The organism is Sphingomonas sp. PL20 (genome assembly GCF_017875905.1).
In the GTDB taxonomy this organism is placed as follows: Bacteria; Pseudomonadota; Alphaproteobacteria; order Sphingomonadales; family Sphingomonadaceae; genus Sphingomonas; species Sphingomonas echinoides.
In genome coordinates, this window is the sequence record NZ_JAGINH010000002.1 from 3,340,910 (window position 1) to 3,397,105 (window position 56,196).

Genomic DNA, 56,196 nt, shown 5'->3' on the forward strand with positions numbered 1-56,196 from the left:
GCACGAGGAACTTCGCGTCTTCGGGCCAGCCATAGGCTTGCTTGGTCAGGCGGATATTCTCGTCGCCGAGCGGCTCGCCATGCGCCTTTTCGCTCCCCGCCTTGGGGCTGCCATAGCCGATGATCGAATGCACGACGATGAAGGTCGGCTTGTCGGTGGTCGCCTTGAAGGTATCGAGCGCGGCGGTCAGCGCCGCGACATCATTGGCGTCGTTTACGTGAATGACGTTCCAGCCATAGGCTTCGAAGCGCTTGCCCACATCCTCGTCGAACGCCAGGCTGGTCGCGCCTTCGATCGAGATGTGGTTGCTGTCATACAGCCAGCACAGATTGGACAGCTTGAGATGCCCGGCGAGCGAGGCCGCTTCGGCCGAGACGCCCTCCATCATGTCGCCATCGCCGCACAGCGCATAGACGTCATGGTCGAACAGATCGAAACCGGGCTTGTTGTAGCGCGCCGCGAACCAGCGCTCGGCAATCGCCATGCCGACCGAATTGCCGCATCCCGCGCCGAGCGGACCCGTGGTCGTTTCGACACCGGTAGTGTGACGATATTCGGGGTGCCCCGGCGTCTTGGACGAAAGTTGGCGGAACTGCTTGAGGTCTTCGAGGCTGAGCGCCGGATGGCCGGTCTTGTTCCCCTCGGCATCGATCTCCTCGATCCCTGCCAGATGGATCAGCGCGTAAAGCAGCATCGAAGCATGGCCGACCGACAGCACGAAGCGGTCGCGATTGGGCCAATCCGGGGTGGCCGGATCATAGCGCAGGAACTTGCTCCACAGCGTATAGCCGACCGGGGCCAGCGCCATCGGCGTGCCGGGGTGCCCGGAGTTTGCGGCCTGCACCGCGTCCATCGAGAGGGTGCGGATCGTGTCGATGGCGAGGCGCTCGGGCGAGCCGTCCTCATGAACGCTCGTTGCAGTCGCAGTCGTCGGGGTGTCGGCCATGAAGGGTATCGCCTCGCTAATGTGGGTCTGAACGCACCTGCGCCCGCCCGGTTGCGGTGTGCGAGGGCCTTATCGTGTCCTTTCGTCGCGTTCCAGCCGCGTAACGACGCCATTGGTCGCGATATAGGCCGCCGACACCTCGCTCAGGAACAGGCCGTGCCCCAAAGCGCCCGGAATTGCGGCGATTTCGGCGGCAAGGCGGCGATGGTCGATATCGGGCGCAAAGCGGCAATCGAGGACGGAATTTCCCTGATCCGTTATGAAATTTGCACGCAAGGCAACCTCGGCCCCCAGGCTTTCGAGTCGCGCCGCCACGAAATTGCGGGCGAAGGGCAAGGTCTCGACCGGGATCTTCGCCGCCCCGATCGCGGCGACGCGTTTGGAGCCATCGGCGATCACCAGCATCCGCGCGCTGGCGGCGGCGACCACCTTTTCGCGCAGCATCGCACCCCCCGCCCCCTTGATCGCGCGCAAAGCGCCGTCGATTTCATCGGCCCCATCGATGGTCAAGTCGATCCGCGCGGGCAAATCGATCAGCATGATGCCAACCGCGCGGGCATGCGCCTCGGTGGCAAGCGAGGTCGCAACGGCCTGAACGGCCAGCCCTCCCCGCACCCGCTCGCCCAGCGCCTCGATCGCAAACGCTGCGGTCGACCCGGTGCCAAGGCCGACACTCATGCCAGCGCGAACCTCTTCCACCGCAGCCAGCGCGGCGAGGCGTTTGTCGGACTCGTTCATAGGGGTGCCCTCCCACCGTTCGCTGGCGGAGCACACGGTGCGCGTTTGGGAATTGCTGGAGAGCAAATATTCACACCTGCCAGAACGTTACCGCAAAATCTTCATCATCATCGATCAGCGCGACCCTGAATTGTCGACCTGGCATATCACGCCGTAATTTCGCATCGAGCATGTCAACCATTATTGCCCCGACATATCGCGCTCGCTCATCGGCAACAGCTTCGACTTCTCCGTCTCCTCGGAAAAAATGTTCGAGACTGTTGTAATTCAACATGGCTTCTATTTGCTGGCGGGTGCTGCGCGCTGCCTCGTTTATCTCTAAGTTCTTGAGCGAGAAATCGTGCCGAAGCACGTAGTCCTTGTGAATTACAAGCTTGGGCCAAAAAAATGCGGTGTAAGCCACCGCTTCATCGGATCGTGCGACGCCGCAGAGCCAATCCTCCGGACTGATTCCATTGCCATCGTTCCAAGTTTGAAGCTGGGGGATCAGCGCTGCGATGTTTGGCATCTCGCAATGTTACAGCCCGATGGGGCCTCTGCAAATGGGCGGAAGGAAACAATCCGCTCCGCCAAGCCCCCAGCCAACGGCCAGCACCCGCGAATAGCCGCCCCGCACATTTCCGCTGGCCCCGCGCCGCGTCCCACGGCAAAGCCCTGCTCCATGATCGAAAAAATCCTCGGCATCCTCGCGACCTTCACCATCGGCGTCATTTCCAGCGGCGGCTATCTCGGCATTGCGCTGTTGATGGCGATCGAATCGGCCTGCATCCCGCTGCCGTCCGAAATCATCATGCCCTTTGCCGGCTATCTCGTCTCGACCGGGCATTTCAACCTGTACCTCGCCGCAACGGCGGGGGCGATCGGGTGCAACCTCGGCTCGATCGTCGGCTATGAGATCGGCAAGCGCGGCGGGCGGCCGGTGGCCGAGCGCTGGGGCCGCTATGTGCTGGTCGGTCCGGGCGAACTGGACGCCGCCGACCGCTTCTTCGCGCGCTTCGGCAATGCGGCGGTGCTGATCGGCCGCCTGCTGCCGGTGATCCGCTCGTTCATCGCCTTTCCGGCGGGTGTTGCGCGGATGCCGCTCATCCCGTTCCACATCTACACCTTTATCGGTTCGTGGCCGTGGTGCTTTGGTCTCGCCTATCTCGGTATGGTGCTGGGTGACAAATGGAACAGCGACCCGCGCGTCAAGGCGGCGTTTCACAGCGCCGATGCAGTGATCGCGGTGGTGCTGGTGGCGGCAGTCGCTTTCTATATCTGGCACCGCGTGCGCGGCTTGAAGCGGCCTTGATCCGACACGACATCTCTTTGGCGGGCCGACCGTAACTAAGTGCGGCCAAGGCACGAACTACGTCGTGTCCCATCAAGAGGTGTCCCGATGTTAAAACCCCTTCTCTTCGCCGCAGGTCTTGCCGGTGTCGCGCTGTTCGCGCTCGGCGGTGCCGCGCAGGCCGAGCGCGCCGTGCCGCTGCCCGTCGCCAAGACCGATGTCACCGCCACTGGCAAGCAAACCGCCATATTCGCGGGCGGCTGTTTCTGGGGCATGGAAGCCGTATTCGAGCATGTGAAGGGCGTGACCAACGTCACTGCCGGCTATGCCGGCGGCACGCGCGACACCGCGACCTATGAGCAGGTTTCAAGCGAGACGACCAAACATGCCGAGGCGGTGCGCATCGTCTATGATCCGGCCAAGGTCAGCTATGCGACGCTGTTGCGCGTCTATTTCTCGATCGCGCACGATCCGACCCAGCTCAACCGCCAGGGCCCCGACAGCGGCTATAGCTATCGCTCGGCAATCTTCCCGCAAAGCGCGGCGCAGCGCGGCGTCGCCACGGCCTATATCGCGCAATTGAGCCAGGCGCACGCCTTCGCCAAGCCAATCGTGACCAGAATCGAGTCCGGCGCTTTCTTTCCGGCCGAGGATTATCACCAGAACTTCTACGACCGGAACCCCAACCACCCCTATATCGTAACCTTCGACAAACCGAAGGTCGCGGCGTTCCGCGCGGGCTTTCCGCAACTGGCGAGCTGAGACGGCACGCCCGGAGTCAGGCCGCCAGCGGGAAGCGCAACAGACGATCCTCGACCGGGATCAGCGCTTCCGCGCCCGGCCCGACCGCGCGGACGATTTCCGGATGCGCGGCATCCAGCCCGCCGGTCAACGCACCGAAGGCGGGCAGGATCAGCTTATGGGCGGTGGCGATGAAACAGCGGCGGGAGACCGAACGCCCGCGCACGCGCAAGCGCAATTTGGGATGGAAATGACCCGAAAGCTCGGGACGGACTTCGTCCGGCACGGCCTCATGGCGCAGGATCAACCCGTCAACCTCGGCCTCATCAACCACGACCCCGCCGCAACGATCGACCATCCCCGCATCATGGTTGCCGGTGATCCACGTCCATGCAACCGCACCGGTCAGCGCACGCAGCCGCGCCTGCGCCGCATCCGGCAAGCGATCGCACCCCTCATCGTCATGGAAACTGTCGCCCAGGCACCAGATCTCACGCGGGCGCAGCGTCTCGACCAGGGCGGTCAGATCCGCCAGCGTCGCCAGCGAGTCATAGGGCGGCAGCATCTGTCCCCCGCGCGCATACCAGCTCGCTTTTTCGAAATGCAGGTCGGCCACCAGCACGGCTCCGCGCGCGGGCCAGAACAGCGCGCCGCTGCCCAGCGCCAGCAAATCACGGCCTGCGAACGAAAAGGGAACCATCGTTTGCCTATGTCGCAATGGTGGCCGTGGCGCAACGCTAACCACGCCCCGTGGCCAGCACGGGTATCAAAGGCCTTGCGCAAAGCCCCCACGAGCGTAAAGCGCGCCGTCCTTCCTGACGAGCCATTTTACCCCTTATGACCGCAGCGACCGCGACCAAGCCTGACAGTCCTGCCCCGCACGCGCCGCATCCGGCGTTGCTGGCCCTGACGATCGGCGCGATCGGCGTGGTGTTCGGCGATATCGGCACCAGCCCGCTTTATGCCTTTCGCGAAGCGTTGAGCCAGACTGCGGGCGACGGGATCGACGCCAGCGAGATTCTGGGCGTGCTGAGCCTCGCAATCTGGTCGCTGATCCTGGTCGTCACGGTCAAATATGTCATCTTCCTGATGCGCGCCGACAATCAGGGCGAAGGCGGCGTGCTGGCGCTGACCGCGCTGGCGCGGCGTGCGCTGGGGCGCCGCTCGCTCATTGCGCTGGTGCTGGGCGCGGCGGGGGCCTCGCTCTTCTACGGCGATGCGATCATCACGCCCGCTTTGTCGGTGCTGTCGGCGGTGGAGGGGCTGAAGACCATTCCTGCGCTTGCCACTATTTTCGATGACTCGGCGATCCTCGGCGTGACGATCGTCATCCTCGTCGCGCTGTTCTTCATCCAGAGCCGCGGCACGGCGAGCGTTTCGGCGCTGTTCGGGCCGGTCTGCATCGTGTGGTTTCTGGCGATTGGCGGGCTCGGCCTGTGGCATATCACCGATGAACCTACGATCCTGCGCGTGCTCTCGCCGCATTACGGGGCGATGCTGCTCGCCACGCACGGCGTCACGGGCCTGTTCGTGCTCGGGGCGGTGTTCCTGACGGTAACCGGGGCGGAGGCGCTGACCGCCGACATGGGCCATTTCGGAATCAAGCCGATCCGCATCGGCTGGTTCTTCCTCGCCTTCCCGTGCCTCGTCCTCAATTATCTGGGCCAGGGGGCTTATGCCCTGAACGCGCTTGAAGCGGCGGCGGCGTCGGGCAAACCGTTCGTGAACCAGGACTGGTTCTTCGTCATGGCACCCGAGAGCGTGCGGCCCTGGCTGATCGTTCTCGCGATGCTGGCAACCGTCATTGCCAGCCAGGCGGTGATCACCGGTGCCTATTCGCTGACGCAACAGGCGATCCAGCTTGGCCTGTTGCCGCGTCTGCGCATCCGCCAGACCTCGGCCACGCAGGCGGGGCAAATCTATCTGCCGTCGATCAACTGGCTGTTGCTGACCGGCGTGCTGGTGTTGGTGATCCAGTTCCGCACCTCCTCGGCGATGGCCGCCGCGTACGGGATCGCGGTTACGGGCACGATGGTGGTGACAACGCTGCTGGCCTATATCGTGGTGCGGCATCGCTGGAACTGGGGGCGCCCGCTGGCGCTCGCGGTGATCCTGCCGTTCCTGACGCTCGACCTGATCTTCTTCGGCGCGAACATCCTGCGCGTGGTGGAAGGCGGCTGGGTGCCGCTGGTGGTGGCAGGGGTGATCGGCCTGATCATCTACACCTGGAATCGCGGTCGCGGCATCGTCCGCGCGTTCGAGGCGCGGCAAAGCGTGCCGCTCGCCGATCTCGCCGCCGCGCTCGCCAAGCGCCCGCCCGAGCGCGTGGAGGGGACCGCGGTGTTCCTCACCGCCAACCCCGACAGCGCGCCGGGGGCGCTGCTGCACAATCTCAAGCACAATAAGGTGCTACACGAGAAGAATCTGATCGTCAGCGTGCGCACCGCCGACCGTCCGTCGGTCGAGGCCAGCGAACGCTCTGAAATTCGCCCGGTCGATGACAATTTCACCATCATCGTGCTGACCTATGGCTTCATGGAATCGCCCGACGTGCCGCGCGACCTGGGGCTGGAGGCGGTGAGCCACAAGAAGGTGCTCAACCCCGCCAAGACCAGCTATTTCATTGGCCGCAACACGATCAAGCCCGCCGCCAATCAGGGCATGCCGCTCTGGCAGGACCGCATCTTCATGTTCCTGCAGCGCAACGCCAGCGACCCGACCGACTTCCTTAAAATCCCGCCCGGCAAGGTGCTGGAACTGGGCGAACAGGTCACCGTCTAGGCACCGCGCCCGTCACAGATCGGGCAGCACCTGATCGGCAATGCCCCACCCCGCCAATTCTCGCGACGCGGCGCGCGCGATCAACTCGTCGGCATCGCGAATGGTCCACTGCGCAGCGGTGTCGATGCTGCCGAGTTCGCTCCACGACACCGGTGCCGCCACCGGGGCACCGGCGCGGGCGCGCGCGACATAGGGCAGCACCGCGGTCGCGCCGCGCTGGTTGCGCAGCCAATCGATGAAGATTCGCCCCTTGCGCTTGGCTTTTGACATGGTCGCGACAAAGCGATCGGGCGCAGCCTCCCCCAGCGCGCGGGCGAAGCGGTCCGCAAAATCCTTGACCGCGGGCCATTCTGCTGCGGGGGTCAGCGGCACGACGACATGCACGCCTTTGCCGCCCGACAGCATCGCGAAACTCACCAGCCCCAATTCGGCAAGATGCTCCTTCAGTTCGACCGCAGCGTTCTTGACCAGATCGAAGCCCAGCCCCTCATCGGGATCGAGATCGAACACCATGCGATCGGGCTGTTCCAGTGTGCCAACCAATGATCCCCAGCCGTGGAATTCGATCGTGCCCATCTGCACGCATGCGACCAGTCCATCGGCATCGTCGATGTACAGATACTCCTCGGTCGCCCCGTCCTTCTCGGTGATCGGCATCGTGTGGACATGCGCGCCCTTGAAGCTGCCCGCGTCATGCTTCTGGAAGAAACATTGCTTGGCGCGCCCCTGTGGGCACCGCACCAGGCTGATCGGCCGGTTGGCGGCCCAGGGCAGCATGATGCCCGCGACCTTGGCGTAATAATCGGCGAGGTCGCCCTTGGTGATGTTCGATTCGGGGAAGATCACCCGGTCGCGGCTGCTGACCTTGATGTGGATTTCGGGCACCTCGGCCGCGCCTGCCTGCACCGGCGTTTCCGCGACCACCTCGCGCGCGGGCTTGTCCTCGCGCAGGCCGATGAAGCTCGAATGCCGCAACACACCGTCGGGCGTGGTCTCGGCAAAGGCGACCTCGGCCACCAGCTTTGGCGAAACCCAATGCGCACCGCGCACCGCCGCGCGCGGGGCGGGCACGGTTGGCGTCTTGCGCTCGATCTTTTCCAGCCGCGCGCGCAGATCCAGCATCGTCGCGGTGTCGAAGCCGGTGCCCACCTTGCCGGCATAGACCAGCCCATCCGCTCCGTTCAGCCCGAGCAGCAACGACGCGAACCCGCGCGACTTGGCGCTCGGCGTCCAGCCGACGATGACGAACTCCTGCCGCCGCGTGCATTTGGTCTTGAGCCACGCCTGCGTGCGCTTGCCGCGATAGGGCGCGTCGGCGCGTTTGGAGACGACGCCCTCATAGCCTTCCTTGCACATCGTTTCGAACAAGGGCTCGCCCTGCCCGACGATATGGTCGGAATATTGGACGCGCGGGTCCTTGCCGTCGATCAACGGCTGCAGCCGCTGCTTGCGCGCGAGATTGGGGAGACCCGTCAGATCCTCGCCGTCCAGGTTCAGCAAATCGAAAGCGAAGAAGGTCATGTCGCCGCCGGACGCGATCGCGTCCTTCAGCGTCGAGAAATCGGGGCGGCCCTCCTTGAACGCGACGATCTCGCCATCGAACAGTGCGGTCTTGACCGGAAGCCTGGCGACGGCATCGGCAATCGCCTGGAACTTGTCGGTCCAATCGAGCCCCGAGCGCGTGAACACCGTGGCCTTGCCCTTGGCGACCGCGATCAGCGCGCGATAGCCGTCGTACTTCACCTCATGCAGCCATTGGCTACCGGTGGGGACGGAATCGACGAGGGTGCAAAGCTGCGGCTCCTGGAAGGTGGGTGCGTCACCCCGGCGTAGGCCGGGGTCACCCGGTTTTTTGGCGGAGCCTGGATGGGCGGGCTTGCCGAACGGCCCCGGCTTTGGCCGGGGAGCCGACGGCTTTTTCCCTTCCGCAATCTCGGCCATCGTGCGCCCGGTCGTCACGCTGGTCAGCGCGGTTTCGACCAGCGTATCGGCCCCGCCCGCCGCGGCATCGTCGATCTTGCGCAGCAGCCAGTTCTCCGCCTTCTCCTTGCCGCGCGGTTTCAGCCGGATCAGCAGCCACTCCCCCTTCATACGCTGGCCATCGAGCACGAAGTGGAGGTGGCCCTGGTCGAGGTCCTTGGCGCTCTTGCCCTTGATCGGGGACCAGGTGCCGCTGTCCCACAGCATCACCGTCCCGCCGCCATATTCGCCCGCCGGAATGGTCCCCTCGAAATCGGCATAGGACAAGGGATGGTCCTCGGTCCGCACCGCCAGCCGTTTCTGCGCGGGGTCGAGGCTCGGCCCGCGCGTCACCGCCCAGCTTTTGAGCACGCCATCGACTTCCAGCCGGAAATCCCAATGCAGCCGCGATGCGTCGTGCTTCTGCACGATGAAGCGATTGCCATGCCCGGGTTGGAGCGTGCCCGCAGGCTCCGCCGTTTTCGCGAAGTCGCGCTTGGCGTTGTATTTTTCGAGGGGGTCTAGCGTCATATGGCCTCCCCTCCCTGGAAGGGAGGGGTTGGGGGTGGGTTGCCCTGAAACGGGCAATCGGCTCCGCCATAGGCCGACCCACCCCCTGCCCCCTCCCTTCCAGGGAGGGGAGAAGAAACGGCGCTATGCACGCTTCTTCGCCGGCGCGCGCTTGGCGGGGGCTTTCTTGGCGGCGGGTTTCGCCTCTGGCTTGGCCGGAGCCGCCGCGCCCATCGATTTCTTCAGCGCCGCCATCAAATCGACCACGTTCGATCCGCCCTTTTTGGGCGCGTCGTCGCCTGCATCCTCGATGATCTTGCCGCCCTTCGCCTTGCGCTTGCGCTCCACCAAATCGCGCAGCGCATCGACATAGCGATCGTGGAAATCCTGCGGGTGGAACGCCCCGCTCTTCTTCTCGATCAGCGCCTCGGCCAGCTCCATCAGGTCGGCATCGGGCGTGTCATCGGGAATATCGCGGAAATAGCCCTGCGCCTTGTTGACCTCATCGGCATAGCGCAGCGTTTCCAGCACCATGCCGCGACCACACGGTTTCAGACTGACGACATATTCGCGCCCGCGCATCGCCAATTGGCCGAGCCCGACCTTCTTGGTCCGCCGCAGCGCCTCGCGCAGCACGATGAACGCCTCCTCGGCCAGATCATCGGCAGGCACCACGAAATAGGGCTTCTCATAATAGAGCACGTCGATCTCGCTCGCATCGACGAACTGCGTCAGCTCCAGCGTCTTCTTCGATTCGAGCTTCACCGCATCGATCTCATCCTGCCCGAGCAGCACGTAAGAGCCCTTATCATATTCGAAGCCCTTCATGATCTCATCGGTGTCGACGGGACCAACGCCGGTGACGACCTTGTCGTAATGGATCGGCTTGCCGCTCGGCTCGTGGATTTGCTTGAAGCTGATCTGCGCGCCCGACTTGGTCGCACTGTAGATTTCGACAGGGATAGAGACGAGCGCGAGCCGGATCTGTCCCTGCCAATAGGCCCGTGCCGCCATCGTCCTGCCCCTCATCGTTGCGAAGACGATTCAATCCCTGGCGCGCAGAGTCGTTCCCTTTACCCTGCTTCGGGGTGACGCAACGGCGCGAGCACGCTACAGCAGCGCCATGACCGACGACCCCTTTGCCCTGTTCGACCTCTGGTATGCCGCCGCACGCGCCAGCGAACCCAATGACACCAACGCGATGGCGCTGGCCACCGCCGATGCGGATGGGCGTCCGTCGGTGCGGATGGTGCTGCTGAAGGGCCGCAGCCCCGAGGGTTTCGTATTCTACACCAACCGCGAGAGCCGCAAGGCGGGCGATCTCGCCGCCAATCCGCACGCCGCCTTGCTGTTCCATTGGAAGTCGCAGCGCCAGCAAATCCGTATCGAAGGCGCGATCAGCCGCGTCACCGATGCCGAATCCGATGCCTATTTCGCCTCGCGCGGGCGCGATTCGCAACTCGGTGCCTGGGCCTCCGACCAGTCGCGCCCGCTTGCCGACCGCGCGATCTTCGAAGCGCGCTTCGCCGAGTTTCAGGCCGAGTTCGACGGCCAGGACGTGCCCCGCCCGCCGCATTGGGGCGGCTATCGCGTGACGCCTGACCGCATCGAATTCTGGCAGGACCGCGCGCACCGCCTGCACGAACGTCGCCTGTTCACGCGCACCGCCGATGGCTGGAGCGAAGGATTGCTCTACCCGTGACCGAGGAACAGCGCCGCGCGATCCCCTTTGCCGTCCGCGCCGCCATCGCCAGCGTGGCGATGGCGATCTTCCTGATTGCGCTGAAATCCTATGCCGCCTGGTCCACCGGCTCGATCGCGATGCTCGGCAGCCTCGCCGATTCCGGGCTCGACCTGCTGGCCAGCGCGGTGACGCTGTACGGCGTACGGCTGGCTGCGCAACCGGCTGACCACGACCACCGCTTCGGGCATGGCAAAGCGGAATCGCTCGCCGCCTTGTTCCAGGTGATGCTCATCACCGCGTCGGCCGCCGGAATTGCATGGCGCGCGATCGTCGCGCTCGGCAGCCGCGAACCGACGCAGGGCGCCGAATTCGGCATCGGCGTGTCGCTGATCGCGATCGTCGCGACCGTCATACTGCTGGCGTACCAACGCGCCGTCATCCGCCGCACCGGTTCGGTCGCGATCGTTGCCGATAACGTCCATTATCAATCGGACGTCCTGCTCAACGGCTCGGTGATCGTGGCCTTGGTGCTGGACCAATATCTCGGCTGGCGCAGCGCCGATCCGATCTTCGGCATCGTGATCGCGGTGTGGCTTGCTTATGGCGCATTCCGCGCCTCGTCCAACGCGATCGACCATCTGATGGACAAGGAATGGCCCGAGGCGATGCGCGCCGAGTTTATCGAGGTGGCGGCGCGCCAGCCCGGCATCAAGGGCATTCACGATTTCCGCACGCGCCACGCCGGCACGCATGATTTCGCGCAGTTCCACATGGAGGTGCCGGGCGACATCACCGTCGCGGAGGCGCACAAGGTGGTCGAGGGCGTGGAACGCGCGCTGCACAAGGCGTTCCCGAAGGTCGAGGTGCTGATTCACCTCGACCCCGAAGGGCATGTCGATACCGACAATCCGCTGGTCGAGGCGGACGTCACCCCCCATTGGTTCGGGAAACGCGCATGAGACTGCCCATCGTCCAGATCGATGCCTTTGCCAGCGCAGCCTTCAAAGGCAATCCGGCCGCAGTAATGCCGCTTGCGGCATGGCTTGACGACGCGGTGCTCCAGGCGATCGCCGCCGAAAACAACCTCAGCGAAACCGCCTTCATCCTGCCCGACGAAAGCGGCGAGAGCGATTTCGAATTGCGCTGGTTCACCCCCACCAATGAGGTGGTGCTGTGCGGCCACGCTACGCTGGCGAGCGGGCATTTCGTGCTGTCGAGCGATCCCGAGCGCGACCGCGTCACCTTCCGCACGCGCAAGGCGGGGATCCTGTCGGTGGCGCGCGCGGGAAGCGGTTATGAGCTGGCTTTGCCCGCCTGGGGCCCCTCGCCCAAGCCGCTGCCGCATATCGTCGCGGCGCTCGGGGTCGAGGCGGCGGTCGAAACGCTGTGGCACCCGCATCGCTATGCGTTGATTGTGCTTGAAAATGCCGCGCAGATCCGCGCGCTCGACCCTGATTTCCGCGCGCTCGGGCGGCCTTCGGCGGTGGACCCGGCTGCGGGCGGCGACGCCGAGGTCGATGTCCTCACCATCGTCACCGCGCCTGGCGACGAGACCGACGTGATCAGCCGCGTATTTGCGCCCGGTGCCGGGATCGATGAGGACCCCGTGACGGGCTCGGCGCATGCGGTGATGACGCCCTATTGGGCCGCACGCCTCGGCCGCGACCGCTTCACCGCCTATCAGGCAAGCGCGCGCGGCGGGCATTTGACGTGCCAGCTCGCTGGCGACCGCGTCGTGCTTGGCGGGCAGTGCGTGACAGTGATGGAAGGCACGTTCTTCCTGCCCTGACCCGCGTCAGGCCGCGACCAGCGCGCTTTCGGTTTCCTCGATCCAGCCGCCGCCGAGCACGCGATCACCGGCGTACAGCACGGTCGCTTGCCCCGGCGCCACGCCATATTCGGGCGCATCGAACGTAACCCGCCCACCATCAAAGCGCGCCGCCACCGGCTTGGCGAGCGAGCGGACCTTGGCGGTCATCGGCCCGGCATAATCCCCGCCCAGCCAATTGACCCCGCTCAGCCGCGCCGCGCCGACCGCCAGCGCCGCCTTGGGGCCGACGATCACGCGCTTGGTCGCCGCCTCCAGCCGGATGACATAAAGCGGCTCCGGCGTGCCGCCGATCTCCAGGCCGCGCCGCTGCCCCACGGTGAAGTGGATCAGGCCCCGGTGCCGCCCAAGCACGCGCCCCGTCTCATCGACGATCTCGCCGCTAGTGTCGGCCTCGGGCCGCAACTTCTTGACCAGCGAAGCATAATCGCCGTCGGGCACAAAGCAGATATCCTGGCTGTCGGGCTTTCCCGCTACGCCCAGCCCCAGTTCTGCGGCGATTTCCCGCACGCGCGGCTTGGGCAAGCCGCCCAGTGGAAAACGCAGATAATCGAGCTGCTGCTGCGTCGTCGCGAACAGGAAATAGCTCTGGTCGCGCGCGGGATCGAAGGCGCGATGCAGTTCGGCCCCGCTCTGCCCCTCCACCCGCCGCACATAATGGCCGGTCGCCAGGCAATCCGCGCCCAGATCACGCGCGGCGGCGAGCAAATCGGTGAATTTCGGCCCCATATTGCACTGGATGCACGGAATGGGGGTGCGCCCGGCGAGATAATCGTCGGCGAAGCGATCGATCACCTGATCGCGAAAGCGGGATTCATGGTCGAACACATAATGCGCGATGCCCAGCCGGTCGCACACGCTGCGCGCATCGCGAATGTCGCGCCCCGCGCAGCACGACCCCGCACGCCCGACCGCCTCGCCATGATCATAGAGCTGCAGCGTGATGCCGATCGTCTCCGCCCCCGTCCGCGCGGCCAGCGCCGCCACGACCGAGCTGTCGACGCCGCCCGACATGGCGACGACGATGCGCTTGCCCGCAAGGTCGGGCCCCAGTTGGAAATCGGCTTCGTTCATGGCGGCGCAGATAGGCGCTCCGCAGCGCACATGCAAAAAACGCAAAAAAAGATCGGCGGCTTTACCCGCCCGAAAGAACCTCGCCGCTACAGATAGAGTTCGATCCTTAGTGGAAGTGCATGCGTGGACCTGAGTTTTTCCAGATTCGAAGCCGATGCGACGGTGGTGGCGCTGCCGCCCGACCTCGCCGTGCTGATGGTCGGTATCGCCGCGCGGCAAGCCGCCAGCCCGACCGCGCTGGTGCAGGGAAGCCTGCCGTCCATCACGATTCGCCGCGCCTGGTTCGCACCCGCCCATGGTGCGTTCAACCTCGCCGTCGCGGAAATGCTCGCCGCCCCGCCGACGCGGGAGCCTGAAAAATGAAGGTGCTGTTTACCGAGCCGCTTTAGCCGGCGTTCAAGTCCTTAGACTAATGACCGTTATTAAGATGCAGGGGTCCCCCGCCCCGCCACGAGGTTTCAGAATGATCGAAAACCAGAAGATTCGCCCAGCCAAGGTGATCGGCCCCCTCGGAGAGCCACTGACGCTCGAATCGCTTCCGCCGCCGGAGACGACCCGCTGGGTCGTTCGCCGCAAGGCCGAGGTGGTCGCAGCGGTCAATGGCGGACTGCTGTCGGTGGACGAGGTGTGCGATCGCTATGGCCTGACGGTCGAGGAATTTGCGGGCTGGCAGCGGGCAATCGACCGCTCGGGGATGCCGGGCCTGCGCGTCACGCGGATCCAGCATTACAAATCGCTCTACGAGCGCCAGCAGAAATACTGAGCCGCACGCCGACTCTTCAAACCGTAGCCGGAACAAAAATCGCAATTCGTGAGTCTTGTCCCCGTATCCCGGATGCAGCCGGGAAAATGGAGGGTAAGATGATCGGTCTCATTGTTTGGCTCGTGGTCGGTGGTGTGTGCGGCTGGCTCGCCAGCATGGTGATGCGCACCGATGGGCAACAGGGCATTATTCTGAATGTCGTCGTCGGCATTATCGGATCGGTGATTGCATCGTTCCTGTTCGGCGCAGGCATCAACCAGGTCATTACTGTCATGACCTTCGTATATTCTTTGATTGGCGCGATCATTCTTCTGGCGATCGTCAATCTCATCCGCCGCGGTTCGGTCCGCTAAGCGCGACCAAGCTGGAAAAAAGGCCGCCGGGAGCGATCCCGGCGGCCTTTTTCGTTTACGGCATCGCGGAGGTGCCGCAGGTCATTTGAGCAGGAAGCGTACCGACAGCGTAATCGACACCTCGGTTTCGCCCGCCGCAACCGGGGTTGCGTCGCTCACCTTCATCTGGCGGGCGAAAACCATCGGCGGCTGCGGCGTCGCGCCGTCATTGGTTCCGCTTTCCGCGATCGACACGATCCGCGCCACCGACAGGCCGGCGGCCTTGGCATAAAGCTCGGCCCGCGCCTGCGCGATCTTCACCGCCGAAATGCGGGCTTCGTCAAGCGCGGCGTCGGGCTGGTCGATGGTGAGGCTTGGCCCATCGATCTGGTTTGCGCCCTCAGCGACCAGCGCATCCAGAATCGCCCCCGATTTGGCGACATCGCGGAAGCGCACGGCGACGCTGTTGCTGGCTTGATAGCCCGTTACCACCGGTGCCTGGCCGTCCGCATAGCGATATTGCGGGCTGAGCGAGACATTCGCCGTGCGCACGTCGCGCGCCGCCACGCCCGCCTTTTTCAGCGCAGCGAGAACCCGCGTCATGCGCGTGCCATTCTCCGATAGCGCGGCGGCCGCAGTCTGGCCTTGCGTCACCACGCCGGCCCGGATCGTCGCAATATCGGGTGCCCGCGCGACATGCCCCTCCGCCGTGATGTCGAGCACTGTCCCATCCGGCAGCAATTGCGGCGCAGTCTGCGCGACGGCTGGGCTGGCGGCGGCCAGCATCAAGGCGGGGGCAAGCAGAAAAAGAGTCGAACGCATAAAACACTCCCGGTAGAATGAACCGCTGTTCGGTTCATATCCTGCCTGCGATGATGGCAGTCTGCTCACCAACCGGAGATGAACAGCTTATCGATTCCGGCGCGTGACAATGAGGCGGTACAAGGCCAGCACGATGACCGCGCCGCCCGTTGCTGCCGCATAATTTTCCCAACCGCCCACCAAAGCGACGTGCATCGATTTGGCGATAAAGCCCGCAAGAAATGCGCCCGCAACGCCAATCAGAATGGTGACGACAAAGCCGCCCGGATCCTTGCCCGGCATGATCAGCTTTCCAAGCACGCCCGCAACCAGCCCGATCAACAGCCAACCGAGAATAGAACGGTCCATCGCCTTTCTCCTATCGCCTTTGTGTTCCGGATCGGTTCGATCCTCGCGCCCGCCTACCGCAGATGCAACGAGATTATTTCGATACCGTGACGAAATCCGCCGACATGGATTGGCGTGGCCGGGCAATTGCCACCGAACCACGCCGATCGACTTGCGAGCGAACCGGAAACACGCCATGCCATATTCTGTAGGATCAGCCTCTTGAGGTTAGTGATCTATTTGTATAACACAGCAAGAATGAACGTCGGCAGCCGCACACTGTCGCGATAGGATGAGAGCCCAGGGGGCGGGGATTGACGCACATGAACTATGAGACGCGGGCGATCGGCAATGAGGAGGTGCTCAGCCTACCGGGCGGCCCCGGGCGGCCGCGCTGGCGGCTGTTTGCCATTGTCGGCGCGGTGATTGTGCTGCTTTTGGTGGGCGGTTATCTGATCTTCGGTCGGAGCAGCCCGCCTGCGGCCAAGCCGACGGAGCAATTGCCGCTGGTGTCGGTGGTGATCCCCGGCCGCTCGAGCGTTGCGCGCACGATTTCGGCGACGGGGTCGCTGGCCGCGCGGCGTGACATGCCTGTCGGCGTCTCTGGCGAAGGCGGCATCGTGACGCGCGTGCTGGTCGAGCCCGGCCAATGGGTCGAGAAGGGCCAAGTGCTGGCGCGAGTCGACCGCTCGGTCCAGACGCAGACGGCGGCCTCGCTGGCCGCGCAAATCAAGGTGGCGCAAGCCGACGCGACGCTCGCCCAGTCCCAACTCGACCGCGCCAAGCAGCTGGTGTCGCGGGGCTTCATCTCGCGGTCCGACATCGACACCAAGACCGCGACTCGCGACGCCGCCGCCGCGCGCGTTAAGGTGGCCGAAGCGCAGCTGTCGCAACAACAGGCGAGCAATGGTCGCCTGGACATTCGCGCGCCTGCGGCCGGCCTGGTGCTGACGCGCAACGTCGAGGCCGGTCAGGTTGTCTCGGCGGGCTCGGGCGTGCTGTTCCGCATGGCGGAAAACGGCCAGTTGGAATTGCGCGCGCAAGTCAGCGAGGCTGATCTGCGCGGGCTGCACGTTGGATCACAGGCGAAGGTGACGCCGGTCGGCGGCAGCGACGTGTTCACTGGCCAAGTCTGGCAGGTGTCGCCCGTGATCGATCCGCAGTCGCGCCAGGGCATTGCGCGCATCGCGCTGCCCTACAACCCCCTGCTGCGCCCCGGTGGCTTTGCGGCAGCGACGATCGTCGCTGGCACGACCGACGTCCCGCAATTGCCCAACGCCTCTATCCAGAGCGATGAAAAGGGCAATTACGTCTATGTCGTCGGGCCTGACGACAAGGCCACACGCCGCGCGATCAAGGTTGGCGAAGTGTCCGACAGGGGCGTGGCAATCGCCTCCGGGCTGAACGGCACCGAGCGGGTGGTGCTGACGGCGGGGGCATTCCTCACGCCGGGCCAAAAGGTCAATCCGACGCTGGTAACGGCCGACGCGGCGAACAAGAGGTAGGTCGATGAACTTCCGGAACATCTCGGCTTGGTCGATCCGCAACCCGGTCCCGTCGATCGTGCTGTTCGTCATGCTGACGATCGCTGGCATCGTCAGCTTTCGCAGCCTCGACGTGAACAACCAGCCGGACATCGATTTTCCGGTCGTCATCATCGATATCGCGCAACCCGGTGCCGCGCCGAGCGAGTTGGAAACGCAGGTTACCCAGCGCGTCGAAGCCGCTGTGCGATCGCTGCAGGGCATCGACGAGATCAATTCGACCGTGACCGAGGGCGATTCGCAAACGATCGTCCAGCTCGCGATCGGCACGCCGATCGACCGCGCGGTCGAGGACGTGCGCTCGTCCATCGCGCAGATCCGCAGCAATCTGCCCGAGGGCATTCTCGAACCGCAGATCATGCGCGCCGACACCACCGGTAACGATCTCGCCAGCTATGCCGCGATCAGCACCGATCTCACCGTCGAGCAATTGAGCTGGTACATCGACAATACCGTGTCGAAGGAATTGCTGTCGGTCTCCGGGCTCGCCGGGGTGCAGCGCAATGGCGGCGTCAACCGCGAAATCCGCGTCATCCTCGATCCGGTGAAGCTGTCGGCACAGGGGCTGACGGCGGCGCAGGTCAACCAGCAACTGCGCCAGGTCAACCTCAACGCGGCGGGCGGCCGCGCGCAGATTGCGGGCTCCGAACAATCGGTGCGCGTGCTTGGCAATGCGCAGACCGCCTATGAGCTCGGCCAGGTGCAGATCGCCACGGGCAATGGCCGCACGATCAAGGTCACCGATCTCGGCCGCGTCGAAGATCTGTACGCCGAACAGCGTTCAGCGTCGCAGCTCGACGGCAAACAGGTGCTGAGCTTCGACTTCCAGCGCGCCAAGAACGCCTCGGACGTCGCCGTCTTCGCCGAAGCCGAAAAGAAACTGGCCGCGCTCGAGAAGCGCTACCCCAAGGTCCATTTCAAGCGCATCGCCGACAGCGTGAAATACACCAAGGCGCAATATGACGCCGCGATGGAAGCGATGGTCGAGGGGGCCGCGCTGGCGGTGGTGATCGTGCTGATCTTCCTGCGCGATTGGCGCTCGACCGTCATCTCCGCGCTCGCCATTCCCTTGTCCGCGATCCCAACCTTTTGGGTCATGAAGTTGATGGGCTTCACGCTCAACAACATGACGCTGATGGCGCTGAGCCTGGTCGCGGGCGTGCTGGTCGACGATGCGATCGTGGAGATTGAGAACATCGTGCGCCACATGCGCATGGGCAAATCGGCCTATCAGGCCGCGATCGACGCTGCCGACGAAATCGGCCTGGCCGTGCTCGCTACCACTATGGCGATCGTCGCGGTATTCCTGCCGGTCGGCCTGATGCCGGGCATTTCGGGGCAGTTCTTCAAGAATTTCGGCCTGACGGTCGTCGCCTCGGTGCTGATGAGCCTCGCCGTCGCGCGCCTCATCACGCCGATGCTCGCCGCCTATTTCCTGAAGTCGCATGGCGAAGCCTCGCACGGCGAAGGCTTCATCATGGATGCGTATATCCGCATTCTGAAATGGACCTTGCTCCACCGCTGGTCGGCGGTGGTCGCCGGTGCGACCGCGTTCGGCGCAACCATCTTCTTGTTCTCGGTGCTCCCATCGACCTTCCAGCCGCTGCGCGACAGTGACAGCAGCACCGCGCTGATCGAGATGGTGCCTGGTACCACCCTCGCCGAAACGCAGGCGGTGGTGACTCGCGTCGCGACCTTCCTGCAGAAACAACCGGGGGTCGATTCGGTCTATGCCCGCGCGTTTGTCGGCAACGGTCGCGTCCGCGCGATCTTCAAGCCGAAAAAAGAACGCAAAATGAAGAGCTATGAGTTCGAACGCTCGCTCGCGCCCGAACTGCAGAAGATCCCCGACGCACGCGTTTCCTTCCGCTCGGACAGTGGCTGGGGCAGCAGCGGACGGGCGCTCACCATCACGCTGGGCGGTGACGATCCCAAATTGCTGGCCGAAACCGGGAGCAAACTGGTCGAACAGATGTCCAGCTTGCCGGGTCTGGTCGCGCCGCGCATCGGCGGCGATTTGAAGCGTCCCGAAATCGTCATCACGCCGCATATGGACCTGGCGGCGAGCCTGGGCGTGACCACCGCGGCCATGTCCAACGCGATCCGGCTGGCCACGCTGGGCGACATCGATCAGAACAGCGCCAAATTCTCGCTGTCCGATCGCCAGATCCCGATCCGCGTCGCGCTCGACCAGGATTCGCGCCAGCGCCTGTCGACGATCCAGAACATTCCGGTACAAACCGCCACCGGCGGCTCGGTCCCGCTCAACGTCGTCGCCGATATCGGCTTCGGCGCGGGGCCAACCAAGATCGAACGCGTCGCGCAGCAACGTCAGCTGACCGTCGGAGCCGATCTGTCCCCAGGCGTCGTCAGCGGAACCGCGCAGAAGGAAATCCACGCGCTGCCGATCATGAAGGCGCTCCCCATGGGCGTCAAAGAACTCGTCCTGGGCGAATCGAAGTGGCAGGACGAGTTGATCAACAACTTCATCGTCGCGCTGTTTGCAGGCGTGGTGTTGCTGTTCGCGGTGCTGGTGCTGCTGTACCGGCGCTTGCTGCCACCGTTCATCAACGTGATGTCGCTGGCGGTGGCACCGCTGGGCGGGCTGATCGGCCTGTGGCTGACCAACACGCCGATCTCGATGCCGGTCTATATCGGCTTGATCATGCTGCTGGGCATCGTCGCCAAGAACTCGATCCTGCTGATCGACTTCGCGCTGGAGGAGATGAACAAGGGCATCGACAAGGTCACCGCGATCATCGACGCCGGGCACAAGCGCGCGCAGCCGATCGTGATGACCACCGTGGCGATGGTCGCTGGCATGGTGCCGACCGCGCTGGCGCTCAACGGCGACGGATCGTTCCGCGTGCCGATGGGCATTACCGTGATCGGCGGCCTGTTGATGTCGACGGTGCTGACCTTGCTGATCGTTCCGGCCAGCTTCAGCCTGGCGGTCGGGCTGGAAGGGCGGATCGGGCCGTTCCTGCGTCGTAACCTGCTGACGTACCGCGCAGGCGACGACCATGGTCCGCTGATCGAGAACCGTCCGCCGCGTCGGCCCGAGCTTGGCGCAGCCGCAGCGCGGCTTGGCCATGGCCCGGACGATCTGCCACAACCGGCGGAGTAACACCGCACGCGACACGACGCGCAATTGCACAAACGCCGCTTTGCACTTGAACTATCGCGGCGTTCGGGGATTGGTCGGGGCATGAGCCGCACCCGCCCACCCCGCACCTTTGAGGCCCCGCCCGCCGGCCTGGTGCGGATGCGCTGGATCGCAGGCGGGCTGCTGGTGCTGATGGCGGCCACCTTCCTCGCCGCGCGCGCCTTTGATGACCGCTATCCCGCGCTGGGGTTCGTGCGCGCCTTTGCCGAGGCGGCAATGGTCGGTGGGCTGGCCGACTGGTTTGCGGTGACGGCGTTGTTCCGCCATCCGCTCGGCCTGCCCATTCCGCATACCGCGATCATCCCGCGTAACAAGGATCGCATCGGCACCACGCTCGCCGCGTTTCTGCGCGACAATTTCCTCATTCCCGGCGTCGTCGCGCGGCGCATGCGCGGCGTTGACATGGCGGGGGCGGCGGGGCGCTGGCTCGCCAATCCGCCCGGTGGCGATGGCCGCTTGCGGCGCGGTGCCGCAGGCCTTGCCGCACATTTGCTGGAAGCGTTCGATCAGCAACGTCTCGGTGGGATGGTCAAGGCCGGGATCGGGCAGCGGCTGCGCGCGCTCGACGTGTCGCCCTTGCTTGGCCAGGCGCTGAGCGCGGCGATTGCCGAAGACCGGCATTTGCCGCTGCTCGACGGCATCGTGCGCTGGGGCGCGCGGCTGCTCGCCTCCAACGAGGCCCTCATCCGCCAGATGGTGCATGACCGCGCCGGATCGGTGATGCGCTGGACCGGGCTGGACGAGACGCTGGCGACCAAGATCATCGACGGCCTCAATGGCATGCTGACCGGAATCGCCGAGGACCCCGACCATCCTTTGCGCGAAAAAGCTGAGGCGGGGCTCGCCGCGCTCGCTCATGATCTGATCAACGATCCCCGGATGCGCGAGCGCGTGGCGGCGGTTAAGGCCGAGATCATCGATAATCCGGCGATGCAGCGCTGGCTCGACGGGCTATGGGAGCAAGCGCGCGGCGGGATGCTGCGGATCGCGCGCAACCCCGACGCCATGCTGGCAGGGCCGGTCGGCGATGCGCTGCGCCAGATGGGCGAAACGCTGCAAACCGACGCCAAGCTGCGCGCGACGATCAACCGCTTCGTGCGCCGCGCCGTGGTTGGCATGGCGGCGGATTATGGCGATGGCATCGTGCGGCTGGTGTCGGAAACGATCCAGGGCTGGGATGCCGGCACGATCACGCGCCGCCTGGAAAATGCGGTCGGCCGCGATTTGCAGTATATCCGCGTCAACGGCACCGTAGTGGGCGGCTTGGTCGGGCTCGCCATCCATGCCGTGGACGTGGCCCTTTAGGCACCCCCCGTCCCACGCGCTAACGCGCCCAATCCTCCACCGCCCAGCCGCGTGCCTGCGCTATGACACGCAGTTGCTTATGCGGGTTGGTCGCCACCGCAACATCCGCCCATTCCAGTGAGGGCGCGTCGGAGACATGGTCCGAATAGAAGCGCACCACCGAATCGGCGCGCGCGATCCCCTGCTCCGCCAGCCATGCTTCGATCATGCGCAGCTTGGCCGCACCGTAGCAATTCTCCCCCGCGATGCGCGCACGCAGCACGCCGCCCTCGCGCACAACTCCAGTCGCGATCACCGCGTCGAAGCCGAGGCGTTCGGCGATCGCTCCGGCATAAAAGCCGTAGGACGCGGTCGCCAGCACCAGCCGATACCCCGCCGCCCGGTCTGTCGCGATCTGCGCCAGCGCACCGGTATAGACCCCGCTTGCCACGATATGATCGGCGAATCGCGCGGCCGCGCGCGCCGCCGCCGCCTCGGGCAGCGCATCGCCCAACAACAGCGCGTGCGTCACTTCCTTCAACCGGGCTCGCCCAATCAGCCCAGCGGCATAGCCCAGGGTTGCCAGACCGGCGAACGGGAGCAAGGCCAGCCGCCACGGAGCCTCCGCCCATGCCGTGCGCACAAGGAACGAAGTCCAGGTCGGCGCGTATGTGATGGTCTTGTCCATATCGTAGACGCTAAGATGGTGCATTGCAGCGTCATAGGATGTTGGAGCCTTGCCGATCTACCCCGATTGCAGCAGAGAAGGCAGCAGATGACCGATACGGCCGCCTTCTCGTTCGACCGCGACACCGTGCGCTTCACGGGCAGCCTGTCTTTGTCGGCAATCGGCACGTTGCCCGAGCAATTGCGCGCCTTTCAGGGCGAGGTCGCGCATGTCGATCTGAGTTCGATCACCCGAATCGATACGGTGGGGGCCTGGCTGATCCACCGATTCGCCGCCGAGCATGATGCCGACGTCATCGGGCTCGACGCCGATGGCGAACATCTGCTGGCACAAGTCGCGCATGCCGATCAGCCGGTGGCGATGCGCCCCGCTCCGGTCGGCAGCTTGACGCGCGTCGTTGGCGAAATCGGCGATGCTGTCGTCCATACCGGACGCACGCTTTATGGTCTGCTCGGTTTTCTCGGGGCGACGCTGATCGCCTTCTGGCACGTGACGACGCACCCCAAGCGCTTTCGCTTCAACGCGGTGATCCAGCGCTTCGAAGTGGTCGGGGTCAGCGCGCTTGGCATTATCGGCTTGATGAGTTTCCTGATCGGCATCGTCATCGCACAACAGGGCGCGGTGCAGTTGCAGCAATTCGGTGCCGAATTCCTGACGATCAATCTGGTCGGGCGAATCACACTGCGCGAGCTTGGCGTATTGATGACCGCGATCATGGTCGCCGGGCGATCGGGCTCGGCCTTTGCCGCGCAGATCGGCACGATGAAGCTGACCGAGGAAGTCGATGCGATGCGCACGATCGGCGTGTCGCCGATGGAGGCGTTGGTGCTGCCGCGCGTGCTGGCGACGGTGATCATGATGCCGCTGCTCGGCATGTACGCCTCGATCGTCGCGATCATCGGCGGCCTGCTGCTATGCTGGGTCTCACTCGGCATTCCACCGGTGACGTTTATCCAGCGCCTGCGCGAAGTCGTGCCGATCACCGATCTGTATGTCGGTTTGGTCAAGGCACCTGTGTTCGGCCTCATCATTGCAGTGGCCGGCTGCTTCCAGGGGATGCTGGTCGAGGGCGACGCCGAGCAAGTCGGCACCCGCACCACTTCAGCGGTGGTGCAGGCGATCTTCTTGGTGATCGTGCTGGATGCGTTCTTTGCGGTCTTCTTCACCGCGATCGGGTGGAAGTGATGCGCAAGACCAATGCCGACGATCCGGTCATCGTGGTGCGCGGCCTGCGCAGCGCGTTTGGCGAGCAAGTGGTGCATGACGGCATCGACCTGAGCGTGCGGCGCGGCGAGATTCTCGGCGTGGTCGGCGGCTCGGGCACGGGCAAATCGGTGCTGATGCGGTCGATCATCGGCTTGCAGGTGCCCGTCGCGGGCGAGGTCGAGGTCTTCGGCGAATCGACCGTCAATCGCGAAGAAATCGACCTGACCGGGCTGACCAAGCGCTGGGGGGTGCTGTTCCAGGGCGGGGCGTTGTTCTCGACACTGACCGTGGCCGAGAACGTCCAGGTTCCGATCCGCGAATTTTATCCCGATCTCGAAGGCGCGCTGCTCGACGAGATCGCGGCGTATAAAGTGGTGATGACCGGTCTGCCCGCCGACGCCGGACCGAAATTCCCGGCCGAACTGTCGGGCGGCATGAAGAAGCGCGCCGGGTTGGCGCGCGCGCTCGCGCTTGATCCGGAATTGCTGTTTCTCGATGAGCCGACGGCGGGGCTCGACCCGATCGGTGCCGCCGCCTTCGACGAACTCACCGCCTCGCTGCAAAAGACGCTGGGGCTGACGGTGTTCCTCATCACCCACGATCTCGACACGCTCTACGCGATTTGCGACCGGGTGGCGGTCCTTGCCGACAAAAAGGTGATTGCGGTGGGCACGATCGACGAGTTGCTCGCGCTCGATCACCCCTGGATCCAGGAATATTTCAAGGGACCGCGCGGGCGCGCCGCGATTGCCACGGTCCACACCAATGAAGAACGCGCGCAAGCGAAAGGCAGTAGCTGATGGAAACCCGCTCGAACCATGTTCTGGTCGGCACCGTCGTGCTGATCCTGATCGCGGTGATGTTGTTGTTCCTGGTGTGGATCGCGCGCTGGGGCACCGCCACCAACAAGGAATATGATATCTTCTTCAAACAGTCGGTCGATGGCCTCGTCGTTGGGTCGACCGTCGCCTTTTCGGGCGTGCAATCGGGCCAGGTGAAGGAGATGTCGCTGTGGAAGCCCGATCCCCAGCTTGTCCGCGTGCGTATCAGCGTGAACGCCGATACGCCGATCCTGGTCGGCACCACCGCAACGCTGCAAGGCAGCTTCACCGGCACCAGCACGGTGCAGCTCGATGGCGCGATCAAGGGTGCCCCGCCGATCACGTGCCCGGCGGTCAACCCGCTCAACGACTGCCCCAATGGCGTGCCGACGATCCCGACCAAGGCAGGCGGCTTGGGCGCATTGCTGAGCTCCGCCCCGCAATTGCTTGAGCGCATCTCGACGCTGACCGAGAAACTGTCGGACGTTCTGTCCGAGAAGAACCAGCAGTCGATCACCGGCATCCTCGCCAATACCAATCGCCTGACCAAGGCGCTGGCCGATCGCGGCCCCGACATCGCCGCGACGCTCGCCGAGACCAAGGTGACGTTGCAGAAAGCCGGTGTCGCCGCCGAGCAGATCGGCAAGCTCGCCGACACCACCAACGGCCTGCTGAAGGATGATGTGCATCCGGTGATGGGCAACCTCAACAAGGCGATTGCCAGCGCGCAGCACAGCATGGAAACGCTCGACGCCGCCGTCAGCGATGCGCGGCCCGGGCTGCAGGCCTTCTCCAAGCAGACCATCCCCGAGGTTGGCCAGCTTGTCCACGATCTGCGCCAGATGTCGCAAGCGCTCACCTCGGTCGCCGAAAAGCTCGATCGCGGCGGCGCGAGCTCGCTGATCGGCCAATCGAAATTGCCCGATTACAAGCCCGGAAAGGGACAATGACCATGGTTCGTTCGTCCACCAAAGTGCTGCTCGCGCTGGCCGCGATGGTGCCGCTGGCCGGTTGCATCTCCCTTGCGCCGAAGCCGCCGGCCTCGCTGCTGACGCTCACCTCCACCACCACCCTGCCCGCCGGCAACACCCAGACTTCAGGGACCGCGCCGACGATCACGATCCAGGTGCCGGTCGTCGGCCAGTCGCTGGCCGGGACCCGCATTCCGGTGCAAGCGAGCGAGACCTCGATTGCGTACGTCGCCAAGGCGCAATGGGTCGAGCCGCCAAACCGCATGTTCGCACGGCTTTTGTCCGACACGATACCCGCCAAAACCGGCCGCATCGTGTTGAGCAGTTCGCAAGCCTTTTCCGATCCCGGCGCGGTGCTCTCGGGCGAGTTGCGGGCGTTTGGCGTCGATGCGGGGACGCAGGACGCGGTGGTCGTCTTTGACGGGTCGCTGATCCGCACCACCGGCAAGGTCGTCGAAAAGCACCGCTTCGAGGCGCGCGTTCACGTCAGCACGATCGCCGCAGTGCCGGTCAGCGTGGCGCTGAATCAGGCCGCCAATACGGTTGCGGGCGAAGTCGCCGACTGGGTCGGCAAATAAGCCTCAGCGCGGTGCCGGGGCCTTGCGCACCGGCACCGGCAGGTTGCAAAGATCTGCCGCGCCCGCCGGCACCGTGAAGAACGGCCCGCCGCGATTGGCGCGTGCCTCCAGCGTGGCGGCGAACACCGGCGTGTCGGGCCGCAGATACTGATATGCGGGCCGCTCGCCCGGCGGCAGATCGGCGGCGAGGACGATGCGCTTGATCGGCACGCGCATTTTCGCATCCTCATACAGGCCAAGCCCGCCGCCATTGCCGCGCGGCAAGGCCGATAGCGCCGCCATGCCGTCAATCACCCGCCCGACCAACGCGATGTTACGATCGAGATGCCGCGGTGCGTGGCCAATTACGGTATAAAGATCGCCGCCCGTGCCGGTGTCGGGTGCAAGATCGCGCGCCACGCCGACCATGCCGTAACAGTGCGGCAGCCATTGCGCTTTGCCGTCGCCCGCTACTGCCCAGCCGCTCGGCGTGAAGCCGGTGCGCGGCGCATAGGCATCGCGATACGGATTGGCGACGGCGCGGCCGTGCGCGCCCCATGCCCATTCATATTCGGCGGGTGGATGGCGATCGATGCCGGCGGCGGGCGGCTTCTTCTCGCTCGCATCGCCCCATTGCGTGACGTAATTGTCCTGCACGCGGTACACCGTCGCATCGCCCCACCAGCCGCTGCGCGCGATCGTGCGGATATTCGCGATATGCGCGGGGGCGAACTCAGCCGCGAGCCAGATGGCGCTGCGCTGGCCATCAGCAAAATCGAGCAGCAGCAGATCCTTGGGATCGATCGCCGCCCACGCCGCCGCCGGAGCCGCAGCGGCGAGCTGCGCGGCGGTGGGCTTGGGCGTAGGCGCAGATGGTGGGCTGGCGGCGGTCTGAGCGGCGGCGAGCAGGGCGAAAATCGGCAGCAACATGGACATATCCCTACGGTGGCACGCCGTTATGGCCCTGCGCAATCCCCACATGCAGCAGAGCGCTTGCACAGTGCGTACGGACCCTCTAGGGCGACCGTTCTGTCCAGGACATGCGGAGCGGTGGCCGAGTGGTCGAAGGCGCTCGCCTGGAAAGTGAGTATACGTCAAAAGCGTATCGAGGGTTCGAATCCCTCCCGCTCCGCCAGCGGCCCCTCCGCAGGGGACCGCAGAAGTCCGCAAGGATTGAAATTCTCCCTTTGAAACCGATGCTTACGGCTTCGACTCGTCCGGTCACGTCCGCACGCCTCCACTGAACGTGAAGGCTTCAAACGTGGCTTCGGTGCGCGAAAACGTGGCTTCGGAGACCAAGAATGCTGAATGATGCAAAACTGCGCGGCGCAAAGCCGCGAGATAAGGCCTACAAGCTGACTGACAGCCACCGGCTGTACCTTGAGGTGAAGCCCAGCGGTGGGAAGCTGTGGCGCTGGAACTACTCCTACGACGGCAAGCAGAAGAGCATGAATTTCGGGATATACCCGATGGTCAGCCTGCTCGATGCACGTACAAAGCGCGACGAAGCCTACGCCGTGCTTTGTGATGGTCACGACCCGGCCGTGGTCAAGAAGCTCAAGATTGAAGCGAACCTGGAAGCTGCGCGCCAGACGTTCGAGCGTGTCGCTCGCGAGTGGCACGAAAATGGCAAGTCGCAATGGGCTGCGATCCATGCGGCTGACATCATCCGTAGTCTTGAGCGGGATGTTTTTCCCGCAATCGGCTGCCTGCCGATCACCCAGTTGACGCCGCCGCTTGTAATGGGCGTGCTGCGCGAGGTCGAGTCTCGCGGGTCGATCGAGACAGCGAAGCGTATCCGGCAACGGATCTCCGCCGTATTCGTATACGCCATCGCCAAGGGTATCACAAACGACGACCCCGCCGAGAAGCTCGGAGCGGCCCTGAAGCCCCTGCGCAAGGAACGGCAGCCGGCCATCACTGACCTTGTGCCGCTGCGGAAGATGATCATCGCCGCGGAGGAAGACTATGCCCGCCCGGTCACGCGGCTGGCGCTACGATTCCTGGCGCTTACCGCAGTTCGGCCGAGCGAACTCCGCGGTGCGAACTGGGACAAATTCGAGGACCTGGATGGCAAGCTGCCGCTCTGACGCATCCGGTCGGCCCGGATGAAGGGTGACCTCGACCGGAAGGAGGAGAAGGGGGGCGACCACCTCGTGCCCCTCACGCCGCAGGCTGTCGCTGTATTGCGGGCGATCTGGCCGCTGACCGGCGGCGGACGCTGGTCTTCCCCAGCAACCGCCATGCGCACCGGCCGATGAGCGAAAATGCGATCGGCTATCTGCTGAACCGCGCCGGCTATCACGGGCATCACGTGCCGCATGGATTTCGCGCAGCCTTCTCCACCATCATGAACGAATGGGCGGAGCGTCACGGCGATCCGCATGACCGCAAGGTGATCGACCTGATGCTCGCCCATGTTCCAAAGGACAGGGTTGAGGGTGCCTACAACCGGGCAGCCTATATGCCCCGCCGTAGGGAACTCGCGGCAATCTGGTCCGATATGCTCAGCGAAGGCCTGCCCGATCCCGTGGCTCTGGTCGATCGGCCAGTCAAGGAAATCGGCCTGGGCTCACGGCGGCGCTTGCCGGCGCCTGTCGAGCCAGATTTCTGTTTTCCTCTTCAACAGCGTGTCCACTCGTCATCGCTGGGGGGGTAGCGAGCATACTCCAGCAAATCGGCACGATAACGTATTTTCAGTTAGACATAATAACTTAAAATAAACAATAAAAAGTCCTAATAACTGCACAGCGATAAATTCCAATGATTGCTCATCGTCGATGCAAACTCCGTGAAGAAACTCAACGCTCCTAACATTTGCCCCTTCACTGAGTTCCTGGCGCAATTGTTTAACCACGAACCGAGGGGAGAAATAGTCTCCAGCTCCCCCAGGCGTGATCCTAATACTGCTCAGCCGTGAGAGCGGTCAGAGACGCTTCCGGACAGCCTGATAGTCGGGGACGCTCGAACCTCGCCTGCGCGGGCACGGAAAATATTTGCACCCTCGGCCCCGTAGTTCCCAATGCGCTGCGTCAACCCTCCCAACGCCGGAGCATCCGGCGATGGGAGGGAAAGAATGACGAGCTTAAAAAGAACATATTGCTCTGCGCTGCTTGCTGCGACCGCCGTCCAGGCGTGCCTGATCGTCTCGCCAGCAAGCGCGCAAACTGCGCAGGTGGCGTTCGATCTGCCGCCACAATCGCTTGCGACGACGCTGCGCGCGATCGCCCGCCGCGCCGGACGGGAGATCCTGTTCGCCGACGATGACGTGCGTAACAGGCGATCACCGGCGGTCCGGGGCAATTTCACCGTCGAGCAGGCAGTACGGCTCGCGCTCGGCGGGAGCGATCTGGTCGTAGACGAGCAAGCGGGGGCGCTTGTCGTCAAGGTGGGTCCCCAGGCAGCGGAGGATGGCACCACCGGCGCGACGATCACGGTGATCGGCACCCGCATCCGCGGCGCTACCGGGCCGTCTCCTGTTACGGTTCTCACGCCCCGGGAATTGGAGGAGCAGGGCGTCCCCGACATGGCCAGCGTTTCGCGGGTCATCCCCCAGAATTTCACCGGCGGGCAAAACCCCGGGGTCGTGGGGGGCGGTGACCAGGGTGGCTACAGCAATGTGAACAACTCGACGACGCTTAACCTTCGCGGGCTGGGCTCTGACGCAACGCTGACGCTGATCAACGGCCACCGCCTTCCTTATGACGCCGTCAACCAAGGTGTCGATATCTCGACGATCCCGCTCGCGGCTCTAGAGCAGATCGAAATTATCACCGACGGGGCCTCGGCACTGTACGGCTCCGACGCCGTCGGCGGCGTGGCAAACCTCCGCTTGCGCCGCGATTATGACGGGCTCCGGACCAGCGCGCGGATCGGAGCCGCAACCCAGGGCGGCGATGTCCAGCAGCAATATTCCGGCCTGGCTGGCAAGCGCTGGACGGGGGGCGGATTCGTAGCTGCGGTCGAGTACAGCAAGGCGACGCCGATCTATGCCGACCAGCGATCGTACACGAGCAGTCTTCGACCCGAACAGATGCTCGGGACAGGAAGTAGGCAGGTGAGCGCCGTTCTGGCTGGCCACCAGGCCATCGCCGACGGCATTTGGTTCGAACTGGACGCACAATTCGCCGATCGTCGATCTCGTAAGGACAGTGCCTTCTCGGTCACCGCGCCGCTTACCTTTCTCGGCCAAGTCAGTCAGCCGGTCACGCGGTCCTACGCGATCACGCCCTCGCTACATCTGCGGCCAGGCGGCGGCTGGGAAGCTACGCTTCAGGCCACGCAGGGCGAAAGCTCAAGCGCCGTAAACGCGCGACGCTACACCAGCGGCGCGCTCCTCGTTGGGGAATCGACCTACGACGATTACCTGACCAACTTCGAGGCAAGCGCCGAGGGGCCGCTCATCCGCCTCCCTGGTGGCGATGCACGCCTCGCACTGGGCGGAGGCTATCGCCGCTTCCGGCTCGACTTCGACGTGCGATCTACCACCGGCGGCATCACGACCGTCAGCCGCGATGCGAGCGAACGGCGGCAAAGCTTGTTCGGCTATGGGGAACTGTCAGTGCCGCTCATCGGACCGGCCAACCGGCGACCGCTGCTCGAGGCGCTGCGCCTGAGCGCTGCGGTCCGATACGAGAGCTACGCCGGCATTGACGAGGTCGCAACGCCAAAGCTCGGGTTGGTCTACGCCCCGCATCCCGACATCACCTTGAAATACAGTTGGGGGCGCTCCTTCAAGATCCCGACGCTAAACCAGGTGAACCAGGCCCGCCAAGCGGTACTGCTCAGCGCCGCGCTGTTCGCGCCGCAACCCGTGCCTGCCTTGCCGCCAGGCTCAACGGTGCTGTTGATCGGGGGCGGCAATCCCGACCTGCGTGCAGAGCGCGCGACCAGTTCGACACTGTCGATCGAGTTCAAACCACGCTTCCTCGACGGACTTCGCGTCGAGGCCAACTGGTTCGACATCAATTATCGCGGTCGGATCGCATCTCCGATCAGCAGCGTCCTTTCGGCTCTCACCAATCCGGCTGTGGCGAGCTTCGTGCAATTCTCGCCCACCACAAGCACATTGCAATCGCTGATCGCGACCTCGGACACCGGCCTCGCGAACCAGAGCGGCCAGCCTTATGATCCAGCAAAGGTCGTGGCTGTCATCGACTCAAGCCTGCGCAATACGGCCCAGGAGCATATCCGAGGCGTCGACCTGGCAATAGACTATCGTGCACAGCTTGGGCACGACGGCAGGCTCCAAGTGCTCGCCAGTGCCAGCTATCTCGACTCCAATCGCCAAGTGGCGGCCGGCCTTCCCTCACAGCCCACGTCGGGAATCATCTTCACCCCGTCGAAGTTTCGCGCGCGCGGCTCGGCCAGTTGGGAAACGTCGACGCTGCAGGTGTCGGCGTCGCTGAACTATGCCGGCAGCAACCTCGACAAGCGCTTCCCGGTCGCGACCCGGATCGGTGCGTTCACGACGCTGGACCTGAGCGGCGCATTCCATCCGGCAGCGGACAAGGGGCTGCTTCGCGATATCGAATTCCGGCTTTCAGTTCAGAACCTGCTCAACGAGGAACCCGATCCGATCCGGGTGTCCGATCCCTCCTATGTCGCCTTCGACTCGACCAATCAGTCCCCGGTCGGCCGCTTCGTCAGCCTTTCGGTGACGAAGAAATGGTGAGACTCCGAATGGGGGCAGCCGCTGCCGCGCTCATGGTGCCGGGCATAGCATGGGCCGCGACCGATTGCGCCGGTCTCATGCCGCCAGCGGTCCCGGTAGCGCAACCCATGCGCGCCCTTGTCCCGCTGGATCTTGTTCGCCTGCGCGACATCGGACCGGTCGATCCCACCCAGCAATATGGCGGCCTGTTCACAGTGTCGCCGGACGGTGGGCGGGCGGCTTTCCAGCTTCGCCGCGGCGACCCTACCACCAACAGCTTCTGCTTGGCGATGCTTGTGGTCGAGCTGCGCCCTAGGGGAAAAATCCAGGTCGTCGACCGCGGCGGCGACTTCCTGCTCCGCCGCTTCGACTCGCGCGGCAAGGCAGATTTTCCGGTCGGGGTTGCGGACGCGGTCACGCCTCGCTGGTCGCCTGACGGTCGCTGGATCGTCTATCGACGGCGAGACAAGGGTGCCGTCCAGTTGTGGCGGGCCCAGGCGGATGGCAGCGGAAGCGAGGCGATCACGGACAGCGTCGATGATATCGACGACTTTCGCTTCACGGCCGACGGGTCGGCAATCGTCTACGGTACCCGGCCCGGTCTCCGCGAAGCAAAGGTCGCGATCGACCGGGAGGGCCTCTCGGGATTCCATTACGACGATCGATTCTCGCCTGCCTCCAGCAACCGCCCGTTCACGCCTGCTCCGATCCCACAAGCGGCATGGCTCCTCGACCCGCAGAGCAGGAAGGTACGTGCGGCCACGCAGGGCGAAGCCGCGCAGCTTGACGCGTCATCAATGCAGGAAGGCCAATGGGCGGAAGCAGTAGGTCCTGCTGGCACCATGGCGATGGTGCAGATGCCCGCGCGGCCCTCTTATCCTTTGCTTGGGCGACTCGCCGTCCGGACGCGCGGACGCGTCGTCTCATGTGATGCGGCCGAATGTGCCGGGTCACGCTACCCGTGGTGGGCCAGCGGGAAGGTCCGCTTCCTGCGGTACGAGGGTTGGAAGAATAGCGAAACCACCGTGTATGAGTGGACACCGGGCGCTAGGAGCGTACGTCGGCTATACCGCACGGAGGACCTGCTGCTCGGCTGCGTCCCGTCCGGTGACGGGATCGATTGCCTGCGCGAGGGCGCTCTCCAGCCGCGCCGGCTCGAGCGGCTCGATCCGGCAAGCGGCCAGCGTGACATCGTCTTCGATCCCAACCCCGAATTTGCCAATCTGACTCTCGGGCGCGTCGAACGCCTGCGCTCGACCAACAGTTTTGGGCTTCCGTCGTTCGCCGATCTGGTCCTTCCGATCGGCTATGTGCCCGGCAAGCGCTATCCGCTCGTCGTGGTCCAATACAATTCGCGGGGGTTCCTGCGGGGCGGCACCGGCGACGACTATCCGATCCAGGCCTTCGCCAATCGCGGCTTTGCGGTACTGAGCGTGGACAAGCCGACCCCAGTCGGGATGAAGGCCGCGCCTGACTATGTCGAGGCCGACCGCATCAACCTCAAGGACTTTGCCGATCGCCGCAGCGTGCTTGAGGCTGTCGAGATGCCAGTCCGCCTAGTGATCTCCCGCGGCATCGCCGACCCGGCGCGGATCGGCCTCACCGGCCTCAGCGACGGCGCCTCCACGGTGCAGTTCGCGCTGCTTCATAGCAACCTGTTCTCGGTCTATGCGATAAGCAACTGCTGCTGGGATACCAGCATGCCGGTCCGCGTTGGACCGGGCGCTGCCGGACAGTTCGCCACCATGGGCTATCCCAGAACGACCGACCACAGCGCGGTGGCCGAGGATTTCTGGCGGCAGATCGCTATTTCTCCCAACGCTAGGACCATAACCGCGCCCATCCTGGCGCAGGTACCCGATGATGAGATGTGGGGCGCGCTCCAGAGCTTCACGGCACTTCGCGAGCAGCGGCGTCCGATCGACCTCTATGTCTTTCCGGACGAGCATCACATCAAATGGCAGCCAGCCCACCGGCTGGCGGTCTACACACGGTCGCTAGACTGGTTCGACTATTGGCTGAACGAGGTGAGGGCAGCCGACCGAGCTGACGAGGTCGCGCGTTGGGACGTGCTTCGCATGGAATGCACCGACTGCTCGATACTTCCGCGCCGAAGGCAGTGAAACCATGACGCGACCTAACGCTCGGAAAGCACCACGTCGCGCGGCAGCGATCTGCTACCCGCAGCCGTCGAATCTTCAGTCACTGCGGCTGCGGCGACGGGACGGAGAGACGGGGAGCCTCACAAACAATGTTAGCCTAAAGTCCCGCATCTGGAAAAGTCTCTGCTTACGCGATAGCCGGAGCGAGATCGGCGAGGCCATATTGCCGGGCGATGAGGCCGGGCACTTCGCCTTCCGGCTTTTCTCGGACTGCGGCAACCAACGCCTCTGCATCCTTCCCCACCACATAGCGAAGCCGCGCGACATCGTCGGTAGCGGCTTCGAAGATCACCTCCGCCACATCCTCGGGACTGACCAACTCGCCCGAGGCAATGATCCGGTCGCGGTTGGCGACGACCTTGCGATACAGGTTTTCGTAGGCCTCGATGCCGCCGCCTGCCGTCGTCTTGCGGTCCGCGACAGCATGAAAGTCGGTTGCGACGCCGCCGGGTTCGATCAGCTTGACGCCAACGCCAATCGCGCGGAGCTCGTACCAGATCGATTCAAAAAAACCTTCGAGCGCGAACTTGCTCGATATGTACAATTCGGACGTGGGTAGACCGACCTTCGCACCAGCGGAACTTGTCACTAGGACAAGCCCCTTTCCACGCGCTCGAAAACCTGGGAGCACGGCGCGAAGCACGTTCATCGCACCGAACACGTTTACCGCAAACTGATCCTGAATCTGCTCGGTGGAGATTGCCTCGAACGCGCCATATTGGCCGAAACCCGCGTTGGAGAGCAGTACATCGATGTCGCCGAAACGAGCGGTCGCAGCGGAGACGGCCCGCATGCACTGAGCCTCGTGCCGCACGTCGAGCTCTGTAATCAACATCCGAGACGACTCGACCAGTCCATGGGCCACGGAAAGATCGGGCATCGTCGCCACGACATTCCATCCCTCGCTCTCGAATTTTTGCGCGGTCGACCGACCAATGCCGGAAGAGGCACCGGTGATGAGAACTGCTTTAGTCATTTTATGCCCTTCGTTGCTCAGGATGCCGCATTTTCGGTGTTACCAGCCTGCCGCGCCACGCGTCGCTCAAGGGCGACCTAGGTCTTAGGCAACCAGCTGGTGCGATAGGGTCCACAGCCGCTCAGCGTTGTCGGGGTCGAGGGCGTAGCCTGCGTAGCCACCGGTGAAATCGGTCGGACGCTTCGCAACCTGCTCCGCTTCGTTGCAGTCTTCGAAATAGCGGCCGCCGACGCCGTCAAGGAGTGGCGAGGCGGCGAGCAAGACGCTGGTAGCGGCTCCTTGCTCCAGCGTCTTGCGCCGCTCGACAGGGGTCTTCAGCCCGCCGGTGTGCTTCTGTAGGCCCGTCGCGATAGCACCGGGATTGAGCGCGTTCGAGACGATCCCATCGTCGCGCCAATGTCGAGTGATTCCCACTGACAGCAACGCTGTCGCCGACTTCGATTGGCCATAGGCCCCAATCGGGGTGTACGGTACAAAGTCGAAACCGAGGTCGTCGAAGAGTACCGGCGAAAAGAAATGTCCGCTGGAACTTACCGAGACTACGCGTGCGCCTTTGGCTGCCGCCAACGAGCGTTGCAGACCCTGCACCAGCGCGAAATGGCCGAGATAATTGGTGCCGAATTGCAGCTCGAACCCCTGAGGCGTTTTCTCGAGATCCGGCACAGCCATGATGCCGGCGTTGTTGATCAAGACATGAAGCGGCCCGGCCCAGTCATCCACGAACGCCCGGACCGAGCGGAGGTCAGATAGATCGAGCGCCCATACCTCGACCGCAGGATTGCCGGTCGTTTGACGCAAGTGCTCGGCAACCGGCCGAGCCACCTCGGGGCGGCGCACCGCGAGGACGATTTCGGCACCTGCAAGCGCCAGAACACGCGCGGTTTCCAGTCCGATGCCAGCAGCACCGCCAGTGATGAGCACGCGCTTTCCGGCGAGATCAACGTTCCCGGCAACCTCAGCGGCGGTCGAGTGAAATCCGAAAGCTGTGGTAAGACGCTGCATGACTACTTCCTCAAAAACGGCGTCCGCAATCGAGCAATTCGGATAAAATGTCGCGTGAGACGCTGTTAGATCATGATCAGGCGAGCGAATTTCCAGATCGCTTCGCGACCAGTGACTGGTTGAACGATCTCGTTCGGACAACGGCCCAACGCGTTCTCACTTTCGCTCACGGCAACTTGCTGAGCGCTCCAGCGCCGCTGCGCTAACCAGAGCCCACGCAGAGCACAAAGCGGCCGTTCCTGGGCCGCCGCGATCCGTGAGACTACCGACGCCCAGCAAGGGAGCGCAGCATGAACTCGAAGCAGCCTGAAATGCGCAGCACAAATCCGAACACGTCGTTGCGACGGGTTCGTTTCCGCAACTGGCGGGCATCCCTGCTGGGCAGCGCGATCTGCGTGAGCGCCGTCGCCTCGATCGCGGCCTCTTCGCCGACGGTGCGCACGTCCGCGAATATTCCTGTGGAGCAACTTAAATTCTATCAAACCAAGGAGGGTTTGACCTTCGCCAAAGCCTGGGGCGACCCCGCCGCCGGGCCGCATAGTAATTTTATCAGGCTGCCGGGCAGTTACGCCAGCCCGCTGCACGTTCATAGCTCGGATTATTACGGCGTCGTCGTGACCGGGGTCGTTGCGAACGAGCGCCAAGCTAAGCCCGATCGTCCGCTGCGACCCGGGTCCTACTGGTTTCAGCGTGGCAATGAGCCGCACACGACAAAATGCCTGTCGCGGGAGCCGTGCCTGATTTTCGTCACGTCGCACGGCGCGTTTGACCTTCGCGTGGTCTCCGCCCCCTCGACCCTGGGTCGAGATCCGGCGCACCACCCATGAGGGCGGTCGGCACGCCGCCATCACGGTCGACGGCCGAGGCGCTCAAGGCCTGTTGGACGGGCGAAACCGCCGTCGTTCCGCCAAAAGTCAGGTATTTCGATTATCTTCCGGTCGGCTTCTTCGGCTCGGTCATGGGGCTGACCGGTCTCAGCGTCGCATGGAAGCTGGCGGCGCAGGCCTACCCCGTTTCGGAGCGCATTTCGGGGGTGATCGGGATCGTTGCGGTGGCTTGGTTCCTTTTGTTGGGATCGGCCTACTGCCTCAAGGCGCTGACCGCCTTCGAGGTGGTCCGCAGCGAATTCCATCACCCGGTCGCCGGCAATCTCTTCGGCACGATCCTGGTCAGCCTTTTGCTGCTGCCGATCGTGATCGCGCCGACGGCGCTGCTGGTCGCCCAGTCGCTCTGGTGCGTTGGCGCGGTCGCGATGGTGGGATTTGCGTGGCTGATTGTCGATCGCTGGATGAGCGTGCGCCAGCAAGCGGTTCTCGCCACGCCGGCATGGATCGTTCCGGTCGTCGGCTTGATCGACGTGCCGCTTGCGCTGCCGAGCCTGAACCTCCCCGCGGCTCATGGCGTGATGGTCGCCTGTCTGGCGATCGGGCTGTTCTTCGCGCTCCCCCTCTTCACGATCCTGTTTTCGCGGCTGCTGTTCGAGGAACCGCTCACCATGCCGCTCCAGCCTATGCTGCTGATCCTGGTCGCGCCGTTCGGCGTAGGACTCTCTTCCTATGTGGCGACTACCGGGCAAGTCGATCTCTTCGCAGAGGCGCTGTTCTGGATCATGCTGTTCCTGCTCGCGGTGTTGCTCGGCCGATTGCGCCAGCTTTTGCACTGCTGCCCGTTCCGGGTAGCTTGGTGGTCGGTCAGCTTCCCGCTGGCCGCGGCGGCGGCGAGTGCGGTTCGCTTCGCCATGGCGCGACCCGGCCTTGTCGCCGACTCGATTGCGTGGCTGCTTTTGGCGCTGGCCACCACAGTGATCGCCGCCCTCACGATCCGTACGCTCGTCGGCATCGCCTTTGGCGAATTAAGGGCTTTGAGCCAGTGAGGCCGACATGACCGATCATAACCGGCGGCGGTTTTTGGAACGCGTGCCGCGCTCGGTCGGCGCGGCACCGCTCGGTCTCGGCGAGGAATCAACCGCAATCCCGGCGAATAAGCCAGCCAGACCGGCGCGAGGCGAGCTTAGCGGCTTGGCGGAGCCGCGACGGATCATCGCCGGGGTCCTTGATGTCGCGTATCTCGAGGTTGGGCCCGGGGACGGACCCGCTGTCATTCTGCTACACGGGTGGCCGTATGACGTGCATGCCTTTGCGGAGGTGGCGCCGTTGCTCGCCTCCGCCGGTTTTCGTGTCATCATTCCGCATCTCCGCGGCTTCGGGCCCACGCGCTTTCGCAACGATGCGACCGGGCAACAAGCGGCGATCGCATCGGACGTCGTCGCACTCATGGACGCATTGCTGATCCCCTCGGCGATTCTGGCGGGTTTCGATTGGGGCGCGCGCGCTTGTTGCGTGGCCGCCCGTGAGCCCGGGCGCTGCGCAGCGCTGGTTTCAGTGAGCGGGTACCTGATCGGCAACAGGGCAGTTGGAGCGCTACCGCTGCTTCCTCGCGCCGAGCTGACTTGGTGGTATCAATTCTATTTCGCCACCGAGCGCGGCCGGGCCGGTTACGACGCTAACAGGCAAGCCTTCGCCAAGCTGATTTGGCAGACGGCGTCGCCCGAGTGGCGCTTCGATGATGCAACTTTTGCACGCTCGGCCGCCTCGCTGGTCAACCCGGATCACGTCGCGATCGTCATTCACAATTATCGCTGGCGGCTGGGGCTCGCGTCGGGTGAGGCGCGATATGACGGGACCGAACGGCTCCTTGAGACTGCTCCGACGATCCACGTTCCCACCATCACACTGGAAGGCGACGCCAACCGCGCCCCGCACCCGGAGCCGGCCCGTTATGCAAGCAAGTTCGTCGGCAAATATGGCCACCAACTCATTGGGGGAGGCTTCGGGCACAACTTGCCGCAGGAGGCACCCCACGCCTTTGCTCGGGCGATTGTCACTGCGGCATCGCTTTAACGGAAACCCGGCCACGGTTCCCGCATAGGCCGATTGGTAATCTAACAAATGCGGCTGGAAGGAGATGCCGAATGACTCACCGCTTCGCCGAACTGATGTTCACGCCCGAGGTCCAGGCCGTTCAGCAATCAATGGGTTCACGGGCGAGCTACGCGCGTCTGGTGGAATCGGGCGCTGCAGGCAACGACCGGCTGGGTGCCACCGAGCGAGACTTTATCTCGACGCGCGACAGCTTGTATATGGCGACCGTATCCGAGACTGGATGGCCCTATGTCCAGCACCGCGGCGGCCCTCCAGGCTTCCTGAAGATTCTTGACGAGAACAGGATCGGCTTTGCCGACTTCCGCGGGAACCGCCAATATATCACGGTCGGCAACCTTGCGGGCAACGACCGCGTCTGTCTGTTTCTGATGGACTATCCCCATCGTCGTCGGCTCAAGCTGATCGGGCGTGCGCGAGCGGTCGACATTGCCGGGGAGCATGAGCTTTTGGAGCCGCTGCAATCCGGCTGCTCGGCGGCCGTCGAACGCGGGCTGATCGTCCAAATCGAGGGATTCGACTGGAACTGTCCGCAACATATCGTCCCGCGGTTCAGCGAGCTGGAGCTCGAGGAAGCACTGGTGCCGTTTCGGGAGAAGATGCGCGCTCTCGAAGCTGAGGTGGAAACGCTTCGTGCTAGGCCGTGACGGGTGTCTAATGCTCCGCACGCCTCTTTAGGCCAGGGGCCGAGATTCAGCACACATGAAGGTTCCGACGACGTTCGTGACGCTACGTGCGCCCATCAGGGGTCGAACGCCACCAAATTGACTTAAGGTCTACGGTCTGAACCGAAGTCGGAAGATCAAGCTGTCCCGATCCGGGAACTCGTAACCTGGCGGTAGATCTGCTCGCACGCCGAGTTCAAAGCCTGCTCCGCGATAAAAGGCGTGCGAACGGGTAGCCACTGAGGGAGTGTCGAGAAAAATCTCGCGATGACCGCAGGCAGCAGCGGCTCGAAGTAGCTGTTTGAATAGCAGTCTAGCGGGGCCATTCGGACCGCGATGATCCTTCGCAACAAAGAATTTTTTCAGGATACCGCATTTGGCATGGTCCAGCAGGCCGAGGGTGCCAACCACCCGCCCGGCATAGAGCGCGATCCAAAAGCCGCCGTTCCGATAGGAGCTTGCGATGTCGCGAAGGTCCGGCTGATCTTCCAACGATAACGCAAGGCCAGCTTCTTGATTCTGTATTGAGAGGATAAGCTCCGCGATCTCCTCGTCCCGACCGCCGGAATATCGCAGGATATCATACCGCATAATTGCTTGAAGCCAGTAAGCTCAGGGACGCGTGGCAACGGAGACGTGGAAACTGTCCTCGAGCATCAGGAAATGCGAGATACGACCGTCCGAAATGGAGAGGATGATGGCGAACTGGGTTTCGATCGTCCGGCCAGTTGCGAGTACGAGGCTGGAGAGAGCTCCAAGGATCACGGCCCTGTTCCGATCGGCAACGATATCGTGCACGTCGAAACCTCGAGGCTCGAGCAGCCGACGATTTTCCAGAATGAAGGCGCGAACCGCCGCATGGCCAGTTTTTCGGCCAATCCAGGGGAGCGCCCCGTCGTCACCAGGAACCTCGAACACGACGTCATCGTGAAACATTCGCGCGATCGCGTCTGGCGACGCACCCGTTCCGATCGCTTGAAGCAGGTCCTGGGCAACGGTGCGGTTTTGATCGGTCGTCATGGTGTTTCCTCGCCTTTCACGGTGGCATCTTCGGGCTCAAACGCTTGCAAGACGAGAGACAGCGGGGTCTCGCGCTCCTGCCGAGGCCAGAATGGGTTTGTCCTGCTACGCCCTTTTGAAGGCGTTCGCGCTCCACCGCGAGTGAAGATGCGTAAGACGTTGTGAGAACGGTCACGTTGCGGAGATTGTCGCGGACGGCCTTCAGCCCGAAGTCCTCGGCAAGGCCGGACAACCAATACGCCGCATATGTCAGTTAACACGCCGATCCCTATGTTACAGTTCGATGATCCCACGCCGTAGCGCGGCCGTCACTGCCTGCGTCCGGTCACCGACGTCTAGCTTGGCGAAGATGCTGCGCATGTGCGCCTTCACAGTGTCTTCGGAAATAGCAAGTGCCCAAGCTATCTCCTTGTTGGCCTTGCCGGCAGCGACGTTGCTCAACACCGCGATTTCGCGCTCGCTGAGGGTTTCGTCGGCCGCGTGGAAGGCAATCTCCTGTGCGATCTCGGGCGGGATGTGGCGCCGCCCTGCGTGAACCGCGCGGATCGTATCGAGCAGGTCCTTTCGCACCGTGCTCTTGAGCAGATAGCCGACAGCGCCTGCCTTCAGCGCCCGCATTGCCTGGGCGTCGCCGGCATAGGTTGTCAGCACAATAATGCGCGCATTCTCGGACTCGGCCCGGATCGCAGTAATTGCGTCGACACCGCTCATCCGGGGCATCTGGAGATCCATCAGGGTGACGTCTGGACGCAGCGCACGAAATTGCTCCAGCGCTTCGGCGCCATTGGTTGCTTCTCCGACCAATTTCATGTCTTCCTGCCCCTCGATGATCGTGCTGATCCCGATGCGAAGCACAGGGTGGTCATCGACGATCATGACCCGAATTGGCTGTCCTTGGGCCGCGGCGACCATCTGTTAGGCTCCCCACCCAAAATAGCGCTTCATCGTGTCGACAAGCCTCCAGCGAGGCCGGTCGGCGTAGGCCAGTCGGCCAGGGACGCGGAGCTGGATTTCGGTCCCGCTGCCCGGGCGGCTCGAGACGTCGAATTCGGCGTGGACTTGTTGCGCACGCTCTCGCATACCCGCCAGACCAAAGTGCCCCTGACGCCCCCCTCGTTCGAAGATCTCCGGATCTATCCCAATGCCGTTGTCGCGTACCCCCAGCACAAGCACGGATGGACGATAGGAGATCACGACCTCGATCATTGTCGCCTTGGCATGCTGAAAGGCATTGATGAGTGCCTCATCGCCGATCCGACAAACTTCATCACGTACCACGGGGTGCAACGCGCGCGGCGTTCCCTCGACCGCCATGCTGAATTCGACCGGATAATCCTGTTGCAGACGCTGGGCCGTGACGGTCAGTTCCTGAGAAAGCTCGCTCGTACCTGCAGCGCGAAGCTGCCGCACGCTATCGCGCCCGTCGCTGAGCACCTCATCGGCGCTGTCGAGCGCCTGATCGATCATGGCACGGGTCTGCTGTCCTTCCGGAATCGCATTGGCGACCGACTGGAAGCGCATGACCAACCCCTGAAATCCCTGCAGCAGCGTATCATGGAGATCACGCGCGATCCGCTCGCGCTCAGCAAGCCGCTCCTCTAGCTTCGAGCGCATCACGGCCTTGATTTGACGCACGCGCAGCAAATACGCGCCCCAGAGCAACGCACCGGCAACGAGGCCGCACAGCGCGAGGAAGATGTTGGACTGCAGAAACGTCGGCGGAATATCGAATTCCATCGTCGTCCCGGTCCGGTTCCACAGGCCGTCGTCGTTAGCGGCAATCACACGGAAGCGGTAATGGCCGGGGCCGAGGTTGGTGTAGAAAGCCTGTCGGCGCTGGCCGGGGTCCACCCACCCGCGGTCAGCCCCCTCCAACTGGTAGCGGACCTGGACACGTTCAGGAATGGACAGACTGAGCGCAGCAAAGCCAATTTCGATGCTCGTCGTGCCTGCGCTCAATCTCACTTTTTTAGGGTCGAGGTAGGTGACCCCTTGCGCAATAAGCCTACCGATTGCGGTTGGCGGGACAACCCGATTGCGGCCAAGCCGAGCGGGATCGATCCAAACGATGCCGGCACCGGTGGAGAACCATAGCCGACCGTCGCCGCCCTTGACCACGGAGCGAGGCGTATCGCGGCTCGCGACCCCCATCAGACCATCCCTGAAGTCCAGTATGGTCGGTGTAAGGCCGCTATGCTGATCATCGAACGCCCGGTTTAGCGCCGCCGTTGACATGCCGACCAATCCTGCGCGGCTGTAAACCCAGGTCTGCCCCCCCGATTGCGAAATTCCTGATATGTAGCCGAGCGAGGGAAAGCGCTTGGGTGAGAGTATCTGTACGGTTTGCCCCTTGATTCGTCCAAGTCCTGATGGACCGCCGAACAGCAAGCCGTCCTTACTGTCGAATAAGGTTCGCACTTTCCCGAACGGGTTATCATACGGGATCAAGAATTTAGCTTCATTGTCGGAAACTAGCTTTGCCAGTCCGGTGGCCTCCGAACCGATCAGCATGTCGCCGTTGGCAATGCGCAGCAAGGCTTGGGGGGCAAGATTGGCGGGAGGAATTGGTACCAAGATCTGGTGCCATGCGTCGCCGATCCGCCCGAACATGCCGTTGTTGACCGTCGCAAGCCACAGGTGACCGTTGCGATCCTCTTCGCAGGCCAAGGCGCCATAATCGCTTTTCGGGGCCGGCAGCGTGTTAACGATCCGTCGATCGCGCATCCGCACCACGCGGTCTTTCAAGACAATCCAGATCGCATGGTCAATGCCCTCGCAAATCGCCTGCGGCTCATCTGCATGAAGGAGCATCTCGGGTTTTCCGCCCGGCTTGATGCCATAGACCCCATCGGCTTCACCAATATAGACGGTGCCATCAGATGCCCCGAGCAAAGCATCGCCCCAAAACGCCACCTTGGTCAGCGATGGCTCCGCGACGACCCTGGCTGAGCGAAATCGCTCAAGGCCAACTGGTGTTCCGATCCAGAGATTCCCTTCCCGATCTTCGAACAATGCCGTCACTGAATCAGCGAGCAGGCCGTCCTTTTGATTGAAGCGAGCGACCGCCAAAGCCGCGGCAACATTCGTGGGAGCGCCTTGCGGAACCGGCGACGCGAGCCGGAACAAGCCATCCCGCGTCAGGCCCCAGAGATTGCCATTGCGATCGAACACGGTCGCTGTCTTTCGCTTCGCGGGCAGAGTCGGGTAAGGAATGGCAGGTCGCGCGCTGGCGTCGCTGCCGTTGCGGATCACGACCCGGCTGCCACTGTCGTCGGAAAGCCAGATGTTACCTTGAGCGTCCTCGCTCGGGGCGGCACGGCCGAACACGGCCACCCTGGTCCTTTCCAAGTGCGTTGCCCCCGGCCGTAGAAAGAGGAGCGATTTGACCGTCGTGATCCAGATGGTGCCATCCCGCGCCACAATCATCTTTGACGCAGCCTCAAAAGGAAAGCCGACGCTTGCACCGACCTCAGCCCAGCGACCGTGCTTGAAGCGCATCAATGGGTGATCGCGCTCGCCAATCATCGCCCAGATGCTGCCGTCGGGCGTCTGGACCATGTCCATGACATAGGTTTGCTGCGGAGTTGGCACATCTCGCAGGACACCGTTGCGATAAACCGAAGTCCCTCCGCCGGTGCCATAGCCGACCCAGACATCGCCCTCGCGCGACACCAGTAGCGACGTGATCGGCTTGCTGTCCGCGCTCGCCGCCGGCCGGATCGGCTGGAAGCTAAGTCCGTCGAATCGATACAGGCCAGAGCCGCTACCGATCCACAGGTAGCCGTCTGGTCCCTGCGCAATGGCTTGGACGTTGCGCGGTGCACCGTCGTCGATTGTCCACTGAGTATGCTTATACTGAGCGATCGTTCGCGCGGGGTCCAGCGCGGACGCGGGCACACCGGTTAGCAGACACGCCAGCAACGCTGGAACGACTTTGAACAGCGATCGCATGCCCCCCCCCTTTTGGCACGTCACAATACTGGTTCGTGCCTCGCATGTTTGCCGCGCCCCGCATTTCGCTTCAGCCCCCAAAAGGATTACCGAACGGTCGCTCTTCCGGAGATTATCAAGACGTCCACCAGGGTCTATTGGCCGGCCATGAAACATGGCTTCTTTCTGTTCCCGGCGGGCCTGACCGGTGCCGCGCTGCTTTTTCTGCGCGCATCCATAGCACTCTTGCTGGTTGCTGTCCCGTTGGCGACAGAGGCCGGGCCAGCATGGATCGCTTTCGCTGCAATCATCCTGGCCATCGGGATCGGCGCAGGCTTTTGCACGCGGGCGGCCGCGTTGCTGGCTATCGCGATAGCGACTGCGCATGGCGAATGGGTCACGCCGCTTTCGTTTTTGGCGCACGGTCTTGAAGCAGCGGCGCTGATCATGACGGGACCCGGAGCGCTGTCGATCGATGCGTGGCGCTTCGGGCGTCGGACGATCCATTTGCCAACCCCCGGAAGTTGAGGATCGCGCTCGAGGAAGGATTTTTCAGAGCGGACGATTGCGTGCAAAGTCGCCGACCAGCCGCCGCGCCGCTGCACGTCTTAGAGGCAGCGTGCTGGCTTGATCGCGGTAAACAAAAAGCTGTATCGTGTTGGTTCGTGCATGTTCCGGAGCGCGCGACGTGCTCGCACGTCGTCAATCATGGAGACGCTTGCCGGTATCGGCGTTCGCGATTCTGTTTGCGCAGCCGGGCTTAGCGCAGAGTTCGCCATCGGCGGCATGTCACCCGGCCGGATGCACGGCAAAGGCGTCCAATGTACGCGTCGAATAGATTATCGCTGCCCCAGCGTTGATCGCGACTGCCACGCCCAACGCTTCCGCGACTTCCTCGCGCGTCGCGCCCGACTTGATCGCGGCATCGACATGGCTCGTAATGCAGCCGTCGCATCGCAAGCTGACCGCGACTGCGAGCGCGATCAACTCGCGGATCTTGGCATCGAGATGGCCGGTCTTGGCTCCGGCGGCGCTCAACGTACCATAGCCGCGAACCGTATCGGGGCTGAGCTTCGCAAAATCACCTACCCGCGCAACGATCTGTTCGCGGTACATATTCCAGTCGAGCATCGACATCGGGACGGCCTTTCAAAAGAAAGCCTGCAGCTGCCCGCTATCGCGCAGCCGCAGGCCAGACAGGACGGATGGTCAGCGCTTGGCGATCTTACGGTCGAGGAAGTCGCGGATCAGCGGCGCCATCTCGTCGAGCTTGTCCTCGAGCGCAAAATGCCCGGAGTCTATAATGTGCATCTCGGCGTCGGGCAGATCGCGCAGATAGGGGGTCGCGCCGCTCGCGGGAAAGATCTTGTCGTTTTTTCCCCAAACGATGATTGTGGGCGGCTTGTACTTGCGGAAGAACGCCTGGAACTGGGGATAGAGCGGCACGTTGGTTCCGTAGTCCTTGAACAGGTCGAGCTGAATGTCGAGATTGCCCGGCCGGTCGAGCAGCGCCTGGTCGTGTACCCAATTGTCGGGGTCGATATGGGCAAGATCGCTCATACCGTCGGTATACTGAAACTTGGTCGTCTGGAGTGTCATCAGTCCTTCGAGCGCCTTGCGATGCTCGGGCGTATCGCCGCCCCAATAGGCCTTGATCGGATCCCAAAATGCCGCCAGCCCTTCGACATAGGCGTTGCCGTTCTGGACGATCAGCGCGCTCACACGCTCGGGATGTTTCAAGGCGAGCCGATATCCGACCGGCGCTCCGTAATCCATCACGTACATCGCGTAGCGCTGGATGCCCTTTTGCGCGAGCAGACCATCGACGATGTCGGCATAATGCGCAAAGCTGTAGGTGAATGTCTTGTGATCGGGCGCGCCGCTCTGCCCATAGCCCGGATAGTCGGGCGCGATGACGTGATATTTGTCCGCCAGCAGCGGGATGAGATTGCGGAACATGTGCGACGACGTCGGGAAGCCATGGAGCAGCAGCACGACCGGCGCGTTGGCAGGACCCGCTTCGCGATAAAAGACGTCGACGCCATCGACTTTGGTGGTGTGATATTGCGTCATCACCACCGGTGCCATCTTCGCGGGCGCTGCGGGACGCGCCGCCGCTGCCTCAGGGCTGGCGACACCGGCGAGTAAAGTGGCGACACCAATCGCCAACGTTGCATTCCGAAGGATTTTCATAGCAGATCTCGCTTTCGTTTGGGGTTCGAGGGACTTTGTTCACGCCACGTGGTTGGCGGCAGGGACGGCACCGGAATGGAACCGAAACTTTACGGGGTGTCGGCGGTGTACGGCTGGCGTTTGACCGCCATCGGTCTGCGAATTTGCGGCAACAACAGCTGCCTTGCGCCGCCAATCCGATGGCGTCGTGCCGGTGAGCCGTTTGAAGATCGTGCAGAAATGGGCTTGGGACTGAAAGCCGGCATCGAGCGCGATTTCGACGAGCGTCGCCGCCCCATCTGTCATCGACCGCTTCGCCTGCGCAATGCGCCGCTCCAGCACAAATTCGTGCGGCTTCAGCCCCGTCGCTGCCCGAAACTGTCCCGCGAAATACATCCGCGAGAGGCCGGCGACTGCGGCCAGGTCGGCCAGCCGGAGCGGCGCGTCGAGATTTGCATCAACAAACGCCAGTACCCGCTCCAGCCGCCATCCCGGCAAGGGACTGACGGTGGCGGGCATTACTTGAAACACGCGGGCAATGAGTAGCTGACTCAGCAAATCGGCGTACACCCGCAGCCAGGCCGATGGTGCTTCGCCGAGAAGCCTCGCGATTCGCCCGATCAACGGGTCGGATACGACCACACCAGAAAAGTCAGCGCGGCACGTTCGCAAGCGGCGTAGCAGGTCTTCCGGTACAGCCAGATGGAGCAAATCACAGGGCGTCCGCGCGGTGAGGGTCAGCGTCCCACTTGGCCCTCCCGCGCAAACGCTTCCGACGCTCAGTATGCCGGCATTCAAGCACTGGTCGTCATGCGCGATCGATACATCGGCATCGACCAGCGGTGTCGTGACAAGAATATGCGCCACCGGGCATGTGACTCGGACGATGCGCGTAGTCGCCGAACCGTGAAACGTTCGAGCGACCGTGATGCCCGACGGGCGGCGCGCATGAAGTGCCGCGACCGCAAGCGGACATGGTCGCAGGGCCGCCACCGCCACCGGGTCTCGGTGATCAATCGTGGCAAGCTCGCCTAGAAAGTCGGCGACATCGATGCCAACGATCCCAGCGCAAAAATCCACCATTTCCTCGACGCGCATTGGTGTGTCCTCAAGGCTTAGCGGACCACGTCGTCCGCTCGATGCGAGGATACAGAAGACCTTCCGCTCAAACCCGTGAGGACCCACCAGTCAGCGTTAGTTGTCGCGAGGTGCCCGAACGCATCGACGCAGTGCGAACTTGCAAGACCAATTGGCCTTATTCGCTACATTCCCGAGATCATGATCCGGAGAGCGATAATGAAGGGCAATCTGTTCCTGACCGACGTGCAGACTTTACGCGCCCGCGCCCGGGAAACGCTCGGTGGCGGCGCGATTACGGCAGGTTATACAGGCGACGTCGATGCCGCCGTTTCACTACTCCAAGCGGTCGTCGCGACCGAGCTGGTCTGCGTGCTGCGCTATACCATGCATGCAATAGCCGTGACGGGAATCCACAGCGAGAGCGTCGGGGCCGAATTCGCGGAACATGCCGAGGAAGAACGACGCCACATGATGGCGGCGGCCAAGCGAATCGATCAGCTTGGCGGCACCCCGGACCTTAACCCTGAAGGGCTCGCGCTACGGTCGGCGACCGAATATGGCGATGCGGGCAATCTGATCGAAATGGTTCGCGAAAACCTCGTCGCCGAACGGCTGGTGATCGAGCATTATCGCGAGCTGATCCGATATTTCGGCGAAGGCGATCCGACGACGCGAATCATGCTCGAACGGATCCTGGCGGACGAGGAGGAGCACGCGACCGATATGCATGACCTGCTCGTGGCGCATCAGGGCCAGCCCTTCCTGCCCGCCGATTGATCCGCCCCCCATGGAGATTGATGCCGTGTCCAGACCAATCAACATTCTGCTGCAAACGACGATCTTACCGACCGAGGATGACTGGCACATCGGCCGGTTCTCGATGCTCCGTGCCTTCCTTGAAAACCTAAGGGACGAGACTGGACAGCCGCTAGTGCTCGTGACCGCTAGAGATCGCGAAGTCGCGGGCGGCCCCGATCCGGTGTTGGCGACACTGGACACATCATCCTTTGATGAACTGTGGCTGTTTGCGGTGGACACGGGCGATGGCCTCGATGCCGCCGATTGCGAAGGCATCACCAGGTTCCGCGCGCGCGGCGGCGGGTTGCTCGTGACGCGCGATCATATGAACCTTGGAAGCTCGGTTTGTGCACTCGGTGGCGTCGGGCTCGCACACCAATTCCACAGCGTGAACCTGGACCCGGACGCAAGTCGCCAGGCGATCGACGATATTCAGACAAGCGATATTTTGTGGCCCAACTATCATTCCGGTGCGAACGGCGATTTCCAGGAAATCGAGGTGGCGGATCCGCCACATCCGCTGCTCACTGATCCGGCAGCAACTGGCGGCGTCATCCGATATCTTCCGGCGCATCCGCACGAAGGGAGCGTCGGCGTACCGACCGGGGCCAACGCTCGTGTGATTGCACGCGGAACAAGCAAAGCGACTGGCCGGCGTTTCAACCTGATCGTGGCGTTCGAGCCTGAGGCCGGGTTGGGACCAGCAGTCGCCGAATCGAGTTTCCACCATTTCGCCGACTACAATCTGGATCCGTCGCGCGGCTGCCCGAGCTTCGTGAGCGAAGCGCCCGGGCATGCCCTACAAGCCTCTCCCGGGGCTATGCGGGCCGTTCATGCTTATGTTGCGAACCTTGCACTGTGGTTGGCCGGCAGAACGGTATGTGAGGTGCCGTCGGCGCGACGCGAGAGCGCGCTCGACGAAGCCTTGGACGAGAGCTTTCCGGCAAGCGATCCGCCCGCGATCTCATAATCTCACCGCACTGGGCGCGCGGTCACCTCTTCGTACTACCGACTGCATCTGCATCTGCAGCTGCCCCGGTTGCAACGGCCCAATGGCTTCTCTCGAAGTCGTCGGATCGATTGGCCGAGTGGCCGCTATTCAATCAGGCGGCGAGGCTTCGTCCCGGAGCGCCGCCGCGATGCCCTCCGTTTTGCTGGATCATGGCACTGCTCTCTAGAAGCGCCTCGACCGAAGCGAATGAAGTGACCCGCACGTCGAAAGATCGCAATAGCCGATCCAGCGCTTCTCGGATCACGTCATCACGATCGACGACAAAGATAGCCGGGCCATGCGCGCGCCCGTAATCCACCGACATCGCTGGTACCGCTGCTGCATGTTGAGCGCCGGTCTCGTGATCATCATCTCCAACGAACAGATATCCCCTGCCCGGCACCGTTTTGATATAGTTGCGCGCCTCGCCGAGTGCCTTGCGCAAGCAGGCCATCTGGAAGCGAAGGTTGCTCTCGTCCACGATCGTGGACGGCCATACGTAGCGGACGATCTCGTCGCGAGTGACGAGGGATCCGCGTGCACGCAGCAGAACAATCAGCAAATCGAATGCCCGCCCGCCCAGCTCGATTGGAGCGCCGCGGCAAAGCAGGGTGCGTGACGCCGGCAACGCCACGAATTCCCCGAAGCCAAGCGGACGGTTCTGCTCAGCTCCTGAATCGTAATCATGACCTTGATCGTCGGCGGAAGGATTGGCGCCCAGAGGTGCCGCCATTTGCATATCATACTCGCCCATGTCGCTCTCCTTGGTCTAACCCCGGTTTGCGCGATTTTGCGCCCGTCCGACCATCCCGAAACGGACGATGAGCGACCTACACGTTCGTGCGCGTCTTCGTCCTCATACTGTGAGTGTGCCAAGCACGCGCCGTCGGGTGATGATAAGCACAGGTGCCACTCAGATAATCGCGAAACGATATACGCTCAGTGATCGCCAGCTAGGCTTTCGCGACCGCAACACTGCTCAATCGGTCTATTATGCCAGCAGGCGTCGCTGAAACGACCGAGAATCATCGCCTTGGCGGCGTCGGGCTACGCCAATCCTTTGATTGGCGGCTACGTTCGAAAGGGCTATATTCAGCTAGTCCTTTCGGGGGCTGTGGCGCTTCACCCCGAGCGTGAAGATACGCAAATTCCGAACACCAGCTCAAAGATGCCTTTGGGGAAAGCGCTTGAAGGGGTTGTATCGCATCATTGCAGTCGCACTTGCCGTGCTGCTCGCCGCATTGCCGGCCCATGCGATCGATCCCGCCCGCAGGTTTGGACAGTATAAGCATACCCGCTGGACTGTCGACGACGGCGCACCGTCATTCGTTGCATCGCTTGCGCAGGGACGTGACGGATTTCTGTGGATTGGCGCGCGCGACGGCCTCTTCCGCTTCGATGGGATCAGTTTTGAGCACATCCCGTCCGAACGCGGCGACGGCTCAGGATCAGGTACCAGCGCCTTGCTCGCGGCAAGCGATGGCACGATTTGGGCGGGACGTGCGTCCGGCTCGATCGCTGTGTACCGCGACGGTGTTTTGCGGGACACTGCGCTACCCAATACCGGCGCGCAGGTGATTTCGCTCGTTGAGCGCCCCGGTGACGGCGTCTGGGCCTTAATTGGGCGGCTCGATTCGCCACTCGCGCGTTATTACCGGGGCCGCTGGCAAGCGATCGGGGAGAATTGGGGATTTCCGCGCGACTATGTCATCAACGCGATGGCATCGCGCGATGGCACGCTGTGGGTTGCCACGGTCCAGTCCATATACTTTCTCAACAAGGGCTCCACCCGGTTCCGCTCCACCGGCCTAAAGCCAGCGGGACATGCAGCGTTGAGTGAAGATCGAGAGGGGAACATCTGGCTGTCTGATCGGGCGGGCAGCAGGCCAATCCGTAACAGCGCTGCCGGCCAACAGTTGCCACGCGGTTTTGCCTACCGCACGCCAGGATTTCCGGGTTCCACCCGCGCCTTTTTCGACAGCAGGGGTAGCTTGTGGGGCAGTACCAACGGTGATGGTATCTTCCGTCTGGTTTCGCCCAAGGCCAATGGGTCAGCGCAGATCGAGGCTCCCGATCAGGTCCAGATCCTCAAGGCCAAGGATGGCCTTTTGTCGGACGTTACAAACGCGCTGATCGAAGATCGCGAGGGAAACATCTGGATCGGTTCGGTGCTCGGGCTGGAGCGCCTGCGAGACGCCAGCATCGCCGTCGAGCCAGCGCTTACCGAATTGTCGGAATGGGGCTTCCATTTGCTCGGTGCGTCCGACGGCACGGTCTATGTTGGCCAGAAGAATTCGGTCTATCGCGTCAAGCCCGGCGGGCAACCGGCACTTTTTGCCAAAATCAGCCGCGAAACCGAGGCGCTGTGCGAGGGCCCCGATGGGAGTGTCTGGATCATATTGCAGGACCGTATCCTTCGGGCCCGTGGTGACGCGCTAACGACGATCGACAGACCAAAGACCGTTGGACTGGGGATCGTCGATTGTGCGGTCGATCGCGCAGGCAGGCTTTGGCTGAGCGGAGACCAGGAAGACGGGCTTTTTGTCCGGACGAGCGAGCAATGGCGACGTCCTGCACCCCCGTCAAAGTCCGTTGGACCACTGATCATGCTTGCCGATCGCGATCGACGGATTTTCGTCTACTATTCCGATGGGTCCATCGTCATCCTGGACGGGGAAAAGCGGACCGTTCTCACTCCCCGCCGTGCCGGCGCCTTGGATCGATTGTACACGATGGATCAGGGCCGGGGCGGTTTGATGCTCGGTGGCGCGTTCGGTTTTGCCCGATTGCGTCAGACCCAGCTCCGTTTCCTCCCGCCGGGTAACTTTCCTCTATTTGCCAGCGCAACGGGCATCGTTCAAACGCCGGAAGGCGATACCTGGATGATCAGCAGGGCGGGAATCGTCAAGGTCTCCACCGAAGAGCTTGAGCGCGCATTCGACGATCCACGCGCGCGGCTTCACCCGACCGTCTTTGAGTGGCGCGACGGGTTGCCGGGTGTCCGGCTGGCTGAAGGCAAGCATGATGCTGCTCGCGGTGGCGATGGGCGATTGTGGTTTTCGACCACCGGCGGCGTTGTTTGGGTTGACCCGGCCCAACTGGTTCGAAACGCCAGTCCTCCGCCAGTCATCATTAGCGCTGCCGCAATTGACGGCGTTCGCACACGAGATGCAAAGCAACTTAATGTACCGGCGGGTACATCGAGCTTTCAATTCGATTTCGCTGCGCCGAGCCTGACTATTCCCCAGCGCGTCCGAGTTCTTTACAAGCTTGATGGCGCGGACCGCGACTGGGTCGACCCCGGGATGCGTCGACAAGCATTTTACACCAATCTTCCGCCTGGCCATTACGCCTTTCGCGTGATTGCCGCCAATAATGACGGTGTCTGGAACCGGACGGGCGCAACGCTCGAATTCGACGTTCCGCCAACCTTCCTGCAATCTAATTGGTTTATCGCACTTTGCGGGGCCGCAGCCGCGCTATTGCTATGGATGGCCTATCGCCTCCGCGTACGTCAGCTCACAGCGAGGATGCGCGAGCGCCTGGAGCAGCGGCTTGCCGAGCGCGAGCGCATCGCGCGTGACCTGCACGACACCCTCCTGCAGGGATTTCAGGGGCTGATCCTGCGCTTCCAGTCGGTCGCCAACGAAATTCCGGAAAATCTGAGCGCGCACCGTTCGATCGGGCAGGCACTCGACAACGCAGACAAAATCCTGAGCGACGGGCGCGATAGCGTGAAGCAGCTCCGAACCGTTGATCGCGCCGATATTGTCCAGATTCTGGCGGAAGCCGCGGAGCGGATGCGCGTCAGCTACCCAGTCGAATTCAAAATGGTTGTCGAAGGCGCGCCACGCTCCCTGCATCCGCTGGTTCGTGATGAAATTTCTCGTATCGGAGAAGAAGCGATCATCAATGCCTTCCAGCACGCGCACGCTTCACTCATCGAGGTGGCGCTATCCTACGAGACCTCCGGTCTGACCCTTGGCGTGCGTGATGACGGCATTGGCATTGATCCCGATGTACTGGCGCGCGGCGGTCGACAGGGACATTTCGGCTTGGTTGGGATGCGCGAGCGCGCTCGCCAGATCGGCGCTGAGATCAATGTGTCGAGCCGTCCCGGGGGCGGAACCGAAATACGCCTCACGATCGCCAGCAAGATAGCCTATACCAGAGTCGCGAAAAGCACTTGGCACCGGTGGTTCGCACCGAACGCCATAGCCGAGGGAGGCATCTGAAATCTTGGGTGCGATAGACCGTTCCATTCGGATCCTGATCGTTGACGATCACCCCGTGCTTCGCGACGGCATCGCCGCGATCATTGGCGGGCAGAACGACATGGCGCTGGTCGGAGAGGCCGGCAACGGTGCGGAAGCGATCGAACAGTTCCGCAACCTGCGACCGGACGTGACCCTGATGGACCTGCAGATGCCCCGCATGAACGGTGTCGAAGCGATCGCGGCGATCCGGAAGGAATTCAGCCACGCGCGAATTGTCGTTCTGACCACCTACGCCGGCGATGCGCAGGCGATGCGCGCCTTGAAGGCGGGTGCTGTCGGGTATTTGCTCAAGAGCACATTGCGCAAGGATCTGCTGGATGCGATCCGCTCCATTCACGCTGGCCGCCGCCATATCCCGCCAGACATCGCACAGGAAATCGCCTTCCACGCCGCCGACGAAGCCTTGAGCGAACGTGAGGTCATCGTCCTGACGCTCGCCGGGCAAGGCAAAGCCAATAAGGAAATTGCCTGGCAGATGAAGATTTCGGAAGACACGGTTAAGGCTCACATGCGCAGTATTTTTGCCAAGCTCGATGCGAACGATCGAACCCAGGCCGTGACCCTCGCGCTTCGCCGCGGGATCATCGACTTTTAGCCGGCTGACCAGGCCGGTCGTGGATCGAGGTTTCCCGTTCGCCGATGGTGAACGCAATGGTCGCGCTGTCGAACGGATTGTGGTTTGCATCGACGAGCTCGATCAGCAAGCTGTGCGGCCCGGCGGGCAAATACTGGATGATGATCGGCTCGCCACTCGCATCGACCCAGTGCCATGGCAGGTCATCAAGGGTGAGATGAAGGTGGCCGATCCGCGGCGACACGTCGAGGGCCGCCGGGCCGTAGACTGGAACGATCCGCACGTTTTCCGCTCTGTACTGAACGACGAGCAGCCCTTGCGACAATGGTGCGGCAAGCGGCGGGTCCACAACCAATCGTGCTGGTGGCTCGCTCGTGACGGGAATGACGCCGGCCGCCCCTATAGCGTCTCTGGCGGACAAACGAACTGGCGAAGCTGTGACGCAGGACATGGCGACCATACTCGGATTTGGTGATGAAGGGCTGACGACGTCTCCCGGCAATCTCTCCGCGATTCAGACGCCGCGATAAACGAGTGCGGTGAACAGTGACCCCTTGATCACCGACCGCCCCCATTTCGCGTCGTAGGCCGCGGTGGGTTTGGCAGCCTGGATCTGCGCAAGGGTCTTGCCCTCCGCTTTCAATCGCGCGACCTTGTTGCGCACCGCGACCAGCATGTCTCGAAACGCAATCTGCGACGCCCGGTCACCGACGGGACCATGGCCTGGCACGATGATCGTGTGGGCGCCCGACATGGCAATATTTGCATTGGCGGCGGCGATCGCGCCATTGATGCTGCCGCCGGTCACATAGTCGATGAACGGATATTGCCCGTTCCAGAAGGTGTCGCCAACCGACAATATGTCGGCTTTTACAAAATAGACCGACAGGTCGCCGTCCGTGTGGCCGGGCCCATAATGCCGGATCCGGACCGTCTCGCCGTTCAGCGACAGATCGCGGTCCCCGGTCAACACGACATCGGGAAGGGCCTGCTTGCCGATCGGCGTGAACGTATGTTCCCATTCCACCACCCGGATCGTCTGCTTCAACCGCTGGATCGCTTTGCGATCGGCGAGGATGCTCGCACCACTCGCGCGAACCCAGCCATTGCCATCGGCATGATCCCAGTGCCAATGCGTATCGATCGCCAGCTTGATCGGGCCGGGATGGATCGACTTGAGTGCCGCCTGAATCATATTCCTCGACACGGCTATACCGGTATCGACCAGGAAGAAGCCCGACGGACTCGCAAATGCCGTGATATTGCCGCCGGATCCCGCCAGCATGCTGATATTGCCGCGCAGCCGCGTGACGCTGACGGGGCCGCCCTTGGCGGCGGCATTGATGTCGGAATAGGGGCTCGCCATTGCCATGGCCGAAGTAAGCCATGCGGCTATCGCGGCACCGGCCAGGTAGACTCGCAGGGCGGTTCGCCGCTTCGCAGGGCTCTGGAAGATCTTCATGGCACACCTCGAACGTCACGCCGATCGGTCCGGCGCGTTGGTGGATGGGGTGGCGGCCGGGAGGGGGGCGTCCCGGCCGCCTCGCTGGCGGGGTCCGTTTGCGGGGGGCGGAGGCAATGCCCCGCCAGCGATCTCAAATCAGGCTTTGAAGAACGCCAGCAGATCGGCGTTGACGATGTCGGCCTGCGTGGTGATCATACCGTGGGGCAAGTCCTTGTAGGTCTTGAGCGTACCACCCCGCAGCAGCTTGACCGCAAGCGGCCCTGCATCTGCATAGGGCACGATCTGGTCGTCCTCGCTGTGCATCACCAGCACAGGCAGACCGATCTTCTTCAGGTCCTCGGTGAAGTCGGTCTGCGAAAAGGCAACAATGCCGTCGTAATGCGCCTTGGCACCGCCCATCATTCCCTGCCGCCACCAGTTGAGGATCGCTGCCTCCGACACCTTCGCGCCAGGGCGGTTGAAACCGAAAAAGGGGCCGGC

At 63.3% G+C, this 56,196-nt stretch carries 53 protein-coding genes and 1 tRNA gene (2 of these 54 only partly in view); 30 read left to right on the top strand and 24 right to left on the bottom strand.

Annotation, left to right across the window (positions count from 1 at the left end; translation table 11 throughout):
• From tkt to H4W01_RS15695, 3 genes are all read right to left on the bottom strand, one after another.
• Positions 1-946: the 5' end (the start) of a transketolase gene (gene tkt, locus H4W01_RS15685; protein WP_209612203.1), read on the bottom strand. The gene continues 1,139 nt to the left of window position 1, outside the view; the window shows 946 of its 2,085 coding nt (coding positions 1-946); its start codon is at positions 944-946; the stop codon falls past the left edge of the window.
• Positions 947-1,015: 69 nt separating this feature from the next.
• Positions 1,016-1,684 (bottom strand): ribose-5-phosphate isomerase RpiA, encoded by a 669-nt coding sequence (gene rpiA / locus H4W01_RS15690; protein WP_209612205.1) that lies wholly within the window; start codon positions 1,682-1,684, stop codon positions 1,016-1,018.
• A gap of 70 nt (positions 1,685-1,754) precedes the next feature.
• Positions 1,755-2,192, bottom strand: coding sequence for a hypothetical protein (locus tag H4W01_RS15695; RefSeq protein ID WP_209612207.1), 438 nt, complete (start codon positions 2,190-2,192; stop codon positions 1,755-1,757).
• Positions 2,193-2,345: 153 nt separating this feature from the next.
• Between H4W01_RS15695 and H4W01_RS15700 the strand changes: the two genes are divergently transcribed.
• On the top strand, positions 2,346-2,975 hold the full coding sequence (locus H4W01_RS15700) for a DedA family protein (RefSeq protein ID WP_209612209.1): 630 nt from the start codon (positions 2,346-2,348) through the stop codon (positions 2,973-2,975).
• An 87-nt stretch (positions 2,976-3,062) separates the two neighbouring features.
• Positions 3,063-3,716, top strand: coding sequence for a peptide-methionine (S)-S-oxide reductase MsrA (gene msrA, locus H4W01_RS15705; RefSeq protein WP_209612211.1), 654 nt, complete (start codon positions 3,063-3,065; stop codon positions 3,714-3,716).
• Between the two features lie 16 nt (positions 3,717-3,732).
• Here the strand turns inward: msrA and pdeM are convergent, their stop codons facing one another.
• On the bottom strand, positions 3,733-4,395 hold the full coding sequence (pdeM, locus tag H4W01_RS15710; protein WP_209612215.1) for a ligase-associated DNA damage response endonuclease PdeM: 663 nt from the start codon (positions 4,393-4,395) through the stop codon (positions 3,733-3,735).
• A 137-nt stretch (positions 4,396-4,532) separates the two neighbouring features.
• On the opposite strand from pdeM, the gene H4W01_RS15715 reads away from it, so the two are divergent.
• A complete protein-coding gene (locus H4W01_RS15715) occupies positions 4,533-6,476 on the top strand; it encodes a potassium transporter Kup (protein ID WP_010404845.1) in 1,944 nt (647 codons plus the stop codon).
• 12 nt (positions 6,477-6,488) lie between these two features.
• On the opposite strand, the gene ligD is transcribed toward H4W01_RS15715, so the two are convergent.
• Both ligD and ku read right to left on the bottom strand, forming a co-directional pair.
• A complete protein-coding gene (gene ligD, locus H4W01_RS15720) occupies positions 6,489-8,966 on the bottom strand; it encodes a DNA ligase D (RefSeq protein WP_209612217.1) in 2,478 nt (825 codons plus the stop codon).
• Positions 8,967-9,089: 123 nt separating this feature from the next.
• Positions 9,090-9,959, bottom strand: a complete 870-nt coding sequence (gene ku, locus H4W01_RS15725; protein ID WP_209612219.1) for a non-homologous end joining protein Ku — start codon at positions 9,957-9,959, stop codon at positions 9,090-9,092.
• A 109-nt stretch (positions 9,960-10,068) separates the two neighbouring features.
• On the opposite strand from ku, the gene pdxH reads away from it, so the two are divergent.
• From pdxH to H4W01_RS15740, 3 genes are read left to right on the top strand one after another with little or no spacing between them, the layout of a single operon-like run.
• Entirely contained in the window at positions 10,069-10,647 is a 579-nt protein-coding gene (pdxH, locus tag H4W01_RS15730; RefSeq protein ID WP_209612222.1) for a pyridoxamine 5'-phosphate oxidase, read from the top strand.
• The gene (locus tag H4W01_RS15735) at positions 10,644-11,588 is read left to right on the top strand and encodes a cation diffusion facilitator family transporter (protein WP_209612224.1); all 945 of its coding nucleotides are present in this window, start codon (positions 10,644-10,646) and stop codon (positions 11,586-11,588) included. Before pdxH ends, H4W01_RS15735 begins: the two co-directional genes overlap by 4 nt.
• A complete protein-coding gene (locus tag H4W01_RS15740; protein ID WP_209612226.1) occupies positions 11,585-12,418 on the top strand; it encodes a PhzF family phenazine biosynthesis protein in 834 nt (277 codons plus the stop codon). The genes H4W01_RS15735 and H4W01_RS15740 overlap by 4 nt, the downstream gene beginning before the upstream one ends.
• 6 nt (positions 12,419-12,424) lie before the next feature.
• Here the strand turns inward: H4W01_RS15740 and mnmA are convergent, their stop codons facing one another.
• Positions 12,425-13,531, bottom strand: coding sequence for a tRNA 2-thiouridine(34) synthase MnmA (gene mnmA / locus H4W01_RS15745; RefSeq protein WP_209612229.1), 1,107 nt, complete (start codon positions 13,529-13,531; stop codon positions 12,425-12,427).
• Between the two features lie 123 nt (positions 13,532-13,654).
• On the opposite strand from mnmA, the gene H4W01_RS15750 reads away from it, so the two are divergent.
• From H4W01_RS15750 to H4W01_RS15760, 3 genes are all read left to right on the top strand, one after another.
• A complete protein-coding gene (locus tag H4W01_RS15750; protein WP_010404861.1) occupies positions 13,655-13,894 on the top strand; it encodes a hypothetical protein in 240 nt (79 codons plus the stop codon).
• 100 nt (positions 13,895-13,994) lie between these two features.
• Positions 13,995-14,294: a CtrA inhibitor SciP gene (gene sciP, locus H4W01_RS15755; protein ID WP_010404863.1), complete on the top strand. Its 300-nt coding sequence runs from the start codon at positions 13,995-13,997 to the stop codon at positions 14,292-14,294.
• Positions 14,295-14,395: 101 nt separating this feature from the next.
• Complete coding sequence (locus tag H4W01_RS15760) at positions 14,396-14,647, top strand: GlsB/YeaQ/YmgE family stress response membrane protein (protein WP_029622546.1); 252 nt, start codon at positions 14,396-14,398, stop codon at positions 14,645-14,647.
• A gap of 81 nt (positions 14,648-14,728) precedes the next feature.
• Here H4W01_RS15760 and H4W01_RS15765 read toward each other — a convergent pair whose 3' ends face one another.
• Together H4W01_RS15765 and H4W01_RS15770 are read right to left on the bottom strand one after the other, a co-directional pair.
• Positions 14,729-15,448, bottom strand: a complete 720-nt coding sequence (locus tag H4W01_RS15765) for an SIMPL domain-containing protein (protein ID WP_209612231.1) — start codon at positions 15,446-15,448, stop codon at positions 14,729-14,731.
• 87 nt (positions 15,449-15,535) lie between these two features.
• Entirely contained in the window at positions 15,536-15,796 is a 261-nt protein-coding gene (locus H4W01_RS15770; RefSeq protein ID WP_010404868.1) for a GlsB/YeaQ/YmgE family stress response membrane protein, read from the bottom strand.
• Between the two features lie 302 nt (positions 15,797-16,098).
• On the opposite strand from H4W01_RS15770, the gene H4W01_RS15775 reads away from it, so the two are divergent.
• From H4W01_RS15775 to H4W01_RS15785, 3 genes are all read left to right on the top strand, one after another.
• Complete coding sequence (locus H4W01_RS15775) at positions 16,099-17,280, top strand: efflux RND transporter periplasmic adaptor subunit (RefSeq protein WP_209612233.1); 1,182 nt, start codon at positions 16,099-16,101, stop codon at positions 17,278-17,280.
• Positions 17,281-17,284: 4 nt separating this feature from the next.
• Positions 17,285-20,446: an efflux RND transporter permease subunit gene (locus H4W01_RS15780; RefSeq protein ID WP_010404872.1), complete on the top strand. Its 3,162-nt coding sequence runs from the start codon at positions 17,285-17,287 to the stop codon at positions 20,444-20,446.
• A gap of 81 nt (positions 20,447-20,527) precedes the next feature.
• Positions 20,528-21,790 carry a DUF445 domain-containing protein gene (locus tag H4W01_RS15785; RefSeq protein WP_209612235.1) on the top strand — a complete coding sequence of 421 codons (1,263 nt, stop codon included), beginning with the start codon at positions 20,528-20,530 and terminating at the stop codon, positions 21,788-21,790.
• A 19-nt stretch (positions 21,791-21,809) separates the two neighbouring features.
• Here H4W01_RS15785 and H4W01_RS15790 read toward each other — a convergent pair whose 3' ends face one another.
• Positions 21,810-22,481, bottom strand: coding sequence for an HAD family hydrolase (locus tag H4W01_RS15790; RefSeq protein WP_209612237.1), 672 nt, complete (start codon positions 22,479-22,481; stop codon positions 21,810-21,812).
• A gap of 63 nt (positions 22,482-22,544) precedes the next feature.
• Between H4W01_RS15790 and H4W01_RS15795 the strand changes: the two genes are divergently transcribed.
• From H4W01_RS15795 to H4W01_RS15810, 4 genes are read left to right on the top strand one after another with little or no spacing between them, the layout of a single operon-like run.
• Positions 22,545-23,642: an ABC transporter permease gene (locus H4W01_RS15795; RefSeq protein ID WP_209612239.1), complete on the top strand. Its 1,098-nt coding sequence runs from the start codon at positions 22,545-22,547 to the stop codon at positions 23,640-23,642.
• Positions 23,642-24,463: an ABC transporter ATP-binding protein gene (locus H4W01_RS15800; RefSeq protein WP_010404881.1), complete on the top strand. Its 822-nt coding sequence runs from the start codon at positions 23,642-23,644 to the stop codon at positions 24,461-24,463. The genes H4W01_RS15795 and H4W01_RS15800 overlap by 1 nt, the downstream gene beginning before the upstream one ends.
• Positions 24,463-25,434: an MlaD family protein gene (locus H4W01_RS15805; protein ID WP_010404882.1), complete on the top strand. Its 972-nt coding sequence runs from the start codon at positions 24,463-24,465 to the stop codon at positions 25,432-25,434. Before H4W01_RS15800 ends, H4W01_RS15805 begins: the two co-directional genes overlap by 1 nt.
• Entirely contained in the window at positions 25,431-26,033 is a 603-nt protein-coding gene (locus H4W01_RS15810; RefSeq protein ID WP_209612241.1) for an ABC-type transport auxiliary lipoprotein family protein, read from the top strand. The genes H4W01_RS15805 and H4W01_RS15810 overlap by 4 nt, the downstream gene beginning before the upstream one ends.
• 3 nt (positions 26,034-26,036) lie before the next feature.
• On the opposite strand, the gene H4W01_RS15815 is transcribed toward H4W01_RS15810, so the two are convergent.
• Complete coding sequence (locus H4W01_RS15815) at positions 26,037-26,948, bottom strand: peptidylprolyl isomerase (RefSeq protein WP_209612243.1); 912 nt, start codon at positions 26,946-26,948, stop codon at positions 26,037-26,039.
• A gap of 108 nt (positions 26,949-27,056) precedes the next feature.
• Here H4W01_RS15815 and H4W01_RS15820 point away from each other — a divergent pair.
• From H4W01_RS15820 to H4W01_RS15835, 5 genes are all read left to right on the top strand, one after another.
• Positions 27,057-27,147, top strand: a tRNA-Ser gene (locus H4W01_RS15820).
• 166 nt (positions 27,148-27,313) lie between these two features.
• A complete protein-coding gene (locus tag H4W01_RS22860; RefSeq protein ID WP_334685303.1) occupies positions 27,314-28,102 on the top strand; it encodes a tyrosine-type recombinase/integrase in 789 nt (262 codons plus the stop codon).
• Positions 28,103-28,269: 167 nt separating this feature from the next.
• Entirely contained in the window at positions 28,270-28,671 is a 402-nt protein-coding gene (locus tag H4W01_RS22865) for a tyrosine-type recombinase/integrase (RefSeq protein WP_334685304.1), read from the top strand.
• A gap of 417 nt (positions 28,672-29,088) precedes the next feature.
• Positions 29,089-31,686 (top strand): TonB-dependent receptor domain-containing protein, encoded by a 2,598-nt coding sequence (locus tag H4W01_RS15830; RefSeq protein WP_209612246.1) that lies wholly within the window; start codon positions 29,089-29,091, stop codon positions 31,684-31,686.
• Positions 31,687-31,793: 107 nt separating this feature from the next.
• Positions 31,794-33,788, top strand: a complete 1,995-nt coding sequence (locus H4W01_RS15835; RefSeq protein ID WP_334685305.1) for an Atxe2 family lasso peptide isopeptidase — start codon at positions 31,794-31,796, stop codon at positions 33,786-33,788.
• 166 nt (positions 33,789-33,954) lie between these two features.
• Here H4W01_RS15835 and H4W01_RS15840 read toward each other — a convergent pair whose 3' ends face one another.
• Complete coding sequence (locus tag H4W01_RS15840; RefSeq protein ID WP_209612248.1) at positions 33,955-34,803, bottom strand: SDR family oxidoreductase; 849 nt, start codon at positions 34,801-34,803, stop codon at positions 33,955-33,957.
• Between the two features lie 84 nt (positions 34,804-34,887).
• Positions 34,888-35,805 carry an SDR family NAD(P)-dependent oxidoreductase gene (locus H4W01_RS15845; RefSeq protein ID WP_209612250.1) on the bottom strand — a complete coding sequence of 306 codons (918 nt, stop codon included), beginning with the start codon at positions 35,803-35,805 and terminating at the stop codon, positions 34,888-34,890.
• A gap of 290 nt (positions 35,806-36,095) precedes the next feature.
• On the opposite strand from H4W01_RS15845, the gene H4W01_RS15850 reads away from it, so the two are divergent.
• The 4 genes from H4W01_RS15850 to H4W01_RS15865 all read left to right on the top strand — a co-directional run bounded on the left by H4W01_RS15850 (position 36,096) and on the right by H4W01_RS15865 (position 39,391).
• Complete coding sequence (locus tag H4W01_RS15850; RefSeq protein WP_209612252.1) at positions 36,096-36,632, top strand: DUF4437 domain-containing protein; 537 nt, start codon at positions 36,096-36,098, stop codon at positions 36,630-36,632.
• Entirely contained in the window at positions 36,629-37,678 is a 1,050-nt protein-coding gene (locus tag H4W01_RS15855; RefSeq protein WP_209612254.1) for an SLAC1 anion channel family protein, read from the top strand. The genes H4W01_RS15850 and H4W01_RS15855 overlap by 4 nt, the downstream gene beginning before the upstream one ends.
• Positions 37,679-37,685: 7 nt before the next feature.
• Positions 37,686-38,705, top strand: a complete 1,020-nt coding sequence (locus H4W01_RS15860) for an alpha/beta fold hydrolase (protein ID WP_209612256.1) — start codon at positions 37,686-37,688, stop codon at positions 38,703-38,705.
• Positions 38,706-38,776: 71 nt separating this feature from the next.
• Complete coding sequence (locus tag H4W01_RS15865; RefSeq protein ID WP_209612258.1) at positions 38,777-39,391, top strand: pyridoxamine 5'-phosphate oxidase family protein; 615 nt, start codon at positions 38,777-38,779, stop codon at positions 39,389-39,391.
• Positions 39,392-39,520: 129 nt separating this feature from the next.
• On the opposite strand, the gene H4W01_RS15870 is transcribed toward H4W01_RS15865, so the two are convergent.
• The 4 genes from H4W01_RS15870 to H4W01_RS15885 all read right to left on the bottom strand — a co-directional run bounded on the left by H4W01_RS15870 (position 39,521) and on the right by H4W01_RS15885 (position 44,380).
• The gene (locus H4W01_RS15870) at positions 39,521-40,000 is read right to left on the bottom strand and encodes a GNAT family N-acetyltransferase (protein ID WP_209612261.1); all 480 of its coding nucleotides are present in this window, start codon (positions 39,998-40,000) and stop codon (positions 39,521-39,523) included.
• Between the two features lie 21 nt (positions 40,001-40,021).
• Entirely contained in the window at positions 40,022-40,429 is a 408-nt protein-coding gene (locus H4W01_RS15875) for a nuclear transport factor 2 family protein (protein ID WP_209612263.1), read from the bottom strand.
• A gap of 273 nt (positions 40,430-40,702) precedes the next feature.
• A complete protein-coding gene (locus H4W01_RS15880) occupies positions 40,703-41,305 on the bottom strand; it encodes a response regulator transcription factor (protein ID WP_334685306.1) in 603 nt (200 codons plus the stop codon).
• 39 nt (positions 41,306-41,344) lie between these two features.
• Positions 41,345-44,380 carry a sensor histidine kinase gene (locus H4W01_RS15885; RefSeq protein WP_209612267.1) on the bottom strand — a complete coding sequence of 1,012 codons (3,036 nt, stop codon included), beginning with the start codon at positions 44,378-44,380 and terminating at the stop codon, positions 41,345-41,347.
• 48 nt (positions 44,381-44,428) lie between these two features.
• On the opposite strand from H4W01_RS15885, the gene H4W01_RS15890 reads away from it, so the two are divergent.
• A complete protein-coding gene (locus H4W01_RS15890; protein ID WP_209612269.1) occupies positions 44,429-44,887 on the top strand; it encodes a hypothetical protein in 459 nt (152 codons plus the stop codon).
• 261 nt (positions 44,888-45,148) lie between these two features.
• On the opposite strand, the gene H4W01_RS15895 is transcribed toward H4W01_RS15890, so the two are convergent.
• From H4W01_RS15895 to H4W01_RS15905, 3 genes are all read right to left on the bottom strand, one after another.
• Positions 45,149-45,496 carry a carboxymuconolactone decarboxylase family protein gene (locus tag H4W01_RS15895; protein ID WP_435803895.1) on the bottom strand — a complete coding sequence of 116 codons (348 nt, stop codon included), beginning with the start codon at positions 45,494-45,496 and terminating at the stop codon, positions 45,149-45,151.
• 72 nt (positions 45,497-45,568) lie between these two features.
• The gene (locus tag H4W01_RS15900) at positions 45,569-46,552 is read right to left on the bottom strand and encodes an alpha/beta fold hydrolase (protein WP_209612271.1); all 984 of its coding nucleotides are present in this window, start codon (positions 46,550-46,552) and stop codon (positions 45,569-45,571) included.
• Positions 46,553-46,591: 39 nt separating this feature from the next.
• Entirely contained in the window at positions 46,592-47,629 is a 1,038-nt protein-coding gene (locus H4W01_RS15905; RefSeq protein ID WP_209612273.1) for a helix-turn-helix transcriptional regulator, read from the bottom strand.
• Between the two features lie 198 nt (positions 47,630-47,827).
• Between H4W01_RS15905 and H4W01_RS15910 the strand changes: the two genes are divergently transcribed.
• Positions 47,828-48,388, top strand: a complete 561-nt coding sequence (locus tag H4W01_RS15910; RefSeq protein WP_209612275.1) for a ferritin-like domain-containing protein — start codon at positions 47,828-47,830, stop codon at positions 48,386-48,388.
• A 10-nt stretch (positions 48,389-48,398) separates the two neighbouring features.
• Positions 48,399-49,379 (top strand): hypothetical protein, encoded by a 981-nt coding sequence (locus H4W01_RS15915; RefSeq protein ID WP_209612277.1) that lies wholly within the window; start codon positions 48,399-48,401, stop codon positions 49,377-49,379.
• Between the two features lie 133 nt (positions 49,380-49,512).
• Here the strand turns inward: H4W01_RS15915 and H4W01_RS15920 are convergent, their stop codons facing one another.
• A complete protein-coding gene (locus H4W01_RS15920) occupies positions 49,513-50,154 on the bottom strand; it encodes a winged helix-turn-helix domain-containing protein (protein ID WP_209612280.1) in 642 nt (213 codons plus the stop codon).
• Positions 50,155-50,587: 433 nt separating this feature from the next.
• On the opposite strand from H4W01_RS15920, the gene H4W01_RS15925 reads away from it, so the two are divergent.
• Both H4W01_RS15925 and H4W01_RS15930 read left to right on the top strand, forming a co-directional pair.
• The gene (locus H4W01_RS15925) at positions 50,588-53,635 is read left to right on the top strand and encodes a sensor histidine kinase (RefSeq protein ID WP_209612282.1); all 3,048 of its coding nucleotides are present in this window, start codon (positions 50,588-50,590) and stop codon (positions 53,633-53,635) included.
• 4 nt (positions 53,636-53,639) lie between these two features.
• Positions 53,640-54,272, top strand: a complete 633-nt coding sequence (locus H4W01_RS15930) for a response regulator transcription factor (RefSeq protein ID WP_209612284.1) — start codon at positions 53,640-53,642, stop codon at positions 54,270-54,272.
• Here the strand turns inward: H4W01_RS15930 and H4W01_RS15935 are convergent.
• The 3 genes from H4W01_RS15935 to H4W01_RS15945 form a co-directional block, all read right to left on the bottom strand.
• Entirely contained in the window at positions 54,259-54,711 is a 453-nt protein-coding gene (locus H4W01_RS15935) for a DUF6130 family protein (RefSeq protein WP_334685307.1), read from the bottom strand. The two genes, H4W01_RS15930 and H4W01_RS15935, sit on opposite strands and share 14 nt — an antisense overlap.
• A 54-nt stretch (positions 54,712-54,765) precedes the next feature.
• Positions 54,766-55,713, bottom strand: a complete 948-nt coding sequence (locus H4W01_RS15940) for an MBL fold metallo-hydrolase (RefSeq protein WP_334685308.1) — start codon at positions 55,711-55,713, stop codon at positions 54,766-54,768.
• Positions 55,714-55,851: 138 nt separating this feature from the next.
• Positions 55,852-56,196 carry the 3' portion of an alpha/beta fold hydrolase gene (locus H4W01_RS15945; RefSeq protein WP_209613404.1) on the bottom strand. Its footprint extends 480 nt past the window's final position, so 345 of the gene's 825 nt are visible here — the last part of the coding sequence; its start codon lies off the right edge, out of view; its stop codon occupies positions 55,852-55,854.

What these genes read in the sequence shown, in the direction of transcription:
- rpiA (WP_209612205.1), bottom strand. Translation starts at nt 1,684, where the DNA reads ATGAACGAGTCCGACAAACGCCTCGCCGCGCTGGCTGCGGTGGAAGAG.
- H4W01_RS15695 (WP_209612207.1), bottom strand. Translation starts at nt 2,192, where the DNA reads ATGCCAAACATCGCAGCGCTGATCCCCCAGCTTCAAACTTGGAACGAT.
- H4W01_RS15700 (WP_209612209.1), top strand. Translation starts at nt 2,346, where the DNA reads ATGATCGAAAAAATCCTCGGCATCCTCGCGACCTTCACCATCGGCGTC.
- msrA (WP_209612211.1), top strand. Translation starts at nt 3,063, where the DNA reads ATGTTAAAACCCCTTCTCTTCGCCGCAGGTCTTGCCGGTGTCGCGCTG.
- pdeM (WP_209612215.1), bottom strand. Translation starts at nt 4,395, where the DNA reads ATGGTTCCCTTTTCGTTCGCAGGCCGTGATTTGCTGGCGCTGGGCAGC.
- H4W01_RS15715 (WP_010404845.1), top strand. Translation starts at nt 4,533, where the DNA reads ATGACCGCAGCGACCGCGACCAAGCCTGACAGTCCTGCCCCGCACGCG.
- ligD (WP_209612217.1), bottom strand. Translation starts at nt 8,966, where the DNA reads ATGACGCTAGACCCCCTCGAAAAATACAACGCCAAGCGCGACTTCGCG.
- ku (WP_209612219.1), bottom strand. Translation starts at nt 9,959, where the DNA reads ATGGCGGCACGGGCCTATTGGCAGGGACAGATCCGGCTCGCGCTCGTC.
- pdxH (WP_209612222.1), top strand. Translation starts at nt 10,069, where the DNA reads ATGACCGACGACCCCTTTGCCCTGTTCGACCTCTGGTATGCCGCCGCA.
- H4W01_RS15740 (WP_209612226.1), top strand. Translation starts at nt 11,585, where the DNA reads ATGAGACTGCCCATCGTCCAGATCGATGCCTTTGCCAGCGCAGCCTTC.
- mnmA (WP_209612229.1), bottom strand. Translation starts at nt 13,531, where the DNA reads ATGAACGAAGCCGATTTCCAACTGGGGCCCGACCTTGCGGGCAAGCGC.
- sciP (WP_010404863.1), top strand. Translation starts at nt 13,995, where the DNA reads ATGATCGAAAACCAGAAGATTCGCCCAGCCAAGGTGATCGGCCCCCTC.
- H4W01_RS15765 (WP_209612231.1), bottom strand. Translation starts at nt 15,448, where the DNA reads ATGCGTTCGACTCTTTTTCTGCTTGCCCCCGCCTTGATGCTGGCCGCC.
- H4W01_RS15770 (WP_010404868.1), bottom strand. Translation starts at nt 15,796, where the DNA reads ATGGACCGTTCTATTCTCGGTTGGCTGTTGATCGGGCTGGTTGCGGGC.
- H4W01_RS15775 (WP_209612233.1), top strand. Translation starts at nt 16,099, where the DNA reads ATGAACTATGAGACGCGGGCGATCGGCAATGAGGAGGTGCTCAGCCTA.
- H4W01_RS15780 (WP_010404872.1), top strand. Translation starts at nt 17,285, where the DNA reads ATGAACTTCCGGAACATCTCGGCTTGGTCGATCCGCAACCCGGTCCCG.
- H4W01_RS15785 (WP_209612235.1), top strand. Translation starts at nt 20,528, where the DNA reads ATGAGCCGCACCCGCCCACCCCGCACCTTTGAGGCCCCGCCCGCCGGC.
- H4W01_RS15790 (WP_209612237.1), bottom strand. Translation starts at nt 22,481, where the DNA reads ATGCACCATCTTAGCGTCTACGATATGGACAAGACCATCACATACGCG.
- H4W01_RS15795 (WP_209612239.1), top strand. Translation starts at nt 22,545, where the DNA reads ATGACCGATACGGCCGCCTTCTCGTTCGACCGCGACACCGTGCGCTTC.
- H4W01_RS15800 (WP_010404881.1), top strand. Translation starts at nt 23,642, where the DNA reads ATGCGCAAGACCAATGCCGACGATCCGGTCATCGTGGTGCGCGGCCTG.
- H4W01_RS15805 (WP_010404882.1), top strand. Translation starts at nt 24,463, where the DNA reads ATGGAAACCCGCTCGAACCATGTTCTGGTCGGCACCGTCGTGCTGATC.
- H4W01_RS15810 (WP_209612241.1), top strand. Translation starts at nt 25,431, where the DNA reads ATGACCATGGTTCGTTCGTCCACCAAAGTGCTGCTCGCGCTGGCCGCG.
- H4W01_RS15815 (WP_209612243.1), bottom strand. Translation starts at nt 26,948, where the DNA reads ATGTCCATGTTGCTGCCGATTTTCGCCCTGCTCGCCGCCGCTCAGACC.
- H4W01_RS22860 (WP_334685303.1), top strand. Translation starts at nt 27,314, where the DNA reads ATGCTGAATGATGCAAAACTGCGCGGCGCAAAGCCGCGAGATAAGGCC.
- H4W01_RS22865 (WP_334685304.1), top strand. Translation starts at nt 28,270, where the DNA reads ATGAGCGAAAATGCGATCGGCTATCTGCTGAACCGCGCCGGCTATCAC.
- H4W01_RS15830 (WP_209612246.1), top strand. Translation starts at nt 29,089, where the DNA reads ATGACGAGCTTAAAAAGAACATATTGCTCTGCGCTGCTTGCTGCGACC.
- H4W01_RS15835 (WP_334685305.1), top strand. Translation starts at nt 31,794, where the DNA reads ATGCGCGCCCTTGTCCCGCTGGATCTTGTTCGCCTGCGCGACATCGGA.
- H4W01_RS15840 (WP_209612248.1), bottom strand. Translation starts at nt 34,803, where the DNA reads ATGACTAAAGCAGTTCTCATCACCGGTGCCTCTTCCGGCATTGGTCGG.
- H4W01_RS15845 (WP_209612250.1), bottom strand. Translation starts at nt 35,805, where the DNA reads ATGCAGCGTCTTACCACAGCTTTCGGATTTCACTCGACCGCCGCTGAG.
- H4W01_RS15850 (WP_209612252.1), top strand. Translation starts at nt 36,096, where the DNA reads ATGAACTCGAAGCAGCCTGAAATGCGCAGCACAAATCCGAACACGTCG.
- H4W01_RS15855 (WP_209612254.1), top strand. Translation starts at nt 36,629, where the DNA reads ATGAGGGCGGTCGGCACGCCGCCATCACGGTCGACGGCCGAGGCGCTC.
- H4W01_RS15860 (WP_209612256.1), top strand. Translation starts at nt 37,686, where the DNA reads ATGACCGATCATAACCGGCGGCGGTTTTTGGAACGCGTGCCGCGCTCG.
- H4W01_RS15865 (WP_209612258.1), top strand. Translation starts at nt 38,777, where the DNA reads ATGACTCACCGCTTCGCCGAACTGATGTTCACGCCCGAGGTCCAGGCC.
- H4W01_RS15870 (WP_209612261.1), bottom strand. Translation starts at nt 40,000, where the DNA reads ATGCGGTATGATATCCTGCGATATTCCGGCGGTCGGGACGAGGAGATC.
- H4W01_RS15875 (WP_209612263.1), bottom strand. Translation starts at nt 40,429, where the DNA reads ATGACGACCGATCAAAACCGCACCGTTGCCCAGGACCTGCTTCAAGCG.
- H4W01_RS15880 (WP_334685306.1), bottom strand. Translation starts at nt 41,305, where the DNA reads ATGATCGTCGATGACCACCCTGTGCTTCGCATCGGGATCAGCACGATC.
- H4W01_RS15885 (WP_209612267.1), bottom strand. Translation starts at nt 44,380, where the DNA reads ATGCGATCGCTGTTCAAAGTCGTTCCAGCGTTGCTGGCGTGTCTGCTA.
- H4W01_RS15895 (WP_435803895.1), bottom strand. Translation starts at nt 45,496, where the DNA reads ATGTCGATGCTCGACTGGAATATGTACCGCGAACAGATCGTTGCGCGG.
- H4W01_RS15900 (WP_209612271.1), bottom strand. Translation starts at nt 46,552, where the DNA reads ATGAAAATCCTTCGGAATGCAACGTTGGCGATTGGTGTCGCCACTTTA.
- H4W01_RS15905 (WP_209612273.1), bottom strand. Translation starts at nt 47,629, where the DNA reads ATGCGCGTCGAGGAAATGGTGGATTTTTGCGCTGGGATCGTTGGCATC.
- H4W01_RS15910 (WP_209612275.1), top strand. Translation starts at nt 47,828, where the DNA reads ATGAAGGGCAATCTGTTCCTGACCGACGTGCAGACTTTACGCGCCCGC.
- H4W01_RS15915 (WP_209612277.1), top strand. Translation starts at nt 48,399, where the DNA reads ATGGAGATTGATGCCGTGTCCAGACCAATCAACATTCTGCTGCAAACG.
- H4W01_RS15920 (WP_209612280.1), bottom strand. Translation starts at nt 50,154, where the DNA reads ATGGGCGAGTATGATATGCAAATGGCGGCACCTCTGGGCGCCAATCCT.
- H4W01_RS15935 (WP_334685307.1), bottom strand. Translation starts at nt 54,711, where the DNA reads ATGGTCGCCATGTCCTGCGTCACAGCTTCGCCAGTTCGTTTGTCCGCC.
- H4W01_RS15940 (WP_334685308.1), bottom strand. Translation starts at nt 55,713, where the DNA reads ATGAAGATCTTCCAGAGCCCTGCGAAGCGGCGAACCGCCCTGCGAGTC.